Below are 57,671 nucleotides of genomic sequence, written 5' to 3' on the forward strand. Positions count from 1 at the left end.
CCGGCCGGTCCAGTTGGCCCGGACAACTCCCAAGAGGCCATGGACAAGCGCCGGTTGGCCGAGGAGACCAGGAACGAACGCAAGGTCTGGTACTTCCTCGCCTACTTCCTCTTCGGCATCCACGTCGTCGCGTTCGTGATGATCTACGCGGTGACGCACGCCCCGAACAAGTAGGCGGGGCTCACCAGTTGGCCTTCCAGGCCTCCGCTACCCGGCCCTCCGCTGTTTGAAGATCCACGCCCGGATGTCCTCGATGGCGTAGGCGATCGGCCAAGTCGAGTTGTGCTCAAGGGCGTTGGGGTTCTGTTTGACCTGGGCCTCGGTGAGAGTCGTTCCCTTGAGGAGGGCCGAGTAGTTGACCGTCGTCCCCTTGGCCGCCAACTCCTTGACGTCCGTGGCGAATTGGGCGGCGGTGGACCTGCCGTTCCAGGTGGCGCGGGCGACCTTCGTACCGGCCTGCTCGATGACCTTCGTGATGGCGTTCTCGCCCGGGTAGGCCTTGGTGTCGCCCTGGGAGACGGTGATCCACAGGTTCTTCTTCGCGAGGGGAGCGGCCTGGCCGGCGGGCCACTGACCGGCGACGACGAACGAGGCCGCGAAGAGATCCGGGTACTTGATGTTCAGCCCGAGGGCCATCATCGCGCCCATGGACTGGCCGGTGGAGTACACCCGGTCCGCGTCGATGCCGTACCGGCCCGTCAACTCCTCGACCAGGTTGGCCGTCGCGTCGAAGTAGGCCGTCGGCTTGTAGTCGTCGCTCACGACCACGGCCGGATACTGCGGCGCCAGCACGAACGCCTCCCGCACGGCCTGGTCCTCCGGACTCGCCCAGCACACCGCGCCGAGCCCCTGCACGAGGGTCGCCTTCACCGTGGTGCCGACCACGCCGGCGTCGTGCATGAAGAGAACGAGCGGATACGACGTGGTGGTGTCGTCCGGGTCGTAGCCGGCGGGGATGTAGAGGTTGTACGGCAGGGACTCGCCGGTCTTCGGATCCTTGAAGGTGAACTGCTCGAAGTCGTCCACGATCGGATTCACGGTCCGGCTGGTGGTGACCTCGGCGGCGCTGTCGACCGCGTAGACGGAACCGTCGGTGGCCGTGACGGTGCCGGTCTGGGTGACCGTCCCCTGTGCCTTCTTGATGTTGGCCGCGCCGCCCGTCGCGCCGAGGGTGGGGCCGGGGACGACTCCGGGGGTGCCGGAGGACCGCGTCGGCTGGGCGGCCGAGGACTGGCTCGCCGACGGCTTGGCGGAGCCACCCCCGCCCCCGTTCCCGTACGGGCCGGAGATCCCCCACAGCAGGGCGCTCTCATCGTCGGGGGACAGCTCGACGATGACATACGTGCCGTCGGTGCCCTGATCGGCCGTCGCCGCGCGGGTGTTGGCGTAGACCTTCGTGACCGTACGGCCCTCGACCTCGAAGGACGACGCCGAGAGCTTGGACGTGTCGATCTCGGTGTCGTACTCGACGGCGACCGCGATGAATTTCTGGCCCTCGCCGTAGACCTTGGTGATCGCGGTGGCGCTTTTCATATGCCCGCCGCCGCCCCCTCCGCCTGCTGAATCCGATTCACAAGCGGCCAGACCCGTGGTGGCAACCGCCGCCACTCCCAGAACCCGCCCTAGAAATGCGCGCCTTGTAGCCATTTCACTCATCACCTCGACTCAGTTCAGGGACTTGAGGATGCGATCGATTCGCGCCACGGCCTTCTCCGCCGTGCCCTTGATGTAGAAGCCGTCGACCGCCTCATAGGTGACATGGTCGAAATTCCATTTGTCGGGCATGTTCTTGGCACCGCCCTCGAACATCGACATGACGAAAGTGCTGGAGAAGGACGAGTTCTCGCGGATCGCGGTCGCGGTCGTGGTGGACAACTCCGGTTCCACACCCGCGAAAACGCCCTTGCCGACCTGGAAGACCCAGATCGGCACCTCGGCGGTGCCGGTGGGGGTGAAGGTGACGGTCTTGGTGGGCGCGCCGGCCTGGGGGCCCGTGACCTGGGTGGTGGTGATGTCGTCGGTGACGAGCCGCACGACGACCTGCTTGCCGCTCTCGTACGTGCCGATCCCCTGCGCCACCCGCACGATCTCGTTCCCGAGCCGCTCGCCCTGCGCGGTCAGCAGCGCGAACCCGGCGTCGTGCAGATCGACGCCGTAGGACCAGCCCTTGTCCTTGTCGATCGCGTACCGCTTCGAGCGGTACGCCGGGAACTGGTCACCGCACGCGCCCACCAGCCAGAAGCCGACGGCACCGGGGTACTGCGCCTCGACGTGCGTCATGGCCGCGCCGGCGAGGTCGGCGGTGATCGGCAGGGTGCCGTCGGCCATGACCGAGTCCTGCATCACGCACGACTGCACGTCGTAGTTGGCCAGGACGGCGATCGGGTCGCCGTCGAGATCGTTGAACCGGGCGACGTACACGCCCTTGTCCGAGGGCAGTTGCTCGTTCACGCCGAGCCAGTAGCCGTCGGCGGTGAGGACGTTGCGGTTGACGTTGACGCCGGACTTCCCGCTGCCGTAGCCGACCTCGGCGTCCTGGAGGCTCTTGACCGCGTCGGCGACGGCGGACTTGGTGGCGGCGACGATGTTCTGCACGTACGCGGCGGCACCGGCCGAGGACGAACTCGCCTGCACATGCGGCGCGGAGAAGCAGTGCGTGACGGTGACCATGATGTTCGCGGCGGCGACACCGCTCGCCGCGGTGACGGCGTCCCGCATCAGCGCGATCGCCTCCGCGCTGATCGAGGTCAGATCCAGCACGGCCAGCGCGATACGCCGGGACCCGGACTCCACCAACAGGACACGGACGTTGAGGTCGTCGTGCACGGCGGTGAAGTTGTCCAGCGGCAACAGCGAGGCGGCAGGCGTGAACGCGGCCTTGCCGACACCGACCTTCAGCCCACCGGCGTCCCCGGTGGCGGCCCGCGCGGAGGTGGCAGTGCCGAGGGCGGTCGCCGCGAGGACGCCGACCGCCCCGGCGGCCACCACACCCCGTCGGCTCAACTCGCCCTGATTCCAATGTCGCTCATTCATGTGCTGTCCTCCGAGACGCCGCGGGTGGGGGTCGGGCTAACACCCGGGCAGCATCACAGCGAAATTCGAGGCCAGCAATGAGGGGCACGCGCAAGTAATGATTGCGCGAATGGAGCGGGCATTTGACGTGCGACGGCGACGGAAATCCACAGCAATAGGCCGCGAATTCACAGCGGTCTCAGAGGAGTTGCAGAGCTCAGCCCTTCACGCAGACAACCTGCTTCAGCTTCGCCACGACCTCGACGAGATCCCGCTGCTGATCGATGACCTGCTCGATCGGCTTGTACGCGCCCGGGATCTCGTCCACGACGCCGGAGTCCTTACGGCACTCCACGCCCCGTGTCTGCTCCTCCAGGTCCTTCACCGAGAAGCGGCGCTTGGCCGCGTTACGGCTCATGCGCCGGCCGGCGCCGTGCGAGGCCGAGTTGAAGGACTTCTCGTTGCCGAGGCCCTTCACGATGTACGAACCGGTGCCCATCGAGCCCGGGATGATCCCGTACTCGCCGGAGCCGGCGCGGATCGCTCCCTTACGGGTGACCAGCAGGTCGACGCCCTCGTACCGCTCCTCGCTCACGTAGTTGTGGTGGCACGAGATCTCCGCGTCGAAGGCCGGCTTCGCCTTCTTGAACTCCTTGCGGATCACGTCCTTCAGGAGCGCCATCATGATCGTGCGGTTGTACTTCGCGTACTCCTGCGCCCAGAACAGATCGTTGCGGTACGCCGCCATCTGCGGGGTGTCCGCGATGAAGACGGCGAGGTCGCGGTCGACCAGGCCCTGGTTGTGCGGGAGCTTCTGGGCCGCGCCGATGTGGTGCTCGGCGAGCTCCTTGCCGATGTTCCGGGAGCCGGAGTGCAGCATGAGCCACACCGAACCATCCGAATCCACGCATACCTCGCAGAAGTGATTCCCTCCGCCAAGTGTGCCCATCTGCTTCGTGGCCCGGTCCTCCCGGAACTTCACGGCGTCCGCGACCCCGTCGAACCGCCCCCAGAAGTCGTCCCACCCGCCGGTGGCCAGCCCGTGCAACCGCCCCGGCTCCACAGGGCTGTCATGCATCCCCCGCCCCACCGGAATCGCCTGCTCGATCTTCGACCGCAGCCGCGACAGATCGCCGGGAAGATCGTTCGCCGTGAGTGACGTCTTCACCGCGGACATTCCGCAGCCGATGTCGACCCCCACCGCCGCCGGGCACACCGCGCCCCGCATCGCGATGACCGAGCCGACCGTCGCACCCTTTCCGTAGTGCACGTCCGGCATGACCGCCAGGCCCTTGATCCACGGCAGGGTCGCGACGTTGCGCAGCTGCTGGAGCGCGCCCTCCTCGACCGTGGCCGGGTCGGCCCACATACGGATCGGGACCTTCGCGCCCGGCATTTCCACGTACGACATATCGTCCTCATTCCCCTGTGGGTAATCAAAAAAGCTCAAAAGCCATACATCGCAAAACCGGTGCCAAGGTCAACGAAAGGGACAGCGGACCGGCGTCAACGGCTGTACGTGCGATAGACATTGTCTCCAGGGGGTCCCCCGGTGCGGCAAGCGAATAACCAGCGGGGACACTGGCAGACCCTGGATCGTTCAAGGGGTCGGGGGGCAGAGAAGACACCCGACACCTCCCTACCCGACACACCGTCGAGAGGAGCCCGACCGTGCAGCGGAAGGCCTACGTACCCGGCACCGCCGCGCTCCTCGTGGCGCTGCTGGCCGGCTGCTCGAGCGGCTCGGCCGACAGCGGTACGACGGACGACGCGAACCCGGGCGAGGCCGGTACGTCGACGGCGGTGGCCCAGCCGGGCAAGTACCGCACGCTCCCCGAACCCTGCGGGGCGGTCAGCCAGGGCACGCTCGACTCCCTGCTCCCCGGCATCAAGCAGATCACCGACGCGGAGCAGCGCGAGGCGGCGTACGCGGGCGAGGCGACGCTGACGTTCGACACGGACCGCAAGGTGGGCTGCCGTTGGAAGGTGGAGTCCACGGACGCGACCGACCACCTGCTGGTCGACTTCGAGCGGGTGGTGTCCTACGACAACGCCGTGAGCGACGACAACCAGGCGCAGACGATCTTCGCGACGAAGGAGACGGCGGCGGATCTCCCGGAGCCGACGGCGAGCGCCACGGCGTCGGATTCCGCATCGGACTCCGCGTCCGCTTCCGACTCCGCGACGCCCTCCACCTCCGCCACCCCCTCGTCCTCCGCGTCCAGCTCGTCCTCCGCGTCGGCCTCCGCTTCGGTCTCCGCCTCCCCCACCGGTCTCGAACCCCGCATCCTCTCCGGTCTCGGCAACGACGCGTTCCTCGACGACGCGTTGAGCAGTTCCGGATCCACGGCCCAGCAGCGCACGGTGACTGTGGTGTTTCGCACGTCCAACGTCATTGTGACCATCGAGTACGAGGAGCAGCCGGCGACGGTCGGTGTCGTGCCGGACAGCCAGAACATGCAGGACAGGGCGCGGAAACTGGCCGCGCAGCTGGCCGATTCACTCAACGGCTGAGACGTTCGGGGGTGCCGTTCGCGGGGTCGCGCAAAGCCCGTGAACGGAGACCGCACAGCTGACTCACCGCGTACCGTGGCCCCTCGGACCCGATCCGACGGCAGGAACCACGAGCGTCATGAGTGAAGGAACCATGCATCAACCAGCACAGCGAGACCGGAATGACCAGCAGCGGGCGAAGCGTCTGAGCCGCGTCCTTGTCTGCGCGGCCGCCGTCCCGGTGATGCTGATCGCGGCCGGCTGCTCCTCGGACTCCGGCTCCGGCGACAGCGCGGGCAAGGAGACGGCCGGCCTCGGTGCGACGACGTCCGCCGGCGCCACGGCCGCTCCGACGGTGCAGGCGGCGGCGTACAAGAAGCTGCCCGAGCCGTGCGCGGTGCTGTCGAAGAAGACGTTGACCGATCTGGTGCCGAAGGGCGCCAAGTCGGGCAAGGAGGGCGCGTCCAGCGACACGGCGTCGCGCGGCAGTTGCTCCTGGACGAGCCTGGACAACAACGGGGTCAAGGGTTCGCAGTTCCGCTGGCTGAACGTGTCGTTGCTGCGGTTCGACTCCTCGCAGACGCAGGGCGAGGGCGACAAGCTGGCCGCCGCGTACTACGCGAAGCAGGTCCAGGAGGCGCAGTCCGTCACCGGCGCGAAGAACGCCAAGTCGGAGCCGGTCGCGGGCGCGGGCGACGAGGCGACGGCGGTGCGCTACGACCTGAAGAAGAAGGAAGGCGCCTTCAAGCAGCAGACGGTGGTGGCGCGGGTCGAGAACGTGGTCGTCACGATCGACTACAACGGCGCGGGCCTCGCGGGCGAGAAGGCGCCGAGCGCGGACACGCTGACGAAGGCGGCGGAGAAGGCCGTGAAGGAGGCGGTGGCCGCGATCACGTCGGCCAACGGCACCGGCGGCGCGGGCACCACGGCCCCCAGTACCTCCGCCTCGCCCTCCAAGTCGGCGTCCAAGGGCGCGAGCGCCTCTCCTTCCCCCTCGGCCACGAAGAAGAGCTGACCGTCACATCCGCGTAAACGTTCGCGCCTCAACTCGCAGGTCAATGAAGCGTTTTGACGGAGCCCGGCCCCTTTGGGGACCGGGCTCCTGACAGACCGGCACCCAGGACGCCGCACACATGTGCCACCCTGTTGCGCGCAACAACATGTAAGGGGAGGGGAGTCCGGGTGTCCGCACCCATTCAGCTCACACGTATGCACCGGGTACTCATCGGTGTGGTCGTCTCCGGTGCGGTCGTCATCGCCGGTATCGGCTTCGCGGGTTCGTACGCCGCCGTGCGCGAACTCGCCCTGAAGAAGGGCTTCGGGAACTTCGCGTACGTCTTCCCGATCGGCATCGACGCGGGCATCTGCGTCCTGCTCGCCCTCGACCTGCTCCTGACCTGGATCAGGATCCCCTTCCCGCTGCTGCGCCAGACGGCATGGCTGCTGACGGTCGCGACGATCGCGTTCAACGGCGCCGCGGCCTGGCCCGACCCGCTCGGTGTCGGCATGCACGCGGTGATCCCGATCCTGTTCGTGGTCTCGGTGGAGGCGGCCCGGCACGCGATCGGCCGCATCGCCGACATCACGGCCGACAAGCACATGGAGGGCGTCCGGCTCACCCGCTGGCTGCTCTCCCCCGTCCCGACGTTCCTGCTCTGGCGCCGCATGAAGCTGTGGGAGCTGCGCTCCTACGAGCAGGTCATCAAGCTGGAGCAGGACCGCCTCGTCTACCAGGCCCGCCTGCACTCCCGCTTCGGCCGCGCCTGGCGCCGCAAGGCCCCGGTGGAGTCGATCATGCCGCTGCGCCTGGCCCGCTACGGCGTCCCGCTCGCGCAGACGGCCCCCTCGGGCCTGGCCGCCGCGGGCATCGAGCCCGTACTGCTGCCCCCGGCACCGCAGTTGGAGCCGGCCCGCGAGCAGGAGCAGCCGACGGCACCGGCCGTCCAGAACGCCCCGGCACCGGTCCGCGAGCAACTCCCCGCCGCCGAGGCGCACCAGGAGCCCGAGCAGCCGGAGGACCACGCCGCCGAGCCGCAGAGCCAGTGGCTCCAGGCGCGGGACCCGCAGACCGTCGCGTACCAGGGCGGCTACGACCCGACGTACGACCCGGACGCCGCCTACCGCCAGTGGTACGCGGAGCAGCAACAGGCCGAGCAGTTCGAGCAGTTCGAGGAACAGCAGCAGTTCCGGTCCCGGCAGCAGTTCGAGGAGCGGCAGCGCTTCGAGCAGCAGCAGCAATTCGCTCAACAGCAGCAGTTCGCTCAACAGCAGGCGTTCCCCCAGCAGCAGTTCGAGGAACCGCCGCTCCCCGAGCCGGAGCCCTCGCCCGAGGACACCGGCACGTTCCCGATCCCGGCGGGCCCGGGCCGTACCCGTGAACTGGGTGCGGGCGGCGGCACGGAGCCGACCGAGGACGACTACTACCTCATCTTCAAGAAGTCGATAGACGGCAGCTACCCGACCGGCGGCCAGTTCCGGGGCGACGTGGAGGCCACGTACGGCATCCTGCTCCCCCAGCGCGAGGCCGACCGCATGGCCACCCGCTTCACGAACCGCCACACGGCGGAACTCCAGGAGGACCACATCGCGTAAGCGGTCCCCCTCCGATCTCCTACGACGATGAGGGCGCCCCGGGCTCGATGGCTCGGAGCGCCCTCATCGTCGTAGAGCCGACTGGCCAGGGTCTTCTACTCCCCCAGCAGCCTCCGCACCCGCTCCTGGCCCACGGCCAGCAGCAACGTGGGCAGACGCGGCCCGGTGTCACGGCCGACCAGCAGGTGGTAGAGGAGGGCGAAGAACGTCCGCTGGGCGGTCTTGATCTCCGGCGGGAGTTCCTTGGCGGTCGCGTCGGCGGAGAAGCCGGCCTGGACCTTGGGGACGCCGTAGACGAGGTGGCTCAGGCCGTCCAGGGACCAGTGGTCGGCGAGGCCGTCGCGCAGGAGTCGCAGGGACTGCTGGGAGGGCTCGTCGAGGGACTTGAGGAGTTCGGTGTCGGGTTCGTCGCGCACGATGGTCCGCTGGTCGGCGGGGACGTGCGTGTTGATCCAGGCCTCGGCCTTGTCGAGCCGGGGGCGGACCTCGTCGAGGGTGGACAGCGGGTCGGAGGGGTCGAGTTCGCTGAGGATGCGCAGCGACTGCTCCTCGTCGCCCGCGGTGATGTCGGCGACGGACGCGAGGGTCCGGTACGACATCGGGCGGGGCGTGCGGGGCAGTTCACCGGCGGCGGTGCGGACGGCACGGGAGTGCGCGGCGAGGTCGGCGGGAAGGGCGGACCCCTCCTCGACCTTCCCGTCCAGCTTGTCCCACTCGTCGTAGAGGCGCTGGATCTCCTGGTCGAAGGCGATCTTGAAGGACTGGTTGGGGCGACGGCGGGCGTAGAGCCAGCGCAGGAGCTGCGGTTCCATGATCTGGAGCGCGTCGGCCGGGGTGGGGACCCCGCCCTTGCTGCTGGACATCTTGGCCATGCCGCTGATGCCGACGAAGGCGTACATGGGCCCGATGGGCCGCTCGCCGCCGAAGATCCCGACGATCTGCCCGCCGACCTGGAAGGAGGAGCCGGGGGACGAGTGGTCGACACCGCTCGGCTCGAAGATCACGCCCTCGTAGGCCCAGCGCATGGGCCAGTCGACCTTCCAGACGAGCTTGCCGCGGTTGAACTCGCTGAGCAGGACGGTCTCGGTGAAACCGTCCTCGGTGCAGACGTACGTCAGCTCGGTGGTGTCGTCGTCGTACGCCGTGACGGTGGTGAGGTCCTTGCCGCAGCTGCCGCAGAAGGGCTTGTACGGGAAGTAGCCGGCGGAACCGGAGCTGCCGTCGTCCTCCTCCGCCGCGCCGGACCCCGCCTCGGCCTCCAGCTCGGCGTCGTCGACGGCCTTCTGCTGCTGCTTCTTGGCCGGGGCCTTCTTGGTGCGGTACTGGTCGAGGATCGCGTCGATGTCGCCGCGGTGCTTCATGGCGTGCAGGATCTGCTCGCGGTACACCCCGGAGGTGTACTGCGCGGTCTGGCTGATCCCGTCGAACTCCACGCCCAGCTCGGCGAGGGAGGCGACCATCGCGGCCTTGAAGTGCTCGGCCCAGTTCGGGTACGCGGAGCCCTTCGGGGCCGGTACGGAGGTCAGCGGCTTGCCGATGTGCTCGGCCCAGCTCGCGTCGGTCCCCTCCACCCCGTTGGGCACCTTGCGGTAGCGGTCGTAGTCGTCCCAGGAGATGAGGTGCCGGACCTCGTGGCCCCGGCGGCGGATCTCGTCGGCGACGAGGTGCGGGGTCATGACCTCGCGCAGGTTGCCGAGGTGGATGGGCCCGGAGGGGGACAGCCCGGACGCGACGACGACAGGTTTGCCAGGGGCCCGACGCTCCGACTCCTCGATGACCTCATCCGCGAAACGGGAGACCCAGTCGGTGGTCTCGGTGCTCTGAGCCACGATCGGCACGTCCTTCTTTCTGGCACGGGGCAGCCGGTACGGTCGCACGACTGACCGTTTCATTGTCCCAGGCGAGCCAGCATCCACGAAAACGCCTTTTCCAAGCCCGTGACTGTGAGACCCCGGGGAGGGGAGCGCCCTTTAGTGGCACGGGGAACCGCGCGACCAGCCCCCACCGGCCCGCAGCCAAGAAAACCGCTTCACCCCCCGTGGGATACTGACCGTGTCTACCGAACCCACGAGGAGAACGGCTCCCACCCCATGACCTCGGTCACGTCGCTCACCGACCTAGTCCACCAGCGCCTCGCGGACGCCCTCACGGCAACCCTGCCGGAGGCCGACGCGGACCCCCTGCTGCGACGTAGCGACCGTGCCGACTTCCAGGCGAACGGCATCCTCGCCCTCGCCAAGAAGGCCAAGGCCAACCCCCGGGAGCTGGCGACACAGGTCGTGGCGAACGTCGTCACCGGCGACGTGATCAAGGACATCGAGGTCTCCGGCCCCGGCTTCCTGAACGTGACGATCACCGACCGGGCGATCACCGAGACCCTGGCCGCGCGCTACGCCGACGACACGGCCCGCCTCGGCGTACCCCTCGCCGCCCACCCCGGCACGACGGTCATCGACTACGCCCAGCCGAACGTGGCGAAGGAGATGCACGTCGGTCACCTCCGTTCCGCGGTGATCGGCGACGCTGTCGTCCAACTCCTGGAGTTCACCGGCGAGTCGGTGGTCCGGCGGCACCACATCGGCGACTGGGGAACCCAGTTCGGCATGCTGATCCAGTATCTGGACGAGCACCCGGGCGAGTTGGACCACGCCGACGCGGACGTCACCGGCGAGGAGGCGATGTCGAACCTCGACCGTCTCTACAAGGCCGCGCGCAAACTCTTCGACTCCGACGAGGAGTTCAAGACGCGGGCCCGGCGCAGGGTGGTGGAACTCCAGGCGGGCGACCCGCAGACCCTCGCCGCCTGGCAGAAGTTCGTGGACGAGTCGAAGATCTACTTCTTCTCCGTCTTCGAGAAGCTGGACATGGAGATCCGGGACGCGGACATCGTCGGCGAGTCGGGTTACAACGACATGCTGGACGAGACGTGCCGTCTGCTGGAGGAGTCCGGCGTCGCGGAGATCTCGGACGGCGCGCTGTGCGTGTTCTTCGACGACATCAAGGGCCCGGACGGCAACCGCGTCCCCCTGATCGTCCGCAAGTCCGACGGCGGCTACGGCTACGCGGCCACCGACCTGTCCGCGATCAGGGACCGCGTCTTCAACCTGAAGGCGACCAACCTCCTGTACGTGGTCGACGTGCGTCAGTCCCTGCACTTCAAGATGGTCTTCGAGACCGCGCGGCGGGCGGGCTGGCTCAACGACGACGTGACGGCGTACCAGTTGGCCTTCGGCACGATCCTCGGCAAGGACGGCAAGCCGTTCAAGACGCGTGAGGGCGTGTCGGTGAAGCTGGAGGACCTCCTCGACGAGGCGGTCCAGCGCGCCACCGCGGTCGTACGGGAGAAGGCCGAGAAGGTGGGCCTGACCGAGCAGGAGATCGAGGAGAACGGCCGTTACGTGGGCATCGGCGCGGTGAAGTACGCCGACCTGTCGACGTCCGCCGTCCGGGACTACAAGTTCGACCTCGACCAGATGGTCTCCCTGAACGGCGACACGTCGGTGTACCTCCAGTACGCCTACGCCCGCATCCAGTCCATCCTCCGCAAGGCCGGCGAGTCCCGCCCGGTTGCCCACCCGGAGCTCGAACTGGCCCCGGCGGAGCGGTCGTTGGGCCTGCACCTGGACCAGTTCAGCGAGGTGATCGCGGACTCGGCCAAGGAGTACGCCCCCCACAAGCTGACGGCGTACCTGTACCAACTGGCGTCCACGCTCACGACGTTCTACGACCAGTGCCACGTACTGTCACCCGACAACGCGCCGGAGGTCGTCGAGAACCGCCTGTTCCTGGTGGACTTGACGGCTCGGACGTTGCAGCGGGGGATGGGGCTGCTGGGGATCAGGACGCCGGAGAAGCTCTGACCGTAGGCCGGTTCGGCGGGCGGTCCGGTCTGCCCGCCGCCGGCCCTACGCGAGGTGGTCTTCCTGGAGTTCAGACGTGTGGCGGTTGGTGAAGCGGGTCGCCATGCGGTCGGCCTCGCGCTGCGGGAGCAGGATGCCGTACAGGGCCTCCACGTCGCCCCGGAACTGGCCGCCGGTCGGGTAGCTGCCGTCTATCGACTTCTTGAAGATGAGGTAGTAGTCGTCCTCGGTCGGCTCCGTGCCGCCGCCCGCACCCAGCTCACGGGTACGGCCCGGGCCCGCCGGGATCGGGAACGTACCCGTGTCCTCCGGCTCGTCCGCCTCCGCGGTGATCCTGTCGATCTCCCCACGGACTTCCTCGCGGCGTTGCTCCCGTAGGATCTCCAGCTCGCGCTTGGTCTCTTCGACCATGCGTATCGCCGCGCGGACCTCTGCCCTGTAGTCCTCGGCTTCCTGGACGAGCGCCAGCTTCTTCTGCCCGGCCTCGCTCAGGAGCCCCTCAGCCTTCTTGACGGCGTTCAGGCGCACCCCGCGCGCCTCGTCTTCGGCCTCCGCGACCACGCTCTCGGCCTTGACCTGAGCCTCCACCAGTTGCTGCTCGGAGGCCTTGATGAGCCTGTCGCAGCGGTCGACGGTGGACTGCATGGCCTCGGCGGCGTCCCTGCGGGCCCGCTCACGCAGCTGCTCGATCTCCCTTGTCCTGCGATCGCGCAGCTCCTCCGCGCGTTCCCTGGTCTCCGTAGCGTCGAGGAGGGCGTCATTGAGCATGCGGTTGGCCTCCGTGCGGGCCTCCTTCAGACTCTCCCGCCGGGCCGAGCCGGTCCGTTCCACCCACTGAAGGAGCTCCCAGGCCCGCTTGAGGACCAGCCCCGACACGGAGTGACCGCGTCCCAATTGCGTGACGTCCAGGATGTTCCCGCCCGGCTCGGTCAACGTGTGATCGGCCAGGAGAGTGCAGAGGGACTCGTAGACGGCGGCGGCATCAGTGGGCCGGTCCTCCGGACTCTTGGCGAGGAGCTCCAGCATGAGGTCGTTCAAAGAAGGCGGAAGCCCCTCCACATAGGCCTTCGGTGGCTCCGGCGTAGCGTCCATCTGCTTCCGCAGCACGGCCCAAGGACTGCTCCCCGTGAACGGAGGGCGCCCTGTCACCGCGTGATAGAGCAGGCAGCCCAGCGAATACAGGTCACTACGGTGATCGATGGCCCGGTCCCCGTCCGCCTGCTCAGGAGCCATATAGAGCGGCGACCCCAACGGCGCTCCCTTGACCGTCAGTTCACGCGCCCCGATGGTCTCGCCCATGAACTTGGCGACCCCGAAGTCGAGGACCTTCACCGTCCCGTCGGGCGTGAGCAGCGCGTTGGCCGGCTTGATGTCCCGGTGAACGACTCCCTGCGCGTGCGCCGCGGACAGCGCCTCCGCGATCTGCGCGGCCCAACCCACAGCGAGCGGCCAGGGCGGAGTGGACTCGGCGAGCCGCCGGTGCAGGGGCACCCCGTGCACGAGTTCCATCACCAGGAAGAGCGTCCGCCGACCGTCCACCACCACCTCACCCCAGTCATGCACGGTGACGATGTTCTGGTGGGACAGCCGCCCGGCCAGCTGTACCTCGCGCTCGAACCGGGCCTGCGTCTCCGCCTCGTCCATGCCGTACTGCGGGTGGACCACCTTGACCGCGACATCCCGCCGCATCCGCTCGTCCTGAGCGGCCCACACCTGCCCCATCCCGCCGGCCCCCAGCCGGTCCCCGATCCGAAACCGTTCGGCGAGCAGTACGCCCTGCACCCGTCCCCTCCCCCGTCGGCGGAACGCCACCGCCGCACGACGGTCTGGCCCTGAACTCCGTTACGAGTATGGCGCCTTCAGGGTCAGGGCCCCGACGAGTTGCCCGAGCTGCCGTACGAGCCGCCCGCCTGGCGCCGTAGTCGCCGCGCCTCCTCCTGCACGCGGCGTACGACATCCCCCGCACCGGTGGTGTCGTCCAGTCCGCCGGCGAGGAGTTGCGCGGCGAGCGTGTCGAAGTAGTGGGCGGTGGTGAGGACCCGGTCCTCCAGGTCGTAGGCCGAAGTGGCGCCCGGCGACAGGACGTTGACCTCGTCGAGGACCCGGTTGATGTGCTGGGCGATCTCGTCCTGGGCGCCCTGCGCCAGGCTCACCGCCCTGCTGGTCTGGGCGAGGATCGAGTGGCAGGAGCGCCGGAGTTCCTGCACCAGCCGGTGGTCACGGGTGGGCGCCGACCCGAAACTCGTGTCGAAGGAACCCGGGAAGCCGCCCTGGATCACCCGGCCGGCCGCCGCGCCGATCTCGAAGTGCCGTAGCACGACCGCGCTGTTGGCCCCGAGCGCCGCCCGGAAGCACGGGTGGACGTGGAACTCCGTCTCGTGGAACTGCGCGGGCAGGTCGTCACCCCCGGCGAACACCACGTCGTTGCCGCGCCGCACCCCGAGAAAGCCCACCGAGTAGAGGACGTCGACGACACCGGAGACCGTCAACGCGTCGGCGTAGGCGGGAAACAGCCGGTGCAGCGACTCCGCCGCTGCCTCGAAACGGGCCCCGAGAACAGTCCGGGTCACGACGTACCCGGTGTTCTGGAACAACGGAAACAGATGCTTCAGAAAAGGGTGCGCGACCAGGTACTCCAGCGCCAGGTCCTTCAACTTCCAGTCGGAGAACTGCCGTCCGGCCTGTACGACGTCCGCCTCCGTGATCCGCTCCCGTCCGTGGATCAACGAGGCGGTCTCCTGGCAGAGGTTGAGGAACTGGATCGCGTCGCGGGGGCGTGGCAGACACCGTCGGAAGAGATAGGTGGCGGTCTCCTCGCCCTCGACTTCCGCCGGGAACAGGTCGCCCCACAGCATCTCGGCCGTCAGCTCTGCCCCGGCCGACGCCCGTGCCCGCGCCAACGCCAGGTCCCGCAGGGCCTGTTCGGTCCAGGTGATGCGCAGTTCGTCGCCGCGGAACTTGTCGCCCTCGCCGAAGTGCAGCGAGTCGTAGATGTCGGCGCGCAGGAACAGCAGAACCCGCACCGCTGAGCCGTAGAGACTCACCGCGTGCTTGGCGGCCAACAGCAGCCCGATCACCATGGAGTTGCTGTCCGTCTCGGCCGACCACACCAGCTCCAGTTGGTCGACCATGAGCAGCAGCGGTCCGTGCTCCGCACCGCAGTCTAGGTCGGCGAAGGCCTGCGCCACGCCCTGCTCGACGACGTCCAACTGGCGGGTGGCCTGCGCCCCTTCGGACAACGGCGACTGCGCGAGATCCAGTCCCGCCTTGAAACCGAACGCCTCCAGCGACAGCGAGGTCTGCAGCCCCCGGGCGGCCTGCGCGAGTCGGTCCCCGAACCGTCCGTCCGCCGATTCGCCGTTCTGCTTGAGGAAGCGGGCCAGCGCCTTCACCGAGTCGGGCCGGTACCCGTGCACGTCCTTCGCGTGGGACACCAGGTGCCGGGCCGCGTACACGGCGAAGAGGTACCGCCAGATCAGCGCCTTCGCCGAGTCCCCGGGCAGCCCCTGCAACTCGAAGCGCCGGATCTCCTCGCCCGCGGTCTCGTCCGGGGGGATCAGCTCGATCCCGGCGTAGTGGCCGGTGCCGTCCGCCTTGAGCTGCATGCAGATGGCGCTCTTGCCGGAGCCCTTACGTCCGATGATCAGCATCTTGCGCCCGCTGAGCGCGCCCCGGTACGCGGCGTTGGGCAGGAACCCACCGCGCAGCAACAGGCCGTCCTGCACGTCCCGTTCGGCGTCCTCACGCCCGAAATGCAGCTGTGCGAGCAGCGGCCCGTCCGTCATCCCCGTCCCCCTCGGTCGTCGACACCCCCACGTTAGCGAGAACGCCGAGTCGACGAGAACGCCGAACCGCGGGCTGTCCCTCCCCCGTGAGGGACAGCCCGCGGTAGTCAATGGCGGTGTTTCCAGACGCTGTTGACTCAGATGCCGTTGGCGAAGTTCTTGAACGCGGCCCTGGTGCCGGAGCCGGCGTCGCCGTCGATCGCGCCGGTGTAGCCCCAGTTCTGCAGGAGCCGCTGGAGCGCCTTGATGGTGTTGACACCGGGGTCGCCGTCGATGGCGCCGGTGTAGCCCCAGTAGGTCTTGAGGTTGCGCTGGAACGCCTTCCAGCTGTTCGGGCCGAGTTGTCCGTCGATGGTGTCGGTGTAACCCCAGTACGTGTGCAGCCAGTTCTGCACCTTCTTGGCCTCGGCGGTGGAGAGGCCGAAGTTCTGCACCGCCTGGATCGAGACGTCGGACGCCTGTACGGAGGTGGCCGGCGCGGCGAAGCTGGGGGCGGCGAACGCGACGCCCCCGACCGCGATACCGGCGGCGGCGGTGAGGCTGACAAGGGTCCTGGCCACGACATTCGGTCGCATGCGTTCCTCTTTCAGGTAGTCGGTCGTCGTGCTGGAACGAGACTGCGGTCCGCCCGGGCCGCCCCACCACAGTCGACGCCGAAGTGACGTCTCGACGGGACGCCACCATCTCTGACCTGCGGGGACACCGACAGCGGGGACGGCGGGACGGGACGCCTCGCGGCCCCTTGCGGACCATGGCCGATTCCCTCCGCGCGCTGGAACCGGAGAGCCGTGCGATGCGGTGTCAGTGATGCAGAATGCGACGCGCCTGGGACCGCTGACCACGGTCCCTGAACGCGAAGTGGGGGGAACACATGTCGCGTTGGAAAGTGCTGCCCGCGGAACTGGATCCGCGGGTACGGCAGTTGGTGATGCGCCTGCGCCGGCTGAAGGACCACAGCGGCCTGAGCATCCGGCAGTTGGCGGCGAGGACGGGGTACAGCGCGAAGTCCTGGGAGCGCTATCTGGGCGCCCGTTCACTGCCGCCCGCGGAGGCGCTGGAGGCCTTGGCCCGGGTCTGCGGCGAGGAGCCGACCCGCCTGCTGGCGCTGCGGGAGGTGGCGGCGGAGGGCTGGAGGTCCACGACCGAACGACCCCCGGTGGCAGGCCACTTGCCGTCGCCGGAGCCGGCCCCCGGGTCCCCCGAGCGCCGCGCCCTGCGCGTCGCGCTGGTGGCGGGCTCGGTGACCCTCGTCCTGGCGGTCTCGTCGGCGGTACTGGTGACGGTCCGCCTCATGGACGCCAACAGCGGCAGCCCTACGGCTACGACGACGCGCTCGGCGGCCCCGCTCGCCGCGCCGGCGCCGGCGGACGCGTCGCCGTACCCCTGCCGGATACAGCGGACCGACGGCCGCTGGTACGCGGGCAACAGCCGTACCCAGCAGGAGAATCTGGCCGTGGGCAACATCGGGCCGGATGTCGCCGAGGCGCAGTGTCTGCTGCGCAGGGCGGGGATCTCGCCGGGCGGCATCGACGGGATCTTCGGCCCGCTGACGGAACACGCGGTCAAGGCGTTCCAGAAACGGTCCGGTCTCGTCGTGGACGGCATGCTCGGCCCGCACACCTGGAAGGCCCTCCGGGGATGAACCAACTATCCGCCGCACTACGGGAGTTGCGAACCGCCTCCGGCCTGAGCCTGGCGGGCCTCGCCGCGAAGACGCCGTACAGCAAGTCGTCCTGGGAGCGGTACCTCAACGGCAAGACCCTGCCCCCGAGGGAGGCGGTGGAGGAGCTGTGCCGGCTGGCGGGCGAACCGGTGGGCCGGTGTGTGGCGTTGTGGGAGATCGCGGAGGCGGAGGGCAGCGGGCGGGGGGCGACGGCTGAGGAGGCGACACCGGCAGCGCCCCCAGCGCTCACCTCCCCACTACCGGCCGTCTCCCCGCCCCCACCCGGAGCAGCGGGGCGTCGTCGCCCTCGCGGTCCTCGCGTCCGTCTGCGCGGTGGCCGTGACCGCCGTGGTACTCGCCCTGCTCCTGCTCCCCGACTCCCGCGCGTCCGAACCCCTCTCCCCCACGGCCGCCACTACGGCCACCCCCGCCGGCCCGGGCTGCCACGGCTCGGCCTGCGAGGGCCGCAGCCCGATGGCCATGCGCTGCGCCGCCCAGCCGGACACCGTCGCGCGGCATCGGACGGCCACCGGGGCGTGGATGGAGTTGCGGCACAGCAGGGTGTGCGGGACGACCTGGGCGCGGACGTGGGGCGGGCGGGTCGGGGACCGGATCGAGATGACAGGGGGTGGCCACACCCATGACGCCGAGGTGGGGAACGCCGTGGAGGCGGAGTCGTACGTCTACACACTGATGACGGTGACCGCGCCGGGGGCTGTGGTGCGGGCGTGCATCGAGCCGGCGGCGAAAACGGGAGCGGCACCGGGGAAGAAGGAGTGCTTCGAGGGGCGGGTGCACTGACCCGAGGCCGCCCGCCACTGGCTGACGATCATCGCCGTCCACCGGCTCCGCGAGAAGACCCACACCAGATCAGCCCCGCCGAGCTGTACTCGGCGGGGCTGATGTCTGCTCCTACTTGGGACCAATCAGAAAGAACCGAAAAACCGGTCCCACCAACTAGGTTCCCCGGAACCGTGAAAGCGCAGGCGAGTGGCTCCGTCGTAGCGGTTCGTAAGAAGTTCTTCCGGAATCGCGACGTACTTTGATCCGGCCAGAGCTTTCTCTATCTTCCCAAGGTCACTCGCATCGAGTTCACCTTCGGCACACGCTTCATCCGTGCCCAGGAAGGCGCCCGGGTTGTCAGCCGCCACCATGGCCAATGGTTTGAACTTGCTCACCAGGACAACGATCCTCGTCCCGCAAACCGTGGCTTCCCCGGGCACTTCGATTCGCCCGTACTGAGCGGAGTCCTGGATGTCCCGATCGATTTCACAACGCGTCGAGAAGTGAGAACCAATCTGTGCAGCCAGACGGCTGAAGGAAGCCGCAGCTTCGACCCCACTGTAGTCAGCCGGAAATTCCGGCCATTGGGGATCATCCAGCCCACGCAACATTTCCATCAGGTGCGCATCTCTCTCCATGATCCTCCAATCGCCGAAGATGCTACGAGCAGATCGATTGAACCACTTCGTCACTGCGGGAATGCCGTGAGAACCCTTCCGGTGAGAGGTTCGTAACGCACCAGGATTTTCACCCCTCGCACGGTTCCGATCACGTTCTGGACCGCGGGTTCTCCTCTCCTGGTCTTCAGAGTTCTCTCGGCATGCACAGCAGATCCCTTGTACCAGGTTCTTTGACTCGTGGGACTTGTCACCACGTCGGCAACGGAATCCAGAATCTGGTCGTCAGACCAATCCTGCGGGAAAGCGTCCTTGCCCGGCGCCCCCGGATACCTGTGACCAGCAAGGATGTGCGTCGAATCCTCGTCACCGATCAGCTCACGGCCAATGCCGCAGTTGTGAACGAGAACGGGCGTAGCCCCCGCCACCACATAGTACGTATGCAGCTCACCAACGGTCAGGTTGTGAACCGTCGCCGTAGATGCCGTCCAGCGCTTCACGGCCGTGATCTGAACGCGTGTACCCGAGCCCGTGCTCAGCCACTCGCTTGCGTGGAGATCCGTGGCGTCGAGCCACTCGCCCAACTCCGGTACCCAGAAGGGGTGCTGGTCCGTGGCAGTGACCGAGGCCGTCTTCGAGCCCTGCTTGCCGTCCACGTCGACGGTGACCTGGACCAGGTGCTTGAGGCCCACGCCCTTGATCTCGGCGGTGACCTTTTCCGGCTTGGTCTTGCCGGACTCCGGATCCGTGGCCAGGACCTCGTCGCCGATCTTGACGTCCTTGATGGCCTTGGTCGTGCCGTCCGCCATCAACACCGCGGTGTCGGCGGTGAAGCTGTTCGGTTTCTCGCAGGATTCGGCGATCTTGGCGAGCCGGCTCGCTTCCTTCCGGCTCTTGCGCCAGTCGTTGAAGTCGTCGAGCAGCTTCTTGCCCAGCCCCCAGATCCGCTTGCCCAGCTCCTTCCCCTTGTTCCACTTCCACGGCAACCCGTACTTCTTCGCCAGCTTGGCCAGCGGCCCGCCGCCCAGGAAGGAACCGACCACGTTGAGGGCCGTGTTGCCGCAGGCGGCCAGGTTGCCCGTCGTGAAGCAGTCCAGGGCGTCCGTGATACCCAGCTCGTCGGCCGCGATCTTGCCGAGTTCCTTGGCGATCGCGATCGCCTTCTGCTTGGCGGAGTCCGCCTTCGACTGGGCCGCGTTCGCCTGCGCACGGGCCGGCGTGGAGGACGTCGTGTCTCCGCCGCCCGAGCTGGAACTGCTGCTCTTCGTGTTGTCGGCTGCGGCCTGATACGCCCGACCCGGTCCGCACTCGTTCCAGCCGCCCACGCAGTCCGCCAGGCGCAGCCCCGACGCGTCGTTGTGGGAGACCGGGCTGTTGTTGGCGTACGCGTAGCCGTTGATCTGCTGCGGGTCCGTGTAGTCGACGATCGGGTCCGCCGAGATGAAGCGGCCTGTGTCGGAGTCGTACTCGCGGGCCCCCAGTGTCGTCAGGCCCGTCGACGCCTCCGTCGTACCGCCCACGAAGCCCTTGTCGTTGACCCAACCCGTCGTCGACGACGTGGAGTTGTCACGTTCGTTGCCGAACGCGTCCATGCGACGGCGGGTCGTCGAACCCGTCTTCGCGTCGACCGCCAGTTGCGCCGTGCCCTGGTTGTCCGAGGCGAGGAAGTGGACGCCGTCCGCCTCGCGCATCGCGACCGTGGTGCCGGCGAAGCTGTAGTAGCGGGTGGCCGTGACCTTGGCCGTGGACTTGTCGTAGTGGAGTTCCGTGCCGGGCAGGTAGAAGGTCTTCTCGTCGGGGGTGTCCCGGAGGATCCGGGAACCCGACGCGTCGTACTTGTACGTCGTCACCGTCGCGTCGGCGTTGGTGACCGTGGTCAACTCGCCCTGCTTGTCCCAGGCCAGCGACTGGGTGTCGCCGTCCAGGACTCGCGTCGCCGTGTTGCCCGAGGCGTCGTACGTGTAGGAGTTCTGGGAGGTGATCTGCGGGGTCGTGGCCGTCGCGTCCGTCTTCTGCGTCACCGACGAGACCGTGTGCGGGCCCGAGTCGGTGCCGTTCGGGCCGGAGCCGTCGCCGTAGACGTACGAACGGGTCGATGTGGCCGCCCCGTTCAGGCCGTGGCGGGTCTCGCTCTTGCGGTTGCCGAGCGAGTCGTAGCCGTACTCCGTCCAGTACGGCGAGACGCCGCCCACCGTCGACGCGGTCGCGCCCGACGCGCAGGACGCGTCCGTGCTGCCGGTGCCCTTCGCGTCGTTCGACGCGACCGAGGACGTCCAGGCCGAGGAGACCCGGCCCAGGCCGTCGTACGAGAAGCACTGGATGTCGGACGTGCCGCCGGTCGGGGTGTCCGCGATGGAGAGGATGTCGCCGGCGTCGTCGTAGGTGTACGCCGCGTCGTACGCGACGCTCGACGCGCCCTCCACGTCCACCCGCGAGTCGGTCAGCCGGTCGCTGCCAGCCTCGTAGGTGTTGGTGATCCACGTCTTCTTCGCCGTGGACTCACCCGTGTACAGCTCCAGCTGCTCCAGGTTCGACGTCGGCGAGTACGACGCGTCCGATACGTAACTCAGGCCTCCCAGCGACGAGTTGAGGCCCACCGGGCGCTGGAGGTCGTCGTAGACGTTCGCCACCGCCTCCCCCGACAGGTCACCGGCCGCCGGCAGACCCTGGCTCTGGACCGTGCCGTCGCGGTTGTACTGGGTCGTGTACTCGTAGGTACCGCCGAGCTGCGGCTCCGCCGTCTTCGACAGGTAGTACTTGGTCGAGAGGGGGGCGTAGTCGTTGGCGGGGTCGAGGACCGGGTACGTCACCGACGAGTAGACCGCGCCATCCTTGTAGGTGTAGGCGCCGTACAACTCGCCCTTGTAGACCGTGTCGTACTTGGTGACGGACAGCCTGGTGCCGGTCGTCGCCTCGCCCTGCCAGGTGGAGACGGCCCGGCCCAGTTCGTCGTAGAGCGTCGACGTCTTGTCGCCGTTCACCGTCACCGACGTCTGACGGTCCAGCGCGTCGTACGTGTACGAGGACGCCCCGGTGTCCGGGTCCGACGCCGTCTGCTTGCGGCCCAACTGGTCGTATGTGTAGGCCCAGTTGTTGCCTTCGTCGTCCGTGACCCGGTTCAGCAGGCCCGCCGCGTTGTAGCCGTACGACGTGGTGACCGCGTCGCCGTCGGCGGGGTACTGGACCTGGCTCGTCGTGCGGTCCCGGGCGTCGGTGACGACCGTGGTCTTCACGCCGCCCTGCGGCGGGGTGGTCGTGACGCGGTCGCCGCCGTAGGTGTACGTCGTGCGGTACTGCTCGGTGCCCTGGACCTTGAAGACGGTCGCCGTGGTGCGGCCCGCGCCGTCGTACTCGGTGACCGTCTGCGCGTCGAGGTCGGCGTCCTTCGGGTCGAAGAGCGTCGAGGACGGAGCGCCGGTGGTGTAGTAGGTGTCGTTGACCTGCGCCACGCGGCCCGAGCCGTCGTACAGCGTGTCGGCGACCATCCGGCCGCCCTCGCCCTCCGTCTGGGTCTGCCGGGGCCTCAGCCAGCCGTCGTACAGCGCCCATTCACTGCCGTACGACGTCCCGTCGTTCTCGATCTTCTGGGTGTGGACGGCGGTCGGGCCGTCGTCGCCGCGGATCAGGTACTCGTACTTGAGGGACGGGGTGAACGAGTTCGCCTTGGGGCGGTCCGGGAGCCAGACCGACACCAGGCGGCCGAGGCCGTCGTAGGCGAGGTCGGCGCGCAGGCCGTTCTGGTCGACCTTCGCCGTGGGCTGCCCCCAGGCCGGGGCGTACTCCGTCGAGGTCGTCCAGCCGTCGACGTTGGTGACGGTCGACTTGGTGGCCAGGCCGTAGGTATCCGTGTAGGCGGTGGAGGACGTGTACTGCGTCGACGAGGACGCCGTGTCCGCGTCCTTGACGACCAGCGGGCGGCCGTAGTCGTCGTACGTCGTCGTGGCGGTCGTCTGGTAGGTGGCCGTCGTGCCGCTGTACGCCGACAGCCGCTTGGTCATGGTGGTGTCGCCCTTGGTGGGGGCGGCGCCCAGCGTCGTCGAACCGTCGTAGTAGGTCAGGTTGTCGGAGATGACGTTCTTGGTGCGGTCGGGGGTGGTGGCGCAGTCGACGCCCACCGTCTCCACCCGGGAGACGAGCGAGTAGATGTGCGCGCTCGCGCTGTCCGCGTACTCGTTGCGGGTGCACTGGTTGTCGGCGACGCCGACCTCGCCGTCGTCGTCGACCATCGTCTCGCGGCCGGTCGAACCGTCGTACGTGGTCGAGGACTTTGTGTGCCGCCAGCCGCCCACCGCGAGCGCGGTGTACGTGTCCGTGGAGCCGGTGGCGACGTAACGGGCCTTGTACGTCGCCCAGTCCCGTGTCTCCGTCGCGGTCACCGCGGTCCACGGCACCGTCACCGACTTCTCGGTCACGGCGGAGCCGTTGTAGGTGAGCGTCTCCAGCTCCTGGCCGGCCTTCCAGTCGGAGTCGTCGTAGGAGACGCCGTTGGAATCGGTGACCGTCGCCGAGCGGGAGTCGCCGTCCTTGTCGACGTCACCGTCGAGACCGCGGAAGAAGACGTGCTCGGTCTTGGTGTTGGCAGGGTCGTTGCTGCCGTCGGAGGTGGCGACCTGGACCCGGCCGTAGCCGCGCCAGTCGCCCCAGGTGCGGTACTCGGACTTGGTGATGCCGTCGGCCGGCGTCTTCCGCCAGCCCGCGTCGCCGAGGTAGGTGTACGAGGTGATCTGGTCGTCGTTCTGGCTGGTCAGGTCGGTCTGGACGACGGAGGCGACCACGTACTTGTGGAACCAGTCCGTGATCGGGTCGGTGACGCCGGGCGGGTTCCACTTCACCGGGAAGCAGCGCTTGGTGGAGGAGTCCTCCGCCGGGACGGTGCTCGGAGTGCACTGGTTGGCGGCGTAGTTGACGCTGAGCGCGCCGCCCGACTCGTTGAGCACGCCGGAGAGGCGGAAGCGGTAGAAGGGCTGGAGGTTGTCGCCCGACTCGTCGACCCGGTCGGGGAGTTGGGTGCCGTAGAGCTCGACGGACGGGACCGAGGCGTCGGTGCCGACCTTGCCGGTGTGGTCGATCTTGCTCAGCCACAGGGACTTGGACGCGTCGCCGTTGTCGGTGAAGACGTGGGTGAGGCTCCACACGTCGACCGGGGTGTAGGTCGAGTCACCGGTGCGGATCTGGGTGGTGACCTTCGTCAGTTCCTTGCGGGTCCAGAACGTCGGGGAGTTCTGCCCGGCGCACTTGGTGTCGGCCTTGCAGTTCTGGTCCCAGGGGACGTCGGGCCAGTCGGCGGCCGTGGAGTCCGTGAGGTCGGACGCCTCGCAGTCCGTCAGGGAGCCGACGCAGCGCTCGGCGGTGGTGAAGACGACCTGGGCGGCGGGCTTGGTGGAGTACGCCTTGCCGTCGCGCTGGCCGTAGTCGACGCGCTTGAGGTAGCCGCCGCGGATGTAGGCCTTGCCGTTCTCGGTGGTCTTCAGGCCCTGCGTGTAGTAGTTCGTCTCCGTGCCGTAGAAGTACGACATGGCGTCGCCGTGCGGGTCGACGACGTAGTCGAGGTTCCAGCGCCAGGCCTGGGTGCAGTAGGCGTCGGCGAAGGTGGCGTTGTAGCAGGGCTCGCCGGAGTCGTCGCCGTAGACCGGGGTGGTCCAGGTGGAGTTGGTCTCCTCGTTGCCGCTGGCGTAGCCGGTGAGGTGGTTGAGGCCGAAGTAGTACTGGGTGCCGTCGCCGGTGGTGATCTTCCAGTACTCGCCGTTGTTGTCGCCGTTGGTGGCGCCGGTCAGGTGCTCGACCTTGGAGTTGTCGTCGGAGCTGATCCGCCACTCGCCGGTCGTGTCGTCCTTGACGAGCCGCCCGGAGGAACCGCCGGTGAGGGAGAGCGTGGCGTTGTCGAACGCCCAGCACTGGTCGCCGTTGGTGTCGTCGTGGCCGTCGTCGGCGCATCCCTTGTAGCTGCGCTCGATGTAGCCGGGGTCGTAGGAGAAGCCCTGGCCGATCCACGAGCCCTGGTTGTTCGTGGTCGCCGTCTGGCCGTCGATCGACTGGGAGTTGTAGCTCAGGCCGACGCTCGGCTGGAGGCTGCCCGGGACCGGCGGTACGGCCATCGGGTACGACCAGGTGAAGGCGCCCGAGCTGGCGTCGACGCCCCACTGCGAGGACTGCGCCAGGCTGGTGGCCTTGTAGTCGCCGCCGTCGCCGCCACTGCCTGCGGTGGCCGCCACGACGGTGGCCGAGGCGCTCGCCGAGTCGGCTTCGAGGAGTTGGGTGGAGGGGCCGGAGGTGTCACCGGCCGCCTGCACGGTCGCGGTCAGCGTCTGTCCGGCCGTGTCGTTCGTCGACTTCAGGTACGTCGGTGTCGAGCAGGCCTTCTTCTCCGGGGTCGTCAGGACGCACGCCGGGTAGGTGGCCAGCCGCAGCCGGGAGGTGTAGTCACCGCCGTAGGCGTCGGCGAAGTCCGCGTAGTCCAGGGAGACTTGGGCCGGACCGGCGGCGACGCTGCCGTCGGTGCGGGCGACGGTGAAGAGCACGCCGTCGACGCCGGCCGCCTCGGTGGCCTTGCGGCCGAGGACCTCGACCCGGACGGAGTCGGCGCCTTTCGTGCCGCCGGCCGCCTTCGCGGTCAGCGGCAGGCCCTTGGCCTTGGCCGCCTTGTCCGTGAGGTCGACCTCGGCGCTGCCCGCGGTGGGCCAGTGCGCCTTGGCCGTCTTCTTCACGGCGGCCTTCTTGGCCTGGTCGGTCTTCTTGAAGGTCTCGGCGGTGGCGTTCTTGCCGCTCACCGGGGCGTCGAGGTCGGTCTGCGTCTTCGGCCGGGTCAGTCCGCTGTCGGAGGCGGTGGCCGTGGGCGCGTACTGCGGGAGCAGCCCGATGGACAGCGCCAGTCCGAGGACCAGCGCCGCCCGTCTGCGACCGCTCCGCCAGACCGGTCTCGTGGACCGGTACCAGGGAGACTGGGACATCAACTCTCCTAGTTGATAAGGGGAACGGCCGGTCAGGCCGAGGTCTCGTCGATGCTGGAACCGCCCGGCAGACCGGCGACGAGCGCCACCAGTGAGGCGTCCAGCGGACCCTGGTACATGCGCACCTCGTCCATGGCGCCGGAGAAGTACTCGCCGGCCGCCGTGCCGGTCAGCGCACGGCCGACCTGGAGGCTGGTCGTGCTGAAGTCCCAGGTGTTGTCCCAGGAGGCGTCGACGGCGGCGACGCCGTTGACGTACAGCAGCACATCGCCGAAGACCGCGTTGTAGACCAGTGCGAGGTGATCGCCGTCGGCGGTGGAACTCGGTGCGTCACCGCTGTCGAGCAGGGTGGTGGTCACCGGGGACGCCGAGTCGGCGGAGGTCACCACGAGCTGCCAACGGGCGCTGGCAGCCACGTACTTGACCTTGATCGCGCTGCCGTTGGCCCCGGACAGCGACAGCACCGTCTCGTCCGTCGTCGGGTTCGCCGAGGCGAGCCGGGCGCGGGCGGTGAGGGTGAAGCTGTCCTGGGCGGTGAGCGGTCCGGTGGCCGCCCGGGTGGCGTAGGCGTTGGTGCCGTTCAGCACCAAGTGCCCGTCGCCCCACAGGGGTTCGGCCGGCGGAACACAGTCCGGGTCCGCCTCCGGGTCGCAGGAATCGTCCGGTACGTAGATGGAGGCGCCCCCACCAAGACTCAGCCCGGTGCCGCCCGCCGTCTCCGGGGAGACTCCGCCGGTGGCAGAGTCGAGCTGCCAGTAGGCGAGTTGGTGCGGCTGGATGCCGCCGAGCTCCTGGCCCTCGGTGGGCGGGATGACCCGGTCGTGCAGCTTGACGTCGGCGACGCTGCCCTTGAGCTGGTTGACGTAGCCGTCGAGGGCGAGCTTGCGGCCGATCTGCACGGCGCCGGTCGCGCTCCACGTGGTGTGGCGGGCCTGCACGTCGTCGGCGACGAGGACGCCGTTGACGTACAGCATCATCTTGCCGAGTTCGGCGTCGTACACCCCGATGAGGTGGGTCCAGCTCCCGGCGACGGCGGCCGCACCCGAGACCTTCCAGGAGCCGAGCGACTCCATGTCGCTGACGGGGATGCGGAAGGCCCACGACGCGTTGTCGACCTCGTAGCCGAGTTCGAAGCCGGGCTGGGCGGTGCCGTCCTGGCTGACGACCGTGACGTTCGAGGTGGGCAGCGTGGGCAGCATGACCCAGGCGCTCACCGAGAAGGTCTTGCCGGTGTCGACTCCGGCCGTGCCCGAGTCCAGGTAGGCGTTCTCGGTGCCGTCGAAGGAGGCGGCGGTGTCGGTGGAGCCGAGCGGGCCCGCCGCGCCGAAGGTCACGCCGGAACCGGCGGTCGCGTCCGGGGTGCTGCTGCTGCCGGCCGCCTTGGTGGCGCCCTTGGCGTCGCCGAGGGTCCAGGCGGCGACGGGCGCGCGGCCGTCGCTGACCAGGAAGACGTACGCGGTCGGCGTCTTCTGCGCGTTGCCCGCTCCGTCGACGGCGGTGACGTGCAGGACGTACGAGCCCTCGCTCGGCGGCATCCAGCGGACGGTCGCCGGACCACCGGTGGACTCGGCGGCCGCCGTCTTCTTCGCGCTGTCGGCCTGCGGGCCGGTGAAGTAGTACGCGTAGCTCGCCACGTCGGTGGCCGGCGAGTCCATGGTGAAGTCGCCGTAGTCGCCGACGCCGGTGTGCCAGGCGTCGTCGTCCGGGTAGGCGGCCGAGGTGATCACGGCCGAGGCGGGCTTGCTGGTGTCGTAGATGAACTCGCAGCGGGTCTGGGTTCCGTCGGTCGACCAGGCACCGTAGGCCTGCTGGTCGTAACCGCGGACCGCCCAGGCGACGGTGGTGTTCTGCGGGACGGTGAACCCGGCCTCGCCGTCACCAGACAGGTCGTCGCCGACCGTGTAGGAGAAGGTGGCCTGGCCGGTCTGGCCGTCCTTGCTCGCGTCGACCGTGGTCTTCTTCGCCGTGGTCGCGTAGTGGACGACCTCGGTGCCCGAGGAGTTGGTCCACCAGACCTTGAACTGGGCCTGCAGCGTCTCGCTGTTGGAGCCGGTGTCGCCGTGGTCGTAGTCCTTGATGACCGCGTACGCCTTCGGGGCCTTGGTGACGTAGTGCTCGGTGGCCTTGCCGTACTCGCAGCTGTCGCCGGGGTTCATGCTCAGGGCGTCCTGGTCCGGCTCCAGCGGCGGACGGTTGTACTGCACCGAGAGGTACGCGTTGCCGCAGAACCGCTTCCAGTACGACGTGTCGGACTCGCTCGCGGCCTTCAGCCGGAACGTGGTGGTACCCCAGCCCTTGTCGGCCGCGGTCTGCACGGTGCTCGTCGCGTCGAAGCGCACGTTCTGGTTGGTGGACGTACACGAACCGGCGTTGTCCGTGGGCGACTTGGAGTCGACGGTGGCCTTGGAGGACGGCTGGTTCGACCAGTTCGTGCCCGAGCTGATCGCGCTCGCGCCCGTGCTGTTGACCCGCGCGAGCTGCACCTCGCGGGCGGCCGAGCTGTAGGTGAACACCTGGGTCACCGCGAACTCGGCGTCGATGATGTCCTTGCCCTCGAAGGTGCCGGTCGGGATGGCGAAGAACTGCCGCTTGACGTCGGTGGAGCTGGCACAGCGCACCGATACGTCGGACGGGCACTTGCCGACGCCCTCGTCGTCGTCGAACTTCCAGAACTCGGAGGTCGAGTAGTACGAGGACACCATGGTCCAGCTGCTGCGGCTGGCGGTCTTGACCACCGGGTCGATGTAGACCGGGTACACGGTGTCGGCGTCGGTGAGCAGGCCCGCGTCGGGGGTGAGCGTCATCGTGTCCGCGGAGACGTCCACGCCGACGTCGGCGACCTGGGCCCCCTCGGGAGGTGTCTGGGTGGTCTCCTCGGCGGCGGGCGCCTGGGCCGTACCGTGGCTGGAGTCCCACATCACCGGCTGCGGCGTCTCGAAGACCGCGCCGCCTGCGCCCGGGTCGGTGGCGGTGAGGCCGCCGTCCGTGTCCTCGGAGAGCGCCACCGAGTCCGTGTCGAAGGGGAGTTGGAGCTCGGCCAGCTCCGGATCGGCCGCGGCCTTCGCGGTCTTGACGACCAGCACGTGGGAGAAGCCCTCGGCGCTGGCGGTGACTTTGAGGTCGACGCCGTCCAGGACGTTCGCGTAGGTGGCGGTCGGGCCGTCGATCTTCGGCTCGGGCAGTTTCGTCGGCCAGTCGAGGGACAGCGCGTGGCCGTCCTTCTCGATCGTGGCGAAGGTCGTGCCACCGCCGCCGGAGAAGGACATCGCGGTGAGTGCGGCCTTCGGTGCGAGGGTGCCGTTCTTCTGCCGGACCAGGGTGGTGTCGACGTCCGTCCACGCGCCGTCGATGCGGGTGCGGACGGGCTGGACGTACTGCTTGGTGGTGAAGGTGCCGTCCGGATTGGCCACGGTGGTGCTGCGTTCATCACGCAGGCTCTGGATCTCGACGGCCTTGCCGGACTTCTTGGCCTTGGCCTGGGCGGCGTTCGCGGAGAGGGACGAGGTGCCGCTCGCGTCGGTGGTGCTCGCGTCGCTGGCGCTCGTGCCGGCCGACGCGGTCCGCTCCGCGGCGGGGGCGGGGAGGGCGATCAGGCCCGGGGTCAGCAGGGCCGCGATGGTCGCGGCGGCGATCAGGGGGCGGCGTCCGGGTCTCTTACGCGTGCTCATCGCGCTGTGCTCTCTTCTTCTCGGCCCGCCGTTCACGCGATCGCCCCGAACGCCGCGCCCGCGTCGGGCAGTCCGCCCGAGCCGGGCTGGTAGGTGGTGGTCCCGGTGCTCGTCGTGCCGTCGACGTCCGTCCAGGGCAGGACGTAGAGGACGCCCTTCGAGGTGTCCGACGCCTTGCTGTACGGCACGCCCACGTAGAGGTAGGTGGACCCGGTGACCAGGGCCATGCCCGTGTAGTCACGGGCCGTCGCGGTACCGGGCAGTCCCGAGCCGCGGGTGAGGACCTTGTCGGCCGTGCCGAGGGCGGTGTCGAGAGGGCGGAAGAGGTGGACGGCGCCCGCGTCCTTGACCGTGGCCGTGTCCTTGCCGGGTTCGCCGACGGCGAGGCGGACGTTCGCCGAGGTGGTCACGACGCTGGAGTCGGTGTTGATGATGGCCACGCGCTGGCCCATGAAGTCGTCGGCCACCGCGTCCCCTTCGACATCCGCCACGCTGTTGTCGAAGGCCGCGACCTGGGTGTACGCGCCGGACGGCTGGATGCGGATGACCGCGACGCCGCCCGCGTCCGCCGTGGTGCCGATGTCCTCGCCGGGGATCCCGACGGCGAGCAGGACATCGGAGTTGTACGTCTGGTCGCTCGGCCGGTACCCGGTCATGGAGACCGAGGTTCCGAAGCGGTCCCCTGCCTCCGACGCGCCGCCGATGCCTGTGCTGTCCTGCCCCAGACCCAGAAGTGGCGTGGGCATGCCACCTGAGAGAGTGTGACTGAAGACCGCGACCCCGCCGGCGAACTCCAGGTCGCCGGCGCCCTCACCCGGAGTGCCGACCGCGAAGTAGCGGTTGGTCCCGGTGAGCGAGTAGCCGAAGCGGTCGTTCATCTCGGGGTCGCCGGGCACCCCGGTGGAGTTCTGGCTCAGGGCGACCTTGGTGGTGCCCTGGACGTACTCGATGCAGCCGGCGTCGGTGTAGGTCTTGCCGCTCAGGGTGACTCCCTCGCCGGGCACCCCGATGACCAGATACGGCGAACCGCTCGCGGCCGTACCCGCGTTCAGCGCGAATCCGAACCAGTCGTACGCCTCGGTCGTGGTGGCCGAGTCGAAGGCCGCCTGGCTGTACCCCTCGATGGTTGAGCCCGCCCCGATACCGGTGGGCGTGCCGTGGATGACGTAGATCGCTCCGGCGTCGACGAGGTTGACGCCGTCCTTGACGATGTCCTCGTACGGCGCACCCACGACCAGGTCGCTGCAGCCGTCGCCGTCCGCGTCGTAACCCGCGTAGGAGATCCCGAAGCCGTCACCGGTCTCGGGTGTGGCCGGCATGCCCGTCGTGGCCTGGGAGATCTCGGCGACCCCCTTGCCGCCGCCGAGGACGACCCGCACGAGCCCCGCGCCCCTGGCACCGCTCACCGTGGCGCCGGGGTCCGGGATCACCCGGTCCCCCACGCCGTCGCCGTTGAAGTCGTTCGCCGTCCCCGCCGTGCACGTGGCAGCCGCCGCCTGTGGCGACGCCAACGTCACGACCCCCGTAGCGGCCAGGAACAGACCGGCCAACATGGCCAGCCCCCCGGCCAGATGTGTACGCGTGCGCACACCCCACCCCTCGCTGCTTCTTCGGGCGCGCCCAGGTAAGACCACCCTATGAATGACGTAAGAGGCGACTAAATATGAGTCGGATAAAGGGAGTCAAGGGCAATTTGCAAATTGATTGCACACAGCAGATACACAGGCCGTGACCATACCTACCTTCTGCGTGACAACGACGTAGAAGCGGTCTTTCAGTTACCAATGCGTACAAAACTTCCGACCGTCCACACCTCAAGCCAAGCCAATCAACCGGCACTTCACCAAATTCGCACATGACGGATACGGTAAGGTCGTGGTAAGTTCATGAGGCCGCGAAGTGACTTTCCCTGCGCAAATTAACTTCGGCCTTTATTTATCAGCCGAATAAGGGTCCGGGGAATGTCGAGAGTCAAAGTCAGCGTGATCGTTCCCGTGTACAACACCGGGAAGTACATCGACGAGTGCGCGCCCTCACTGCTCGGGCAGAGCCTGCCCGCCGACGAGTACGAAGTGGTCTACGTCGACGACGGCTCGACCGACGACACGCTGGTCCGGCTGGAGAAGCTCGCCGGCGCACACCCGAACGTCCAGGTGCATACCCGCCCCAACTCGGGCTGGCCGGGCGCGCCGCGCAATCTCGGGATGAAGCACGCAAAGGGCGAGTACATCCAATTCGTCGACCACGACGACACGCTCGGGCCCGAGGCCCTGGAGCGGCTGTACGAGCACGCGAAGCGGAACGACGCGGACGTCGTCCTCGGCAAAATGTCCAGCACGATGGTGCGCCCCCGACGGCTGTTCCGGCACACGGTGGATGCCTGCACCATCGAGAACGACGAGCTGATGCAGAGCATGACGCCGCACAAGATGTTCCGGCGGGCGTTCGTCGAGAAGCACGGCCTCCAGTTCCCCGAAGGACCGTGGTTCTTCGAGGACATGTTGTTCGTCGGCGCCGCCTATCTGAAGGCGGAGCGCATCTCGGTTCTCGCCGACTATCCCGTCTATTACTGGATGAAGCGGGATGACGGCGGCAACAACACCCAGCACCGGTTCAATCCCCGGTTCGGGTTCTGGCCCAATGTCCGCACGATCGTCCGCCAGATCAAGGACGGCACCACCCCCTCGGACGACCTCGACGCACTCCAGAACCGGCTGCTGCACCGCAACTACCACGTGGAGATCCTCTCCCGCACCCGCGAACCCGAGATCCTCCGCGAGGACCCTGCCGAGCAGCGGCAGCGTTTCGAGGCGGCCCGGGAGCTGGCCCTGACGGAGTTCCCCGCGGCCGTACGCGAAGGCCTGCCCGCCGTCTCCCGCCTGCGCGCCACCCTGCTGGAAGCCGGCGACTTCGACGGCGCGGTGACCCTCGCGGAGCGCATCCGCGAGATCAAGCCCCGCAGCGAGATCGGCGGCCTCCGATGGGAGGGCGGCCGCCTGGTGGCCGACGTAACGCTGGACCTGCTGCGCGGCGACGGCGAGCCCCTCGTCCTCGTCGAACGGGACGGAAAGCAGTACCTGGACCCGGAGTTGCTGTCCGGCGTACCGGGCACGGAGGACGGCTGGGAGGTCCCCGACCCCTTCCGGCTGGCGTACGCGGAGCTGGTGGTGAAGGACCGGGATCGCGAGGACTGGTGGTACCCGGAGGGCGACCTGGAGGTACGGCTGAAGCCCCTCGGGGACGGCCGTTCGCAGGTGATCGCCACTGGTCAACTGTCCCTGGACCCCGAGCGGCTGGCGGGTGGCCGTCCGCTGGAGCGGGGGGTGCACGACGTGTGGGCGTACGTCCAACTGCTGGGCGTGGACCGGATGGTGCGCGTGACGGGCGACGGCCCGGCGGCGGGCCCGGCGCTCACCGGTGGCCGCCTCGCGCTGCCGTACTGGACGGTGAAGGGCCAGCTCGCCCTCGACCTCGACCAGCGCCAACGCAAGCTGGGCCCCGACACGGCCGCGGTCGCCGCGGTCAACTCCGGGCGGGGCGAGGGAAGTTCACTCCCCCTGCCGTACATCGCGTCGACACCGGACGCCACCCCGGTCCGCGTGAAGGTCACCGTGGCGACACTCGCGGTGAACGCCGAGCTGCTCCCCACCCCCGATACCAACACAGACACCGGCACCACCACGGCCCAACTCCGCCTCCCCGCCCGCCTGAAGCTCCCCACCGGCCGCCACCCGGTCACCCTCCCGAAGACGGCCGGCCCGCTCGCGTACGCGGTCGTCCGCGACGGCGCGGTGCTACGGCTGGAGGGTCCGGCGTACGAGGCCGGGAGCGGGCGGCGGTTCCTCGACTCGGTGGCGGACAACCGTCAAGTGCGGCGGGTGCGGGGGAAGTTGGGCCGCTAGGACCGGATCCGGCGTGGTCGGTTCAGGGCCGCTCCAGACGCTCCGCGCCCTCCAGCATGTATCGGGGAAGCTTTGTGTCGGCCGCCAGGATCTCGATGCCGATGAGTCGCCCATCCGCATCGAAATCCAAATTGATCATCCCGTCCACATCGATCGGATCGCACGGATACGTGTGCGCGGACGGGACGGTCACCTGCGGCTCCGTGAAGTAGACATAGGCCGCATTGACCACCGGGTCATACGTAACCCGCACATCCGCCATATCAGTTTGGCCCCTTCGCTGATTTCAGTCGGGCAATATAGGCGGCCTCGACGTCCTCTATCACCGTATTGATATTGCCATCGATCGTTTTACCCACGAAGACCTTTGTGCCCGGGTCGTAGTATCCCGACTTGTATTGGCCTTCATGGTAGTACTGGAACGGCTCCCGCGAGAGAGCGGATTCTATTTGCTCGTCCGAGACACCACGCTGGGCTGCTCGCTGCACGGAGTGGCCCGTCTCACCGGCAAGGCCGGACTCGGCCTCCTCGGCGGCATCCCAGATGTCATCGCTCAGTGCGTCCGCGCGCGGCTTGGGCGTATCCCCGTAGTCGCAGTAGCAGTCGTCTGCGTGCGTCGCGTCGTCGCAGTTGTGGACCAGGACCGGAATGGCCCCCGCCACCGCATAGTACGTATGCGTCCCGGCAACCGTCAGGTTGTCGACCGTCGCCGTCTGCGTCCACGCCCGTACCGCCTTGACCTGGACGTACGTCCCGGCCGACGTCTGCAGCCAGTTCCCCGACCGCAGTTCTCTCGCCTTCGCCCAGCGGTGGTCCTTCGGGAGCCAGATCGGGTGGCCGTCGGTGGCGGTGAGGGACTTGCCGTTGGTCAGGGTCAGGCGGACGAGGTGCTTGGTGCCTTGGCCTTCGATCGTGGCGGTGACCGCGCGACCGGCCGTCGTGCCGAGGACCGGGTCGGTCGATCTCACCTTGTCGCCGGGGCGCAGGTCCTTGATCGCCTTGGTCTTGCCATTCGCCAGCAGGACCCGGGTGTTGGGCGTGAAGCTGTTGCACTTGCCGCCTGATTCGACGGCGTCCTCGCCCGCGTCGGACGCCTTGCCGGCGTCCTTCTCGGCCGTCTTCGCGGCGGATTTCTCCGTCGCCTTCGCCGCGGCCTTCTTCTCTACCGCCTTGGCCGCCTTTTCCTCGGCCGTCTTCACCACCTTCTTCTCGACGGCCTTGGTCGCGGTTTTGACAGCCGTCTTTTCGGCCGTCTTCACCGCCGCCTGTTCCGCGCCCCGCGCCAGCACTCCGCCGCCGAAGCGCATTCCGCCGCGTGCGGCGGCCAGGGCCACTCCGCCCTCGCCGAAGGTCGCGACGGTGATGATGATGGTGGCGGCCGCCATCAGGCAGGAGCCGAGTGCGGGGTGGGTGGCGCAGCTGACGATGTCGGCGAGGCCCGAGTACTCGTACGCCACGTGCGCGACCGTCTTGGTGGCGGACCAGGCCGCGTGCTTGACCTGGGACCAGCCCCAGAACTGGCCGTTGGGGTCCTCCTTCGTCACCGGGCTGTTGTCCGCGTAGGCATAACCGCCCAGTTGGAGCAGGTCGGAGAAGTCCATCACCGGGTCGAGTGACGTGAAGCGCCCGGTGACAGGGTCGTAGTCCCGCGCGCCCAGGTGGATCAGGCCCGTGCTGGACTCGTCCGCGCCCCCGATGTACGTGCGGGAGCCCGCCCAGCCCGTCAGCGACGTCTCCTGGTCACCGCGCAGGTTGCCCCAGGCGTCGTAGGACCGGTTCTGGACCGCCATTCCGGAGGCCAGTCTGATCTGGACGGTGGCCGTGCCCTGGGTGTTGGTGACCTGGGCGACCAGGGTGTGTGCGCTGGTGGCGCTGGAGGTGTAGCGGACGACCGTGGGGGCGCCGGCCTGGGCGTAGTTGCGCATCGCCCGGGTGGCGGTGGAGGTCTGGGAGCCCATGACCTCGGTCTCGCCGAGGTAGAGGGTGGTCCAGCCGCCGGTCGTCTTCGCGATCCGGGTGCCGTCCGCGTCGTAGAGGTACGACGTGCTCGCGGCGAGGGTGAACTTCTGGGTGTCGGCGCTCGCCGTGCACGCGGCCAGGGTCAGGTCGGCGCTGACGGTGGCGCCCGGCACGCTCAGGCAGAGCTTCGAGGCGGTGTTGTAGAAGGTGCCGTCCGTGCGGAGCGTGAAGGACTGGGTGGTGGCGTCCGGCACGCAGGTCTTCAGCGTGATCGTCGAGCCGGTCGTCGTTCCCGATGCCGTGGCGCACTTGCCCAGGACCGTGAGCTTGCCGCCGCTCGTGCTGAACCGCTGCCCGGCCGTGCCGTTGCAGGTGTAGATCTGGATGACGGTTCCGTCGGCGGTGTGGCCGCCGCCGTCGTCCATGCACAGTCCGCCGGGTCCGGTGATCGCGCCCGATCCGGCACCGAATCCGGAGACGGACTTCAGCAGGCCTTCACCGTCGTACTTGAAGGACTGGGTGTCGCCGTTGATGGTGCGGGTGTCGGTGCGGCCGGAGTCGTCGAACGTCGCGGTGTTCGCCTCGGTGACGGTCTTCGTGCCGGAGTCCGCCGCCGTGACCGTCTTCTGCGTCCAGCCCGTCAGGGTGTCCGGCTGGCCGGGGTCCCCGTAGGCGTACGAAGTCGAGCCGTCCAGCGCGGTGTTGAGGGCGCCGGCGGAGGTGCGCTGGGTGCTGTGGTCGGTGAGGGTGGAGCGGTTGCCGAGGTCGTCGTAGCGGTACGACTGCCAGTACGGGAGGCTGCCGTAGGCCGCCGTGCCCGTGGCGATCGTCGAGGTGGACGGGGTACCGCCCACCGGACCCGAGGCGGTCGCCGAGGAGTCCGACGCCTTCCAGGTCGTGCCCGAGGAGTCCGTGCAGGACTTCGCCGTCGCGCCGGTCCAGGCCTCGACGAGCTGGCCGCGGGCGTCGTAGGTGTAGCACTGGTTGTCCCAGGTGGTCGTGGCCGACGCGGTCGAACCCGTCGCCACCAGGCTGGTGTTGCCGGCCCGGTCGTAGGCGTAGGCCGTCTGGGAGACCAGGCCGTTCGCCGTCTGGGTGGCCGCGTACGAGTGGAGCAGCAGGCCGGTGGAGTCGTCGTAGAGGGCGCTGGTCCACACCCGGTAGGGGTTCTTGCCGCTGGTGGAGCGGGTGATCTGGCCGTACGGGTTGTAGACCGCGCCGGTGGTGTACCAGTCCCAGCCGGAGGTGGAGACGGGCAGATCCTGGGTGTTGTAGCGGGTGATGACCTTCTCGGCCGTGGTCATGCCGCCGGGGGTGGCGGGGAGTGTGGTGGTGAGCGGCTTGCCGGTGCGGGTGTAGGTGTACGACCAGTGGTACGAGCCAGAGAGGTTGTCGGTGGAGCCGCTGACCGCCGGCACCGTGACCGTCTTGCCGGTCAGCTGCCCGTCCTCGGTGTAGCCGGTGGCCTCGCTGACGATGTCACCGGTGGTCGAGCCCGGCACGGTGTGACGGATGGACTTGGCGGGCAGGCCGATGCCCTTGGCCGCCGTGTCGTAGGTCCACTCGTCGGTGGGGAACGTGTCGGAGCCGACGGTGAGGGTGCTCTTGCGGCCGAGCGGGTCGTAGCCGTAGTGCAGGACCTTGCCGGTGGCGTCCTTGGTCTGGATGACGTGGTCGGCGTCGTCGTACCAGGTCTGGCTGGTGCCGGAGTCCGGGTCGCTGCTGAGGCGCACGCGGTGCCGCGAGTCGTACGTCCAGGTCCAGAGGTGGCCCGCCTTGTCCTTGACCTGGGTGCGGTTGCCGAGCGCGTCGTAGCTGGTCTCGGTGTAGGTGTTCGCGCTGCGGTCGGCGTTGGTGTACGTGATCGCCTTGACCTCGCGGCCCAGGGCGTCGCCGATGGCCTTCGTGGCGGTGGCGCCGGTGGGCGGGACGTAGGTGACGGAGGCGTCGGTGTCGCTGTAGGTGTTGGTGGCGGTGGTGAAGTCCGCGTTGTGGTGCAGGGTCGTCGACGTGAGCGGGCGGCCGAGGCCGTCGTAGGTGGCCCTGGTCGAGTTGGGGATCGGCTGCTGGCTGGTGGGGATGTACGGCGTGGTGGTCGGCAGGCCGAGGACGTAGTAGCCGTTGTCGGTGCGGACGGGGGCGCCGTGGTCGTCGTAGCGGACCGAGGTGACCAGGCGGCCGAGGCCGGTGGCGTCCGGTGCCTGGGTCTGCACGGTGCGGCCCATGCCGTCGTAGAAGGTGACGGACTGGGTGTAACTCCCGTTGTCCTTCAGGCTCTTGGTGGTGACCCGGGTCGGGGTGCGGGTGCCCAGCGCGTAGCTGATCTGGGTGGAGGGCAGGGCGTCGGCGTCGCCGGGTCGCCAGCCCTTGACCAGGCGGCCGAGGAGGTCGTACTCGTACCGGATCTTGTTGCCGTTGGGGTCGGCGGTGAGCTTGGTCAGACCGCGGGCCGGGTCGATCGTGGTGATCGTCGCCTGCTGCTTGGCGTTGGTGATGGTGGTGCCGGTGATGACGTACGGGCTGCTGCCGGGGTTGTAGGCGGTCCTGGTGACGTTCTTGCCGGCGTCGGTGACCTTGTTGGCGCGGCCGTAGACGTCGTAGTCGGTGAGGGAGCCGGTGATCGTGCCGGTGCCTTCGCCGTCGAGGGACTTCTCGCTGGTGGCGTCGCCGGCGTCGTTGTAGCCGGTGGTGACGTCGGAGACGACCGCGGCGGTGGCCGCGCTCGACACGTCGTCGCAGTCGGTCGCGGTGGTCAGCGCGCGCTTGGGCAGGCCGTAGAGGTTCGCGGACGCCCTGTTGTCGAAGGTGGTGAGGGTGCAGGTGGTGTCGCCGACCGTGGGCGTGGTGTCGCCGGGGCTCGCCAGGGTGACGACCGCGACCTCGCTCAGCTTCGGCAGGCCGTCGTCGTCCATGGCGGTGGTGGTGCGGGTGCCGCGCCACTTGCCGTTGTAGGCGGTCAGGTCGTCGACGCGCTTGACGTACGTCCGTTTCGCCACGAGGTCGCTGTCGCCGGTGCGCTTGCGGGTGGCGGTGACCGTGCCGGCGCCGGGCAGGGTGATCACCCGGCTGTGTGCCGCCGCCGCGCTCTCGTCGGAGACGTAGGTGACGGTCTCGGCGGCCTGGCCCGCGTTCTCGTCGGCGTCGTCGGAGGACAGGGTGGCGCCGGTGTCGTCCTTGAGGGTGGAGCCGGAGCCGCGCAGGTAGTACGTGGTCGTCCTGGAGCGGGTGGCGGCGGGGCCGCCGGGGTCGCCGACCCTGGTGGTGACCCAGGCGTAGCCGCGCCAGTCGCTGTGGGTGCGCTGCGAGGGCTTGGTGAACTCGGCGTCGGTCTTGGCCCAGTAGCCGCCGCCCCCGTAGGCGTAGGTGGTGACGATGTCGGGTGAGGCGAGCGCGGTCGTGGTGACGACCGTGTCCTGCTCGGTCACGCGGGCGACGGTGTACTTGTTGAACCAGGCCAGCGGCGGGTTGTCGAGGCTCTCGTCGGGCGACCAGTGCACGGGGTAGCAGGCGGCCGTGTTGTCGGAGATGTCGGTGGTCGCCGGGGCGTAGGTGCAGCCCTTGTTGTAGTCGACGACCGTCTTCTTGCCGTTCTCGTCCGTGATCCCGGTGATCCGCGGGTGCCAGTACGTCAGCTCGATGTCGTCGCTGTTGGCGCGGACCCGGTTGGGCAGGGCGGTGCCGTCGAAGACGACGGCCGGCAGGTTCTGGCCGGGGGCGTCGTCCGGGTCGGTGGTGTCGGTGTCGTAGGCGCCGTGCTGGACGGAGGACAGCCACAGGCCGGGTGAGGTCTGGTACCAGCCGGAGTTGAAGGCGTGGTTGAGGGTCCACTCGTCGATCGGGTACAGGGTGCCGGTGCCGTCCCGGTGAGCCCAGGTGACGACCTTCTCCAGGCGCTTGCGGGTCCAGAAGGAGGGGAACGTCGGGCACTGCTTGGCGGTGTCCGACTTGCAGTTGAGGGTGGCCGGGGTGTCGTACCAGACGCGGTACTTCCCCGGGTCGCCCGACGTGAAGTTGTCGGCGTCGCACTTGCTGGCGGACGCGGCGAGGCAGCGCTCGTCGGTCTGGAACTGCACCTTGGCCGCGGGGACCGCGCCCAGGTCGTCCTTGTTCAGGCCGTACTCGATGCTCAGCGGGTAGGAACCGCGCTGGTACTTGACGTTGGTCTTGGTCGACTTGTTCTTGGCGTAGTAGTTGTCCTCCTGCTGGTAGTTGATCACCATGGCGTTGCCGTGGAGGTCGACGACCTCGTCGAGCTGCCAGGACCAGGCCTGGGTGCAGGAGGAGTTCTTGAAGGCGTCCGCGTGGCACGGTTCCTTCGGGTCGTTGCCGAAGACGGGGACGGTGGAGACGGAGTCGGTGTCCGCGTGGCCGTTGCCGACCTTGTCCAGGCCGAAGTAGTACCTGGTGCCGTCGCGGGTGGTGGCGATCCAGTACTCGCCCTTGTCGTCGGTGTCGCCGCCGTCGCCGTTGTCGGCGCCCGTCTTGTGCTCGACCTTGGTGCCGTCGTCGGAGCGCGGGTGCCATTCGCCGCGGGTGTCGTCCCGGACCAGTTCGACGGTGGTGCCGCCGAGGGACATCACCGCGTTCGAGGAGGCCCAGCACAGGTCGCCGGTCTTCTTTTTCTTGCCCTTGTTGTTGGCGTCGTCGCCGTCCTGGTCCTGGCCGCAGCCCCGGTACGAGCGCTCGATGTGCCCGGTGTCGTAGGACCAGCCCTCGCCGATCCAGGAGGTCTGCGGGTTGGCGGTGGACGTCTTGCCGTCCACCGCCTGGGAGTTGTACGAGAAGGCGATGCTCGGCGTGGGCCCCGCGGAGACCGGCGGGGTGTCGACGGCGTACGAGTACGCGAAGCCGCCCGAGGACGATCCGGCGTCCCAACTGCCCGCCGAGGAAAGGGGGGTGGCCCGGAAGGAGCCGCCGGCGCCGTTGCCGGAGTCGGTCACTCCGAGGACGCCGCCGGCCCCGGAAGTGGCGGCGGCGGTGACGGCCTGCGTGGCGGAGCCGTGGTAGACCGCCGACTGCGTGCTGCCCTTGTCCAGGGCGGCGGTCGCGTCGGCGGTGGTGGTGCCGGTCGCGGTGTCGGCGTCCATCGGGGTGGACAGGTCGACGGTGGCCTCGACCTTGGTGGCGCCCAGGTCGGTGGTCTCGTTGCCGTCGGTGTCCGTGGTCGTGGTGTCGGCGCGCAGGTCGGCCGAGTTGTCCAGCGGCTCGGGGGTGGCGCACTCCTCGTTGTCCGGGTCGGTGAGGAAGCACTCGGGGTAGCGGACCAGTTGGAGCCGGTCGGACCACTGGGCGCCGAAGTAGTTCTTGAAGTCGGTGTAGTCGACCTGGAGGCGGGCCGGGGCCGGGGTGGTGTCGCTGGTGGTGACCTGCATGAGCAGGCCGTTGACCCCGGCGGCCGCGGTGTCGGTCTGGCTCAGGACGTCAACCGCCCAGGTTCCGACGGGCTGTTGGGTCGTGTCGTCGGAGGCGGCGCCGATCTTCACCGGCACTCCGCCGTCGATCTGGACCAGGCCGTCCTCGGCGGCGGCGAGCTTCTCCGGGGTGATGTCGGCGGTGCCGTCGGGACCGGCGGCCGGTATCGCGGTGCTGCCGTCCGGCGGGTCGGTGTCGTCCTGGGCCGGGTCGATCGCGTACTGGCGGGCGTACCCGGACAGGGACTGGTCGGCGCCGTCCACCGGGTCGGTGGCGGGCACGTCCACCATCGCGGCGACGTCGTCGTCCGGCGGCGGTTCGGCGAAGGCCTGGCCCTCCAGGGCCCCGACCGACAGCGCGAGGGACAGCAGCAGGACGACACCGGGCACGGCTCTGCGGCGCCAGGCTCTGCGGCGCGGATGCGCGCTCGGACGTGAGCGACGGAACACGGAAGGACCCCCCGGTGAGCCCGGCCGGGCAGTCACCTCGGCCGTGAAGACGCGATGGAGAAAAGGAAGAGGCGATGGAGAAAAGAAGGAGGAAAACAGCCCGGATTATTGGCCGTTCTTTGCCGCCGGCGCTAGATCATTTGACTTTATGTGGGCTTGATCACTGACCAGAGCATGACAAGACAACCCAACTCCGGGCGGAATAACGGGCGTTGCACCCGGAAGGTGACATTCCGCTGACCGTATCCGAAGGAAAGGGGCTTGCCCGGCGCACACCGGCGCTCCATGATCTGCACGTCCTCCCCACACCCCGGCACCGACCACCGGGTGAGCCGGCGGAGGGCCGTCCGCATGCGGGCACGTCATGTCGCCACCGTCAGAGGGGAAACGGTTCGGTGTCCTCCGCTTCTTGGCCGCACAGGCTGAGCCCACGTCAAACACGCCTGCTCGCCGGGCTGTTGGCGCTGATCCTGGCCGCCGGGACCGCCTGGGTGCTGCTCCCGGACCACGACACCGGCGGCTCCACGGCGAAGAGCGGCGGCGCGAAACCCCACCCCCGCACGGAGACCGAGGCACGCGCCCTGGCCAGGAGTTCCGGCAAGCGCGTCGAGATCGTCACGGCCCGCACCGCGACGACCACCACCTGGGCCGACCCCGACCACACGCTGACCACCCGCATCCATGTCTCACCGGTGCGCACCAAGGTCGACGGCACCTGGCGGGCCATCGACCCGACGCTGCGCCGCACGGCCGACGGCGACTGGACCACGAAGGCCACGACGACGCCGGTGGTGTTCTCGGGCGGCAGCAAGAACAGCGGGACCAAGCACAAGTCGACCGCGGACAAGGCGAGTTACGTACATCCGGCGGCCTACCGCGCGAACGCCACCACGGAAACCGCCGCAGGCACCGCCACCACCCTCGTCACCCTCACCACCGCCGGCCACACGATCGACCTCACCTGGCCCGGCACCCTCCCCGCCCCCGAGGTCGAGAGCAACGAGGCCCTGTACCGCGAGGTGCTGCCCGGCGTCGACCTCGTCCTCGCGGCGAACGACGGCGGCTTCTCCGAGGTCCTGGTCGTCAAGTCGGCCCAGGCGGCGGCGAATCCGGCGCTGAGGACCATCTCGTACGGCCTGTCCTCCCCGGACCTGACGATGAGGCTGGACTCGCGCAGCGGCTCCATCCACGCCTACGACGCCGACGGCAACGACGTGGCGGCCACGCCGACCCTCCTGATGTGGGACTCGGCCGGCAAGGAAGCCACCACCGACAACCTCAGCCACGGGGACGGCGGCGCGGACGACCCAGACCCGACCCCGGCCGCCACGGACACCGCGAGCGAGGCGCCGGAGCCCGCGGACTCCGACGACGCCGCCCGCGACCGCGGCGCCGACGACCAGAACGCGGACACCGACTTCGGTACGGCGTCCGCCGCGCCCACCGCGACCACGAAGACCGACGGCGACGCGACCGCGAGCCCGGCGACCGCTTCCGCAGACCCGGTCGCGACCCAGCCCGCGGGCGACGAGGACGCCGTGGTCACCCCCCGGACCACCGCCATCGACGGCGAGTTCCCGGGCCTGAACGGCCCCCAGCCCGGCACCCACAGCTCCCGCATGGACCCGGAGCTGGCTGCCGACGGCACGATCACCATCACCCCGGACCAGGACCTGCTGACCGGGTCGGGCACCACGTACCCCGTCTTCATCGACCCCAGCACCAACACCGACGCGGGCAACTGGACCACCGCCTACAAGCGCGGCAGCTGGGCGGACGCCACCTTCTTCAACGGGCGCGGCTTCAACAAGGGCACCAACGAGGCCCGCGCCGGCTACGAGTCGGACACCTTCGGCACCAGCCGTTCCTTCTTCACCATGGCCTGGCCGAACGCGGTGCGCACGACCTCCATCAAGGAGGCCACGCTCAACATGAAGGAGACGTACTCCTGGTCCTGCACCAAGAAGGAGGTGCAGGTCTGGCGCACCGGTGACATCGACAAGAAGACCAGCTGGAAGACGCAGCCCAGCTGGAACACCCGCCAGGACACCAAGTCGTACGCCAAGGGCTACAAGAAGAGCTGTGCGGCCGGGAACACGGTCTTCGACGTGAAGGAGGCCGCCAAGTACGCGGCCGACAACAGCCTGAACCACTGGACGCTGGGCGTGCGGGCCACCGACGAGGACGAGCAGTACGCCTGGAAGAAGTTCCAGGCGACGAACGACAACGCGGGTCCCAACGTCGACGTCACCTACAACACCAAGCCGAACAAGCCCACCAAGCTCAAGATGAGCCCGGGCAAGTGCACGACCGGCGCGCCCTACGTCACCATCGGCGCCAACGACCAGATCACGTTCTCCGCGTCCGTCTCGGACCCGGACGGCAAGGACGACCTGGACGTCGTGCACCTGTACCTGCAGAACGACACGACGGGCACGTACTACAACCGTGAGGCGAGCGCCTCCGGAAAGACCACGGCCAGCGTCGTCTTCGACAGCAGCGGCCTCAAGGACGGTACGTACCACTGGAACATGTACGTCAAGGACGACTATCCGGCGCAGTCCCCGACCAGTTACACCTGCTACTTCAAGCTCGACACGGTCGCTCCGAAGACCCCGATCGTGACCTCCTCGGACTTCGACGGCGCGGACGACGACAACGACAGCGGCGAGGACCAGTGGTCGAAAGCCACCTTCGGCCAGTCCGGATGCATGAGGTTCTTCAACACACCGTGGGACAAGGTCACTTCGTACGCGTACAGCTGGAACAGCACGGCGTACGACAAGTCGACCAAGCTCAGCGACCTGAACAGCTGCACCACCAAGTCGGGCGACGTGATCACCGGCAACTCCTACACGTCGGTGGTCTCCGTCACCCCGCCGCTCGCCGGACCGGCGATCCTCTACGTCAAGGCCGTCGACTCGGCGGGCAACGAGTCGGTGACCCCGAACGCGTACAAGATCTTCGTCAGCCCCAAGGACCGCGACGAGGCCGCGGCCGACCTCACCGGCGACGACAAGCCCGACCTGCTGACCATCGGCACGTCCACGGACGACGACGGTGTCACCCACTACGACCTGCGCGACTACCCCTCGGGCAGCAAGGGCGACCTGTTCGTCGGCATGAACCCGTCCTACGGCGAGACCACCAAGAACACCGCCTACGCCGACGGCTGCACGACCGCCACCGTGAACTGGAAGGACGCGCTCATCACACACGGGGGCGACTACTACCCCGGTGACGGCCTCCAGGACCTCGTCGCCCGCATGAACGACGGCACGCTCTACGTCTACCCGGGCGACGGCTTCGGCGGCTTCAACACCTGCGCCAGGATGCCGATCCTGCTGCCGGACAAGGGCACCGACTTCGACGGGGCGAGCGTCACCGTCCCGGCCGCGTCCGCGTTCGACCAGATCCTGGCCGCCGGGGACATCACGGGCGACGGCCGACCGGAACTCTTCATGACCTCCGGCACCCAGTACTGGGTGTTCACCGGCTACACCGGCGGCTCGTTCGCCACTGCCACGCTCCTGAACACCGGCAGCGCCTGGACGACCCGTGACGTGGTCGCGGTCTCCGACATCAGCGGCGACGGCATCGCCGACATGCTCTACCGCACCACCGACTCCGGCCGGCTGATCCTGCGCAAGGGCAAGGCCAACGCGGCGGGCACCGGCGTCGACATCCTCTCCCTCGCCAACTCCGCGGCGGGCTCGGGCGGCGCCGACACCGAGTACGCGGCCAGCGGCTGGACCGCCACCGCCGTACCCCGCTTCTTCGCCATCCCGGACGTCACCGGCGACTCGGTCCCCGACCTCTGGGCCCACATGAGCGACGGCAGCGTCCGCCTCTACGCCGGCGGCAAGACGGCGATCGGCGCCTATACGACGGTGGTCGGCAACTGGACGGGCAAGGTGGCGTTCGGCTGACCGGGGCGGATCGACGAAGCGGCGGGTTCTCACCGGGCAGGTGGTGAGAACCCGCCGCTCGGTCCTGTCCGCTCAGTCCTGGTGTACGACGTTCCGGCCCGCCCCGCCCGAGAGCTTGTCCCCGGCCCGGGCCGCCGTACAGCTTGCCGTTGCCGTTGTCGCCGTCGATCTCGTTGCCGTCGACCTTGCCAGTGTCGACCGCCTTGTCGTTGCCCGAACCCAACATCAGCAGGGCCGAGTTGGCGGCCTGGCCGGTGCCGGTGCCGGCACCGGTGGAGAGTTGTGCCCCGGTTTGAGGAGTTCACGGTTCCGTTGGGCGCTGTTCAGTACGTACCGGACTCACCCCTCCCGCCCGCCCCGTCCGACGCCCAGCCACGCTCCGTACAGGCCGCCCATGGCGACGACGACGATCGCCAGGGAGTCCGGCGGTACGCCGATGAGCAGCAGGACGACGCCGGTTGTCAGGACGGCGACGAACGCGAGCAGGTCGAGGGTGCGGGTGTGTGTGCGGGGGCGTTTGGGCGCGGGCATGGTTGTTCCTCGCTTCTCCGTGGGTGGGCTGCGAGCAGCGTGCGCAGCAAGGCAATTTGTCCTCAACTGCGATGCGGAAGCGCCTGACCACGGGCCCTGCCTTGCCGGACAATGCCCTTTGTCCATGGACATATGGACCATCGGAACCAGGAGACAGATGGTCGAGCAGCAGTCGTCCGGTCGGCCGGGCCGGAAGTTCGGCCCGGTGCGGGCGGACACGGAGGAGTACACGGCCCTCGCCACGTTCCTGCGGAAGCGTGTGGAGGCCGCGGGTATGACGGTTCAGGCACTGGTCGAGACGGGCGTGACCGGGCTGAACAAGTCCGCGATCAGTGAACGTCTGGCGGGGGCCAAGCTCGACGCCGGGTTCGTCACGGCGGTCGTCGAGGCGTGCACGGACGCGCCCGAACTACGGCCGAGCCGCGCCCGTCTGCTTGCCGAGGGCCTCAACTTGCTGGCGAGAGCGGAGAACCGGCGCACTCCGGTGCTCGACCTGACGCGGGAGAAGGACCCGGTCAGCAGGAATGTCGCAGTGGCCGCCCAGGCGAGAACGATCGAGTTGTACGAGGAACTCCGGCTCAAGAACGGCCAGTTGGATTCCCTCAACCGGGTCCGGCACCAGTCCGAGCTGGCGCTGCGTGACGCCACCGCCCTCGCCTCCGTCCTGTCCGTCTGGGTGGTCGTACTCGCCGGCGAGGTGGAACACCTCAGCCGGGAACGGGAGTTGACCATGGCGGCGGTCCCTCCCGATCTGCCGCGTCTCCGGAGCATCGACTCGGAACTGACCCGCACGATCGAACGACACGACCGCACCAGCGCACGGCTGGCACGTACGGACCGTGATCGCCAACTGGCCACCGCCCTCCTCGCGGAGGCCATGACCCGAACCCGGGAGATCCGCCGCGAGCGGGGGACCGCACAGCTTCCGGGGCCGGGTGTGGAGGAAGCCGCCCCGCAGAGTGGCTACGGCGACGACGTGGACGCAGCCCTCGACCGGGCCGAGGCGGTCAGCCGGACGATCGCGGACCGTCTGCGCGGTGCCGTGGCCGATCTGGACGACGGTGCCGAGACCCTCCCGTTGTCCACCGCGGACAACGCGGACAATGGCCCCACCAGCACGGACGACATGGACAACCCCCCGCGGTGGTGGGACACATTGGGCGAGGTGCCGACGGGCGTGTTCACCTGGGCCGAGGAGACGGCGGTCTCGCTGCTGGCCACGCGGGACCCGGCGGATCCGTCTTTCGAAGCGCTCGTACGGAAACGTCAGTCACAGGAGGTCATGCTGCTGGCGGACCGGCTCCTGGTGCATGGATGGGCCGAGGGTTCCGTACGGCTGCGGTCCACGCTGGCACTCTCCTTGCCGCCAGAGGAACTCGCGTGGCTGGTCTTGGCACTGACCATGACGCGCGGCCCCACATGGCGGGCGGAGCAGGGTGCGCAGATGCTGCTGGCAGCGGTGGTGCAGCGCACGCCGAGCGATGTACTGGCCCTGACCGCGCAACTGGCCGATGTCGGTGCCAACCTGCCGAGGGTGGTGCGATCGGGAATCATCGCGTTCGTCCGACGACCGCGGGCGGATGTCACGGACTACCTGCGGGAGCAAGTCGGCCAGGGCTACTACCCGAGTGCGCACAACAACCTCGTGATCCGGGCCGTCGTCCGCGAGTGGCCGACCGAGAAGATCCTCGCCCTGGTCGACGAACTGAGGGACGCGGGCAGCGAGAAGAACAGCCACGACTTCGGCATGCTGCTCATCGACGCACTGCCCCAGCCCCCGTTCGCCCAGACCGAGTTGCTGCTGCATCTGTGGACCAAGCTGCCCCACCTGGATCTCGACGAGAGGCTGCCGGGCGTCTACCACGGCGAGTCGAAGGAGCTGGCTGACGCTGTAGCGGCCCTGTACCAGGAGTGGCCACCGCCCCTCGACCGTGCCGCTCGGGAACTGGCCTCGGCAGTGATGCCTCAGCTCATCCGCCGGGAGTCACTGGCGAGCCTCGACATGATCGCCCGCGGACTCGCCGAGCACCAACTCTCCCCGGAGCGGATCTTCGCCCCCTACCGAGACCTGCTCACCCCGGACTTCATCAGCCACCCCGGGACCGGGGCCTGAGGACCAACCGTCCTCGCACGCGAACTCCGCCCACACCACCTTCCCGAAGTCCCGTTCCCCCACCCCCCACTTGTCGGCCAGCGCGGCGACCAGCAGCAGTCCGCGCCCACCCTCGTCGGTGTCGCGAGGGTGGGTGTCCACACGCGGCACACCACCCCCGCTGTCGTGCACCTCGACCCGCAACGAATACCCATCGCACCGCAGCAACAGCCGGAACTGACGCCCCGGCGGCACCCCGTGCACCAGCGCGTTGGTCGCCAACTCGCTGACGCACACCAGCACATCGGCACCGCGCTCGGTCCCCGCGAGTCCCCATTCAGCCAGGTACGCGTGAGCGAACTGCCTCGCGGCGGGAACGGACCGGCGTTCGCGCCGGAAGAACTTCTCACTCAGGTTCACGGGACAAGAGTTGCGTAGCGTCACTAGTGTTGACAGGGCGTGAGCCCTGGACTCCTTTTTGTACGGGCGGAGTACGGGTTCGTGCGGGGTCCGGAACGGGTGGATGTGGGGAGCACCACAGCATGAACTCCAAGAAGAACCGCTCGACGATGCGGCTGCTGGGCGCACAGGTGAAAGCGGCCCGGATGGCCGCCGGGTTGACGCAACGCCAGCTCGCCGAGCGGGCGTTGGTCGACGAGGAGACCATCGCGTCGGTCGAGCAGGGCAGGCGCCGGCTGATGCCCCCGCTGGCGAAGTCGCTGGACAGGATCCTCGACACGAAGGGGACGTTCGAGGCGGGCGTCGACAACCTCCCCGAGATCGACCAATTCCCGCTCTACGCCGAGGAGTACATGCTGCACGAGCGGGAGGCCATCTCCCTGTCCTGGTACGACGCGCTGGTCGTCCCCGGCCTGCTTCAGACCGAGGCGTACGCCCGCGCGCTGCTGAGCAGTCGTCTTCCGGCGTACGACGAAGACGAGTTGGAGACGAAGCTCACCGGCCGTATCAGCCGCCAGGAGATCATGCACCGCAAGGTGCCGCCGACGATGAGCTTCGTGGTCTGGGAGCCCGCACTGCTGTGGCCCAACGGGGGTCCCGAGACGCACCGCGACCAACTGCGCGCACTGCGCGAGTACTCCGAACTCCCGGGCCTGTCCTTCCAGATCCTTCCGCTGAATCGAACCTCGAATGCTGGAGACGCTGGCCCTTTCACCCTGCTGGAGACACCTGACCACCAGCACCTCGCCTACACAGAGTCCCAACGCGGCAGCCAGTGGGTCTCGGACCCGGATGAGGTGTCCATCCTGACCCGTAAATATGCGATGCTGCGAACGCAGGCACTCACCATCGAGGACTCACGAAGCCTGCTGGACCGTCTGCTAGGAGATCAATGAGCACCGGACTTCAGTGGTTCAAGTCGAGCTACAGCAGCAGCGAGGGCGGCCAGTGCCTCGAAGTGGCCTATGCCTGGCGGAAGTCCACGTACAGCAGCGACGAGGGCGGCCAGTGCGTAGAGGTAGCCACCTGCCCCCACACCATCCACATCCGCGACTCCAAGAACCCGGAAGCGGACGGCCCCACCCTCCAACTCACCCCCACCGCCTGGGCCGCGTTCACCGCCGGCTGCGCCTCCCGGTGACCGCCAGCGTCGCGTAGGGCATCACGAAGGACCCGCCCCGCTCGTCGATCGCGGCACCCACCGCTTCCAGCACCGGCGCGAGCCGTTCCGCCGGGAAGTTCGTGAACGTGCCCTGCGTCGGCATGACGTCCAGCCAGGCGTCCCGGGTGTACGTGAACTCCCAGTCGTAGCGCCACTGTTCGGGCTCCCCGAACCGCCCGCCCGCCGCCCGCATCCCGTCCGCCGCCCTGTCGAGCAGCGTCTGGTACCCCTCGACGGCCGACCGCGTGACAGCGGCCCGGAGGTCGAACGGGACGTCGGGCAGGGCGCTTTCACACGCGTCGGCGACGACCTCGGCGAGGTCCGGCGGGAGTTGGCCGACGTTCCAGAAGGGGGCCAGGATGCCTCCCGGCCGCAGCACCCGCGCCGCCTTCTCCGCTCCGGCGACGGGGTCGACCCAGTGCCAGGCCGTCCCGGCGACGACCGCGTCGAACTCCCGCCCCCGCGGCTCCCATTGCTCGAAGGTGGACACCTCGACCTCGACGCCGAAGCGCCGTGCGAGGTCGGCCATCCTGGCGTCCGGTTCCACACCGAGCACCTGACATCCGGCCGCCCGGAGCTGCCTCGCGGCGATTCCGGTGCCGCAGCCGACGTCGAGGACGGCGGTGCCCTGGTCGGCGGCGATGCGCTCGATCAGGGCGTCCGGGTAGCGCGGGCGGGCCCGGTCGTAGCGCTCGGCGTCCGTGCCGAAGGATTCGGCGATGTCCCGGCGCCCATGGGGCTGACCTGCGGAAGACGGTAAAGTGACCATGCGCCCACTTTGAATGGGCAGGCGCCCACTCGTCAATGGGCAGGCGCCCACTAACTGTCCCGACATGACGCCCACTCGCTGTCTCGACATGATGCTCACTGGCTGTCCCGGCACAAGGAAACGGACCCCGATATGCCCACAGGCGTGGCTATGCAGGACCCCCGCCGACAGCTCTTCGACGCCGCCAAGCGGATCCTCGTGCGGGACGGGCCGAACGCGCTGACCAGCAGGGCCGTGACAGCGGAGGCGGGCTGCGCGAAGGGCGTCCTGCACCGCCACTTCGCCGACTTCGACGCCTTCCTCGTCGCCCTCGTGCTCGACCGCGTCGGGCGGCTCGACACCCGTGCCGAGACCTTGCGTACCGCTGTCGGCACGGGCTCGGTCGTCGATCACCTCACCGACGCGCTGATCGACGTGTTCGACCCGGTCGGGGTCGCGATCGTGGGCCTCGTGATCTCGCGGGACGAGCTGCGGGCGCGGCTGCGCGCGGCCGGCTCGACCGGCATCCCGGTCATGAACGAGGCGTCGGCGATGCTCGCCGAATACCTCACCACAGAACACGACTTCGGCCGCCTCGCCCCCGACGCCGACGTCGCCGTCCTCGCCCCCACCCTCCTCGGCGCCGGGCACCTGCTGTTCGCCGACCGGGAGGCGGGACCCCCGGAACGCGAGACGGTCCGCCGGACGGTGACGGCGGTCGTCGCGGGCGTACTGCGGGAGGCGTAGGCCGTCGGCGAGGTGTGTGGGGCGGAACAGGGGCAGGGGGAGGGGCAGGGGCCGGGACCCGTTGTCAGTGGCCGCCTCTACAGTTTTCGGCATGGCGACCCTTCCCAACCCGCTGCCGATGCTGGCGGCCGACCCGAGCGGCAGCTCGCTCGGGCTTGAACTCCCCGCCGGGAGTCTGATCGACGTGACCGCCGAAGGCCCGGCGGACGAACCGTTGTTGTGGTGTGCGGACGAGCCGGCGAGGCCCGGTGGCTACGCTGCGCTCCAGCCCGCACGCCGGGCCGCCGGGCTGCTCCCCGTGCTGTTGGACCTGGGTGGCGACGAAGGCGCCCTGGACGAATGGCACTTGCTGCCCGACGAGGCGTCGTACCCCGGGGATCACGACGCCGAAGAGGTCCTGGAGGAGTTCTGGGAGGAGTACGCGGCGGACGAACTCGCCCCGGACGCCAACCGTCCCGGCACGGACTCCTTCGCCGAGGCCGTGGTCGAGAACTTCGGCGAGCAGGCCACGTACGACGAGACGATCGCGCCGTACGGTCCCGAGTGGCCCGGCCTCGCCGAACCGCTCACCCTGGTCGCCGATCCGGACGCGCGGGCCGCGGAGCTCGCCGACTCCCTTGCGGGCAGCGGCTCTTGGCTCAAGGAACCGCACCTCGCCCTCGTCCCGGCCCGCCGCAGCGCCGACATCCCGGCGGCGATCGGCTGGACCGGGCAGATCAACTACGAGGGGGACGTGGCCCGGCTCTGTGCCGTCCTGCGCTCCTGGGAGGACCGCTTCGGGATACGGGTCGTGGCGCTCACGTCCGACCAGTTGGTGCTGTCGGTCGCGGCCCCGCCTGCGACCCAGGAGGAGGCCGAGGCCGTAGCCGCCGAGCACTTCGCCTTCTGCTCCGACAACATCACCCAGGGCCGTCACGAGACCCTGCGCGCGTACGCCCAGCACGAGGTGCTCAACCAGCAGGCGTGGTCCTTCTGGTGGGACTGACCCGCCCGGCACACACGGCCCGGATCAGCTGAGCAGCTTCATCCCCTCCGGCGCCTCGATCCCGAACTCCTCGTCCAGCACCCGCCGCACCTCCCCCTCGTCCGTCAACTCCCGCTCGCTCACCGCTCCGTCGGACCCCGTCTCGGTCAACACGCGTCCGTGGAGCAGGAGATGGCGGTCGGGGGTGACGCGCTGGACGAAGAGGCCCTTGGTGAAGGGGGAGCGCGGGTTCGTGGCGATGTGCCAGTTGATGACCTCGAAGTCCACGTGCTCGAAGGGCTCCAGCGTGAAGGCGTACTGCGGCTGCCAGGAGCCGTCGCCGTACGCCTGGAGGGTCAGGAGTTCCAGCGGTCCCCGGTGCGGCACCCGGACCAGGCGATGGCGGCGCCCGGCACCCTCGAACTCCTCGCCCACCACCACCGGTACCGGCTCCAGCAGCCCGCCGATCGCCCCGAACCCGACGTCGGCCAGGTACGGCCGCGGATCGCCCGGTACCTCCACCAGCAGCGCCATATGGGTGCGCGGGCGGCTCTCGATCCGGTCCGCGCCCACGACCACCCGCGCCGTCAGCAACGTGACCCCGAAGCCCAGCGCCCGCAGCGCGGTGGCGAGCAGCGTGTTGTGCTCGTAGCAGTAGCCACCGCGCCGGCTGTGCACCAACTTGGCCATCAGGTCCGGCAGTTCGAGCGAGGGAGCCGTACGCCGGAGCGCGTCCAGGTTCTCGAACGGGATGCCCCGCATGTGCGCGAGGTGCACGCCCCGCAGCGTCCCCGCGTCGGGCCGCCGCTCCCCCTCCCAGCCAATGTGCGTGAGGTACTGGCCCAGGTCGAAGGCATCGCTGTCGGACATGTCTCCACCCTACGGAAACACCCCGCGCGAACTCGCTACGGAATCACCGGGCGCACCCCGGTCACTGCTGTGTCACCGGCTCCAACGCCTCCACCGCCGCTGCCGCGGCCGTCGAGTCCTGGCCGTAGAAGATGTCGATGTCGACCTCCTCGCCGCCCATCGTGAGGGTGTCCCACGCGCCGCTGAGGACGAGCATGCGCAGGGTCCGCGACTCCAGGGTCTGGAGGCGTTCCAGGATCGCCTCGTCGTCCGGCATGCCCTCCAAGCGGGGCGCGAGCCGGTCGCGGATCGCCGCCATGCGTGCCAGCAGAGTGGCCGTGTCCGCCTCGCGGTCGGGCTCCTCCGCGATGCCGTCGATGCCGTGGTCGATGATGTCCTTGATGGCCCAGGTGACGCCCTGGTCGTCGGTGGTGACCATCGCCTTCCAGGCGCGGCTCTTGTGCCGGTACTGGAGCATCGACATGGCCGCTTCGTGCCGGAGGAAGTCGGCGTCCCGGAAAGGGCGCCCGTTCCAGGCGCTGTTGAGGGAGCGGGCCAGTGAGATCGCGGACGCCAGACCGCTGTTGAGGCCCCGGCCCGGCCAGAAGTGGATCGCGTTGGCCGCGTCGCCGAGCAGGAAGCCGTACGTGCCGGGCGAGTTGACGGTCGGGGGCAGCAACTCGGCGGAGAAGCGCGGGCGTTGCACCATGTCCAGGCGGAAACTAGTGACCGCGCTCAGGTCCTGGTCCGAGACGTCGAAGAGCCGTAGGCCCTCGTGCACCCGCTTCCACAGGGGGGAGCCCTTGATGAGCGCGGGCAGGAACAGCGTGCCGTGGGTGGCGCACTGGAAGTCGCCGTGGTCGTCGCGGTTCATCAGGCAGGGCCGGGAGGCGATGCACTCCTCGAAGACCCGGCGGACCGGGTCGATGCCGATGACCTCCCCCAACTCGGTGTCGGTGAGCCGCATGTTGAGGAAGCCCTCGCCGCGCAACGAGTTGAGCAGGAACCGGTTCTGAGCGACCGTCAGCAGGATCGCCATGGGGTCGGGCAGCTCCGACTTCACCCGCAGCCCGAGGACCACGTCCCGCAGATGGACGCCGTCGAGGGAGTAGATGGACTCGTCGGCCTTGCCGAACCGCGCCGCGAAGTGCTCCCGGGTGCGCGACCGCCCGCCGTCACAGATGGCGAGCACATGCTGCGAGGCGAGTTCGTCGCGCTGTTCCGCCGGGTCGAACTTGGCCGGGATGAGCCGTATTCGGCCCCGCTTCTCGTTCGCCAGCTCCAGCAGCCTGTCCTCGATGTAGGCGATCCGCATGTTGCGCGGGTGGTGGTCGCCGATCGAGTCCGGGCCGGACGGCCACATCTCGGTGAAGTGCTCGGGGTCGAAGAGCCGCTCCTGCACGTACTGCGGCCACGCGAGGTACTGCCGACTCTGCACGGTCACCACCTGCTGGCGCCGTACGTTGCCCTCCGCCTCGCTCTTCCAGACGACGGTACGACCGTCCCTGCGCCACCTGCCCTCGTAGACGGTGACCTTCACCTGGGCGCCCAGGAAGTGCTCCAGCAGCAGCGCCATGGACAGCCCGACGGGACCCCCGCCCACGACGGTGACGCGCAGCAGGGTCCCCTCGTCGCTCTCCTCCGGGTGGGTCACGGAGCGGGGCAGGTTGAGCGCCATCAGGGTCTGCATGGCGTCGGCGACCTCGAAGCGGAACTCCTGGTCCCCGATGGTGATCTCGTCGCCGGGCTGGAGCAGCCGGGACTCCACCTCGTCCCCGTTGACCTGTGTGCCGTTGCTGCTGCCGAGGTCGCTCAGTACGTATCCCGCGTCCTGGTCGAAGACGATCTCCGCGTGGAAGCGGGAGACGCTCGGGCTCGCGATGACGACCGTGTTCCCCGCGTTGCGTCCGAAGGTGACGCGGGTGTCGACCATCGGGATGCGCTCTCCCGCCAGCAGACCCTCGCGCCCGACGAGCACCGGTGCCATGGCACTTCCTTCCAGGGGGTGATGACATCAGCAGCGCTGTGACGATCGACTCTATTCTTGCGTGATCAAGTGTTCCAGAGGTCAACTCGACCCGTTACCAAGGCTGTTCAGGGTTTTGTCCCCAGCCCTTCCCCCAGCCTCCTCAGCCCCTCCCGGATCTCTCCCGGCGTCTGCGTCACGAAGCAGAGCCGCATCGTCGAACGGTCGGGCTCCCCGGCGTAGAAGGGCGCCCCCGGCACATAGGCCACGTCCTGCCGCAGCACCCGAGACACCAGTTCCGTCGTGTCGTACGACTCCGGGAGCCGCGCCCACAGGAACATGCCGCCCTCGGGACGCTCCCAACTGGACTCCTCGGGAAGGACGTTGGCAAGACCCTCGAACATGGCGTCCCGCCGCTCCCGGTACACACCGGCCACCCGCGCCACATGCGCGTCCAGGTCGTTGTCCGCCAAGTACCGTGCGGCGGCAAGCTGGTTGACGGTCGGGGTGTGCAGGTCGGCGGCCTGTTTGGCGACAACACAGGCCCGCAGCAGGGCCGCCGGCGCGCGCAGCCACCCGAGTCGCAGCCCCGGTGCCATCACCTTGGAGAAGGAACCGAGCAGGACCGTACGGTCCACCGCACCCTCCTGCGCGGCGATCCACGGCAACCGCTCGCCCTCGAAGCGGAGTTCGCCGTAGGGATCGTCCTCCACGATCCACAGCCCGCGCCGCGCGGCGACCGCGGCGACGGCGGCCCGGCGGTCGGCGGGCAGGGTGCGGCCGGTGGGGTTCTGGAAGGTCGGCACGGTGTAGAGCAGCTTGGGACGCTCCCGCACGACGAGTTCGTCCAGCGCCTCCGGGTCCAGCCCGTCGGAGTCGCCGGGCACGCCGACCACCCGCGCACCGGCGAACGCGAAGACCTGAAGTGCCGCCAGATAACAGGGTCGTTCGACGAGGACGACGTCCCCCGGCTCCAGCAGCGCGGTCGCGAGCAGCGAGAGCGCCTGCTGCGATCCGGTGGTGACGAGGAGGTCGTCGGCGCCGGTGGGCAGCCCGCGCGCCGAGGTCCGCTCGGCGAGCGCGGTACGGAGCACCGGCTCACCCTCGGTCGTCGCGTACTGGAGCGCCCGCGCGGGCGTCTCGGTGAGGACCGCCTGGTACGCGGCCGCGATGCCGGTGGTGTCGAAGAGTTCGGGGGCCGGGAGCCCGCCCGCGAAGTTGATCACCTCGGGGCGGGCGGTGACGGCGAGGATGTCCCGCACCGGCGAACCCCCGATCGCACGGGTGCGCGCGGCGAGCGGCGGCAGAGTGGCGGGGACAGGGGCGGGGGCGGGCTCGATGACGGTCATGCCGGACAGCCTAGGAATGTAGGTGTCGCCTACAAACAGGTTTCCGCGATCCGGACGGACACCTGCGTGCGGGCGCCCGCCCCGACCGGACTCAGGCCTTCTTGCCGGTCGCCCCATAGACGTTGATGTCGTCGTCCGTCACATCGTTGATGTCGCGGTAGGTGATCTTCTCGATGTCGTCGAGACTCTCGAAGTACGCCTGATCCACCACCGGCGGCGCGGGCGCCGGACCGGGGTGCCACTGATGGGCCGGGAGCACACCGGGCTCGTCCAGGGTGAGACCCGGGGTCTCGGTGAAGAACCGCTCGACCTCGTCCTTGGTACGGAACACGAAGGTGAACCCCCGCTCCGTGTACGTCCGTTGGACCGCACGGGTCGGGATCGGATGCATCTCGTCGGTGAGATGGCTGAGCACCACGTGACTGCCGGCGGGCAGCACATCCACCAGCTCACTCACCAGCGGGTACGCCTCCTCGTCCTCGACGAAGTGCAGGATCGCCACCAGCAGCAGGGCGATCGGCTCGTTGAAGTCGAGGGTCTTGGCGGCCTGTTCGAGGATGTCGGCCGGGCGGCGCAGATCGGCGTCGATGTAGTCGGTACGCCCCTCGGAACTGCTGGTCAGCAGCGCGCGGGCGTGCGCGAGGACCACCGGGTCGTTGTCGACGTAGACGATCCGCGACTCGGGCTCGACGGCCTGGGCGATCTGGTGCACGTTCTCCGCGGTGGGCAGCCCGGTGCCGATGTCGAGGAACTGGCGCACCCCGTGCTCCTGCGACAGCCGGGTGACCGCGCGGCGCATGAAGTCCCGGTTGTGCCGTACGTCGAGATACCCGCGCGGGTTGGCGGCGAGCGCGGCGGCGGCGGCCTCGCGGTCGACGGGGTAGTTGTCCTTGCCGCCGAGGAAGACGTCGTAGACGCGGGCCGGGTGGGCCTTGCTGGTGTCGATCCTCCTTCTCAGCTCGGCGGGGTCTTGGCTGAGGGCGTCACCGGGCATGCGCGTCTCCCAGAAGAGGTCGGTCACTCGAAGGACAACCGGAGCAGTGCTCGTCGAGAACAGTGCTCATCAAGAGCGGTGGTCAACAACCTAACTCCCGCCGGGACTTGATGGTGCCCAGTCCGCGGGACGGGCACCCGCTCCCCGTCCCGCGTCCCACGACGTGCCCGGGAGGACCGGCATCCCCGCAGGTCAGCGCGGGCGGGACGGTACCGGCGTCCCGAATCCGGCGACAGCCGTAGACCCCGCCCCGCCCGACCGCCCAAGCTGCACCCGACGACGCGCTCCGCTTCCCCGGGAGGAACCCATGCCGGCCCGCACCACCCGCACCCGCATCCGCGCCCTGGCCACCGCGACGGCCGTGCTCGCCGCGGCGCTGCTGCTCTCGGGGTGCAAGGACGGTATGGGCGTACGCGACGAAGGCCCGTCCGGCGTGAGTCCCACGTCGTCGATGTCGACGGGGTCCACGCCCTGACGGGCCTCGTGGCGTGTGCGATCAGACCTGCGCCGGGATCCCGCCGACTTCCTTCGGGTTCGGGCCGTACTGGTTGGCGCCGGGCGCGCTGTCCGTGCAGGTGAAGACCAGCAGGGTGATCGGGCCGGCGATCGGGATGATGGCGAAGAGCAGCCACCAGCCGGACTTGCCGGTGTCGTGCAGGCGACGGATGCTGACGCCCACACCGGGCAGCAGGATCGCGAGGTAGAAGACGATCACGAGGTACGGGAACTTGATCACCAC

General features: G+C 68.9%; 35 protein-coding genes and 2 pseudogenes (2 of these 37 only partly in view). 16 read left to right on the forward strand and 21 right to left on the reverse strand.

Annotated elements, in window-relative coordinates; all coding sequences use genetic code 11:
• On the forward strand, positions 1 to 174 hold the 3' portion of the coding sequence (locus OG714_RS22620) for a hypothetical protein (RefSeq protein ID WP_406123530.1). The gene continues 21 nt to the left of window position 1, outside the view; the window shows 174 of its 195 coding nt (coding positions 22-195); the start codon falls outside the window, past its left edge; the stop codon is at positions 172 to 174.
• Between the two features lie 33 nt (positions 175 to 207).
• Here OG714_RS22620 and OG714_RS22625 read toward each other — a convergent pair whose 3' ends face one another.
• The 3 genes from OG714_RS22625 to OG714_RS22635 form a co-directional block, all read right to left on the reverse strand.
• Positions 208 to 1,533: a hypothetical protein gene (locus OG714_RS22625; RefSeq protein ID WP_406123532.1), complete on the reverse strand. Its 1,326-nt coding sequence runs from the start codon at positions 1,531 to 1,533 to the stop codon at positions 208 to 210.
• 132 nt (positions 1,534 to 1,665) lie between these two features.
• Positions 1,666 to 3,033, reverse strand: coding sequence for a hypothetical protein (locus OG714_RS22630; RefSeq protein WP_406123534.1), 1,368 nt, complete (start codon positions 3,031 to 3,033; stop codon positions 1,666 to 1,668).
• 196 nt (positions 3,034 to 3,229) lie between these two features.
• Positions 3,230 to 4,423, reverse strand: a complete 1,194-nt coding sequence (locus tag OG714_RS22635) for an RtcB family protein (protein WP_406123536.1) — start codon at positions 4,421 to 4,423, stop codon at positions 3,230 to 3,232.
• Between the two features lie 260 nt (positions 4,424 to 4,683).
• Here OG714_RS22635 and OG714_RS22640 point away from each other — a divergent pair, with 260 nt between their 5' ends.
• From OG714_RS22640 to OG714_RS22650, 3 genes are all read left to right on the forward strand, one after another.
• Entirely contained in the window at positions 4,684 to 5,526 is an 843-nt protein-coding gene (locus tag OG714_RS22640; RefSeq protein ID WP_406123539.1) for a DUF3558 domain-containing protein, read from the forward strand.
• Between the two features lie 118 nt (positions 5,527 to 5,644).
• The gene (locus OG714_RS22645; protein WP_406123541.1) at positions 5,645 to 6,520 is read left to right on the forward strand and encodes a DUF3558 domain-containing protein; all 876 of its coding nucleotides are present in this window, start codon (positions 5,645 to 5,647) and stop codon (positions 6,518 to 6,520) included.
• Between the two features lie 167 nt (positions 6,521 to 6,687).
• The gene (locus OG714_RS22650; RefSeq protein WP_406123543.1) at positions 6,688 to 8,097 is read left to right on the forward strand and encodes a DUF2637 domain-containing protein; all 1,410 of its coding nucleotides are present in this window, start codon (positions 6,688 to 6,690) and stop codon (positions 8,095 to 8,097) included.
• A 95-nt stretch (positions 8,098 to 8,192) separates the two neighbouring features.
• On the opposite strand, the gene lysS is transcribed toward OG714_RS22650, so the two are convergent.
• Positions 8,193 to 9,935 carry a lysine--tRNA ligase gene (gene lysS / locus OG714_RS22655; protein ID WP_406123545.1) on the reverse strand — a complete coding sequence of 581 codons (1,743 nt, stop codon included), beginning with the start codon at positions 9,933 to 9,935 and terminating at the stop codon, positions 8,193 to 8,195.
• A gap of 252 nt (positions 9,936 to 10,187) precedes the next feature.
• Between lysS and argS the strand changes: the two genes are divergently transcribed.
• Positions 10,188 to 11,957, forward strand: coding sequence for an arginine--tRNA ligase (gene argS / locus OG714_RS22660; protein ID WP_406123546.1), 1,770 nt, complete (start codon positions 10,188 to 10,190; stop codon positions 11,955 to 11,957).
• A gap of 45 nt (positions 11,958 to 12,002) precedes the next feature.
• Here argS and OG714_RS22665 read toward each other — a convergent pair whose 3' ends face one another.
• From OG714_RS22665 to OG714_RS22675, 3 genes are all read right to left on the reverse strand, one after another.
• Positions 12,003 to 13,739: a protein kinase domain-containing protein gene (locus tag OG714_RS22665; RefSeq protein ID WP_406123548.1), complete on the reverse strand. Its 1,737-nt coding sequence runs from the start codon at positions 13,737 to 13,739 to the stop codon at positions 12,003 to 12,005.
• Positions 13,740 to 13,822: 83 nt separating this feature from the next.
• Positions 13,823 to 15,742: a P-loop ATPase, Sll1717 family gene (locus OG714_RS22670; RefSeq protein ID WP_406123550.1), complete on the reverse strand. Its 1,920-nt coding sequence runs from the start codon at positions 15,740 to 15,742 to the stop codon at positions 13,823 to 13,825.
• A gap of 137 nt (positions 15,743 to 15,879) precedes the next feature.
• Positions 15,880 to 16,317, reverse strand: a complete 438-nt coding sequence (locus OG714_RS22675; protein WP_406123552.1) for a peptidoglycan-binding protein — start codon at positions 16,315 to 16,317, stop codon at positions 15,880 to 15,882.
• 296 nt (positions 16,318 to 16,613) lie between these two features.
• On the opposite strand from OG714_RS22675, the gene OG714_RS22680 reads away from it, so the two are divergent.
• From OG714_RS22680 to OG714_RS22690, 3 genes and pseudogenes are all read left to right on the forward strand, one after another.
• Entirely contained in the window at positions 16,614 to 17,384 is a 771-nt protein-coding gene (locus OG714_RS22680; protein WP_406123554.1) for a peptidoglycan-binding protein, read from the forward strand.
• Positions 17,381 to 17,488, forward strand: a pseudogene (locus OG714_RS22685) (helix-turn-helix domain-containing protein); the annotation flags it as partial. The gene OG714_RS22680 and the pseudogene OG714_RS22685, both read left to right, overlap by 4 nt.
• A gap of 256 nt (positions 17,489 to 17,744) precedes the next feature.
• Positions 17,745 to 18,206 carry a DUF2690 domain-containing protein gene (locus tag OG714_RS22690; RefSeq protein WP_406123556.1) on the forward strand — a complete coding sequence of 154 codons (462 nt, stop codon included), beginning with the start codon at positions 17,745 to 17,747 and terminating at the stop codon, positions 18,204 to 18,206.
• A 125-nt stretch (positions 18,207 to 18,331) separates the two neighbouring features.
• On the opposite strand, the gene OG714_RS22695 is transcribed toward OG714_RS22690, so the two are convergent.
• From OG714_RS22695 to OG714_RS22710, 4 genes are read right to left on the reverse strand one after another with little or no spacing between them, the layout of a single operon-like run.
• Entirely contained in the window at positions 18,332 to 18,880 is a 549-nt protein-coding gene (locus OG714_RS22695) for a hypothetical protein (protein ID WP_406123558.1), read from the reverse strand.
• Complete coding sequence (locus OG714_RS22700) at positions 18,877 to 25,752, reverse strand: polymorphic toxin-type HINT domain-containing protein (RefSeq protein ID WP_406123560.1); 6,876 nt, start codon at positions 25,750 to 25,752, stop codon at positions 18,877 to 18,879. The genes OG714_RS22695 and OG714_RS22700 overlap by 4 nt, the downstream gene beginning before the upstream one ends.
• 32 nt (positions 25,753 to 25,784) lie before the next feature.
• Entirely contained in the window at positions 25,785 to 29,420 is a 3,636-nt protein-coding gene (locus OG714_RS22705) for a LamG-like jellyroll fold domain-containing protein (RefSeq protein WP_406123562.1), read from the reverse strand.
• Positions 29,421 to 29,452: 32 nt separating this feature from the next.
• Positions 29,453 to 31,009, reverse strand: a complete 1,557-nt coding sequence (locus OG714_RS22710; protein WP_406123563.1) for an integrin alpha — start codon at positions 31,007 to 31,009, stop codon at positions 29,453 to 29,455.
• Between the two features lie 372 nt (positions 31,010 to 31,381).
• Between OG714_RS22710 and OG714_RS22715 the strand changes: the two genes are divergently transcribed.
• Positions 31,382 to 33,322 (forward strand): glycosyltransferase family 2 protein, encoded by a 1,941-nt coding sequence (locus OG714_RS22715; RefSeq protein WP_406123564.1) that lies wholly within the window; start codon positions 31,382 to 31,384, stop codon positions 33,320 to 33,322.
• Positions 33,323 to 33,344: 22 nt separating this feature from the next.
• Here OG714_RS22715 and OG714_RS22720 read toward each other — a convergent pair whose 3' ends face one another.
• Both OG714_RS22720 and OG714_RS22725 read right to left on the reverse strand, forming a co-directional pair.
• The gene (locus tag OG714_RS22720) at positions 33,345 to 33,584 is read right to left on the reverse strand and encodes a DUF2283 domain-containing protein (RefSeq protein WP_406123566.1); all 240 of its coding nucleotides are present in this window, start codon (positions 33,582 to 33,584) and stop codon (positions 33,345 to 33,347) included.
• 1 nt (position 33,585) lies between these two features.
• Positions 33,586 to 41,142, reverse strand: coding sequence for a ricin-type beta-trefoil lectin domain protein (locus OG714_RS22725; RefSeq protein WP_406123568.1), 7,557 nt, complete (start codon positions 41,140 to 41,142; stop codon positions 33,586 to 33,588).
• Between the two features lie 395 nt (positions 41,143 to 41,537).
• On the opposite strand from OG714_RS22725, the gene OG714_RS22730 reads away from it, so the two are divergent.
• A complete protein-coding gene (locus OG714_RS22730; protein ID WP_406123569.1) occupies positions 41,538 to 45,071 on the forward strand; it encodes an FG-GAP-like repeat-containing protein in 3,534 nt (1,177 codons plus the stop codon).
• A gap of 339 nt (positions 45,072 to 45,410) precedes the next feature.
• Here the strand turns inward: OG714_RS22730 and OG714_RS22735 are convergent, their stop codons facing one another.
• Complete coding sequence (locus OG714_RS22735; RefSeq protein WP_406123571.1) at positions 45,411 to 45,602, reverse strand: hypothetical protein; 192 nt, start codon at positions 45,600 to 45,602, stop codon at positions 45,411 to 45,413.
• Between the two features lie 157 nt (positions 45,603 to 45,759).
• On the opposite strand from OG714_RS22735, the gene OG714_RS22740 reads away from it, so the two are divergent.
• Entirely contained in the window at positions 45,760 to 47,715 is a 1,956-nt protein-coding gene (locus tag OG714_RS22740) for a hypothetical protein (protein WP_406123572.1), read from the forward strand.
• Between the two features lie 18 nt (positions 47,716 to 47,733).
• On the opposite strand, the pseudogene OG714_RS22745 reads toward OG714_RS22740, so the two are convergent.
• A pseudogene (locus OG714_RS22745) lies at positions 47,734 to 48,114 on the reverse strand (ATP-binding protein); the annotation flags it as partial.
• Positions 48,115 to 48,236: 122 nt separating this feature from the next.
• Between OG714_RS22745 and OG714_RS22750 the strand changes: the two are divergent.
• Both OG714_RS22750 and OG714_RS22755 read left to right on the forward strand, forming a co-directional pair.
• Positions 48,237 to 49,049 carry a Scr1 family TA system antitoxin-like transcriptional regulator gene (locus OG714_RS22750; RefSeq protein WP_406123573.1) on the forward strand — a complete coding sequence of 271 codons (813 nt, stop codon included), beginning with the start codon at positions 48,237 to 48,239 and terminating at the stop codon, positions 49,047 to 49,049.
• On the forward strand, positions 49,046 to 49,294 hold the full coding sequence (locus tag OG714_RS22755) for a DUF397 domain-containing protein (protein WP_406123575.1): 249 nt from the start codon (positions 49,046 to 49,048) through the stop codon (positions 49,292 to 49,294). The genes OG714_RS22750 and OG714_RS22755 overlap by 4 nt, the downstream gene beginning before the upstream one ends.
• Here OG714_RS22755 and OG714_RS22760 read toward each other — a convergent pair.
• Complete coding sequence (locus tag OG714_RS22760; protein WP_406123576.1) at positions 49,269 to 50,084, reverse strand: class I SAM-dependent methyltransferase; 816 nt, start codon at positions 50,082 to 50,084, stop codon at positions 49,269 to 49,271. The two genes, OG714_RS22755 and OG714_RS22760, sit on opposite strands and share 26 nt — an antisense overlap.
• Positions 50,085 to 50,216: 132 nt before the next feature.
• On the opposite strand from OG714_RS22760, the gene OG714_RS22765 reads away from it, so the two are divergent.
• Together OG714_RS22765 and OG714_RS22770 are read left to right on the forward strand one after the other, a co-directional pair.
• The gene (locus OG714_RS22765; RefSeq protein ID WP_406123577.1) at positions 50,217 to 50,810 is read left to right on the forward strand and encodes a TetR family transcriptional regulator; all 594 of its coding nucleotides are present in this window, start codon (positions 50,217 to 50,219) and stop codon (positions 50,808 to 50,810) included.
• Positions 50,811 to 50,901: 91 nt separating this feature from the next.
• Positions 50,902 to 51,795 (forward strand): DUF4253 domain-containing protein, encoded by an 894-nt coding sequence (locus OG714_RS22770; RefSeq protein ID WP_406123579.1) that lies wholly within the window; start codon positions 50,902 to 50,904, stop codon positions 51,793 to 51,795.
• A 24-nt stretch (positions 51,796 to 51,819) separates the two neighbouring features.
• Here OG714_RS22770 and OG714_RS22775 read toward each other — a convergent pair whose 3' ends face one another.
• From OG714_RS22775 to OG714_RS22790, 4 genes are all read right to left on the reverse strand, one after another.
• On the reverse strand, positions 51,820 to 52,644 hold the full coding sequence (locus OG714_RS22775) for an arylamine N-acetyltransferase (protein WP_406123581.1): 825 nt from the start codon (positions 52,642 to 52,644) through the stop codon (positions 51,820 to 51,822).
• 61 nt (positions 52,645 to 52,705) lie between these two features.
• Complete coding sequence (locus OG714_RS22780) at positions 52,706 to 54,610, reverse strand: FHA domain-containing protein (protein WP_406123583.1); 1,905 nt, start codon at positions 54,608 to 54,610, stop codon at positions 52,706 to 52,708.
• Between the two features lie 107 nt (positions 54,611 to 54,717).
• Positions 54,718 to 55,938, reverse strand: coding sequence for a PLP-dependent aminotransferase family protein (locus OG714_RS22785; RefSeq protein ID WP_406123585.1), 1,221 nt, complete (start codon positions 55,936 to 55,938; stop codon positions 54,718 to 54,720).
• Between the two features lie 91 nt (positions 55,939 to 56,029).
• Positions 56,030 to 56,932 carry an SAM-dependent methyltransferase gene (locus OG714_RS22790; RefSeq protein WP_406123586.1) on the reverse strand — a complete coding sequence of 301 codons (903 nt, stop codon included), beginning with the start codon at positions 56,930 to 56,932 and terminating at the stop codon, positions 56,030 to 56,032.
• A gap of 307 nt (positions 56,933 to 57,239) precedes the next feature.
• Between OG714_RS22790 and OG714_RS22795 the strand changes: the two genes are divergently transcribed.
• Positions 57,240 to 57,407 (forward strand): hypothetical protein, encoded by a 168-nt coding sequence (locus OG714_RS22795; protein WP_406123588.1) that lies wholly within the window; start codon positions 57,240 to 57,242, stop codon positions 57,405 to 57,407.
• 21 nt (positions 57,408 to 57,428) lie between these two features.
• On the opposite strand, the gene OG714_RS22800 is transcribed toward OG714_RS22795, so the two are convergent.
• Positions 57,429 to 57,671, reverse strand: the 3' portion of a protein-coding gene (locus OG714_RS22800) for a DUF805 domain-containing protein (protein ID WP_406123590.1). It continues 123 nt past the right edge of the window; the window shows 243 of its 366 coding nt (coding positions 124-366); its start codon lies off the right edge, out of view — the gene reads right to left on this strand; the stop codon is at positions 57,429 to 57,431.

Origin of the sequence: Streptomyces sp. NBC_00989 (genome assembly GCF_045162655.1) — a bacterium.
Taxonomy (GTDB): domain Bacteria; phylum Actinomycetota; class Actinomycetes; order Streptomycetales; family Streptomycetaceae; genus Streptomyces.

Bases quoted from the DNA above. Each gene is read 5' to 3' on its own strand.
- OG714_RS22735 (WP_406123571.1), bottom strand. From the start codon at position 45,602: ATGCCCGCGCCCAAACGCCCCCGCACACACACCCGCACCCTCGACCTG.
- OG714_RS22625 (WP_406123532.1), bottom strand. From the start codon at position 1,533: ATGAAAAGCGCCACCGCGATCACCAAGGTCTACGGCGAGGGCCAGAAA.
- OG714_RS22675 (WP_406123552.1), bottom strand. From the start codon at position 16,317: ATGCGACCGAATGTCGTGGCCAGGACCCTTGTCAGCCTCACCGCCGCC.
- OG714_RS22755 (WP_406123575.1), top strand. From the start codon at position 49,046: ATGAGCACCGGACTTCAGTGGTTCAAGTCGAGCTACAGCAGCAGCGAG.
- OG714_RS22795 (WP_406123588.1), top strand. From the start codon at position 57,240: ATGCCGGCCCGCACCACCCGCACCCGCATCCGCGCCCTGGCCACCGCG.
- argS (WP_406123546.1), top strand. From the start codon at position 10,188: ATGACCTCGGTCACGTCGCTCACCGACCTAGTCCACCAGCGCCTCGCG.
- OG714_RS22720 (WP_406123566.1), bottom strand. From the start codon at position 33,584: ATGGCGGATGTGCGGGTTACGTATGACCCGGTGGTCAATGCGGCCTAT.
- OG714_RS22775 (WP_406123581.1), bottom strand. From the start codon at position 52,644: ATGTCCGACAGCGATGCCTTCGACCTGGGCCAGTACCTCACGCACATT.
- OG714_RS22760 (WP_406123576.1), bottom strand. From the start codon at position 50,084: ATGGTCACTTTACCGTCTTCCGCAGGTCAGCCCCATGGGCGCCGGGAC.
- OG714_RS22785 (WP_406123585.1), bottom strand. From the start codon at position 55,938: ATGACCGTCATCGAGCCCGCCCCCGCCCCTGTCCCCGCCACTCTGCCG.
- OG714_RS22630 (WP_406123534.1), bottom strand. From the start codon at position 3,033: ATGAATGAGCGACATTGGAATCAGGGCGAGTTGAGCCGACGGGGTGTG.
- OG714_RS22770 (WP_406123579.1), top strand. From the start codon at position 50,902: ATGGCGACCCTTCCCAACCCGCTGCCGATGCTGGCGGCCGACCCGAGC.
- OG714_RS22705 (WP_406123562.1), bottom strand. From the start codon at position 29,420: ATGAGCACGCGTAAGAGACCCGGACGCCGCCCCCTGATCGCCGCCGCG.
- OG714_RS22700 (WP_406123560.1), bottom strand. From the start codon at position 25,752: ATGTCCCAGTCTCCCTGGTACCGGTCCACGAGACCGGTCTGGCGGAGC.
- OG714_RS22645 (WP_406123541.1), top strand. From the start codon at position 5,645: ATGAGTGAAGGAACCATGCATCAACCAGCACAGCGAGACCGGAATGAC.
- OG714_RS22680 (WP_406123554.1), top strand. From the start codon at position 16,614: ATGTCGCGTTGGAAAGTGCTGCCCGCGGAACTGGATCCGCGGGTACGG.
- OG714_RS22790 (WP_406123586.1), bottom strand. From the start codon at position 56,932: ATGCCCGGTGACGCCCTCAGCCAAGACCCCGCCGAGCTGAGAAGGAGG.
- OG714_RS22670 (WP_406123550.1), bottom strand. From the start codon at position 15,742: ATGACGGACGGGCCGCTGCTCGCACAGCTGCATTTCGGGCGTGAGGAC.
- OG714_RS22740 (WP_406123572.1), top strand. From the start codon at position 45,760: ATGGTCGAGCAGCAGTCGTCCGGTCGGCCGGGCCGGAAGTTCGGCCCG.
- OG714_RS22780 (WP_406123583.1), bottom strand. From the start codon at position 54,610: ATGGCACCGGTGCTCGTCGGGCGCGAGGGTCTGCTGGCGGGAGAGCGC.
- OG714_RS22635 (WP_406123536.1), bottom strand. From the start codon at position 4,423: ATGTCGTACGTGGAAATGCCGGGCGCGAAGGTCCCGATCCGTATGTGG.
- OG714_RS22750 (WP_406123573.1), top strand. From the start codon at position 48,237: ATGAACTCCAAGAAGAACCGCTCGACGATGCGGCTGCTGGGCGCACAG.
- OG714_RS22715 (WP_406123564.1), top strand. From the start codon at position 31,382: ATGTCGAGAGTCAAAGTCAGCGTGATCGTTCCCGTGTACAACACCGGG.
- OG714_RS22765 (WP_406123577.1), top strand. From the start codon at position 50,217: ATGCCCACAGGCGTGGCTATGCAGGACCCCCGCCGACAGCTCTTCGAC.